General features: G+C 53.7%; 57 protein-coding genes (1 of these 57 running past the window's edge). 28 read left to right on the top strand and 29 right to left on the bottom strand.

Translation table 11 applies throughout. The annotated features are described in order from the left end of the window. Positions 1-66: 66 nt before the first annotated feature. Positions 67-1,518, bottom strand: coding sequence for a xylulokinase (gene xylB, locus J1782_RS18945; protein ID WP_217153734.1), 1,452 nt, complete (start codon positions 1,516-1,518; stop codon positions 67-69). A 139-nt stretch (positions 1,519-1,657) separates the two neighbouring features. Next, positions 1,658-2,977, bottom strand: coding sequence for a xylose isomerase (gene xylA / locus J1782_RS18950; protein WP_217153735.1), 1,320 nt, complete (start codon positions 2,975-2,977; stop codon positions 1,658-1,660). A 383-nt stretch (positions 2,978-3,360) separates the two neighbouring features. On the opposite strand from xylA, the gene xylF reads away from it, so the two are divergent. The 4 genes from xylF to xylR all read left to right on the top strand — a co-directional run bounded on the left by xylF (position 3,361) and on the right by xylR (position 8,530). After that, on the top strand, positions 3,361-4,353 hold the full coding sequence (gene xylF, locus J1782_RS18955) for a D-xylose ABC transporter substrate-binding protein (RefSeq protein WP_152327189.1): 993 nt from the start codon (positions 3,361-3,363) through the stop codon (positions 4,351-4,353). A gap of 67 nt (positions 4,354-4,420) precedes the next feature. Next, the gene (locus J1782_RS18960) at positions 4,421-5,962 is read left to right on the top strand and encodes a xylose ABC transporter ATP-binding protein (RefSeq protein WP_165057914.1); all 1,542 of its coding nucleotides are present in this window, start codon (positions 4,421-4,423) and stop codon (positions 5,960-5,962) included. Then, positions 5,955-7,154, top strand: a complete 1,200-nt coding sequence (gene xylH / locus J1782_RS18965) for a xylose ABC transporter permease XylH (RefSeq protein ID WP_152326935.1) — start codon at positions 5,955-5,957, stop codon at positions 7,152-7,154. The genes J1782_RS18960 and xylH overlap by 8 nt, the downstream gene beginning before the upstream one ends. Before the next feature lie 188 nt (positions 7,155-7,342). Beyond that, positions 7,343-8,530 carry a D-xylose utilization transcriptional activator XylR gene (xylR, locus tag J1782_RS18970; RefSeq protein ID WP_152326936.1) on the top strand — a complete coding sequence of 396 codons (1,188 nt, stop codon included), beginning with the start codon at positions 7,343-7,345 and terminating at the stop codon, positions 8,528-8,530. Between the two features lie 90 nt (positions 8,531-8,620). On the opposite strand, the gene yicI is transcribed toward xylR, so the two are convergent. The 3 genes from yicI to J1782_RS18985 all read right to left on the bottom strand — a co-directional run bounded on the left by yicI (position 8,621) and on the right by J1782_RS18985 (position 13,675). Beyond that, a complete protein-coding gene (yicI, locus tag J1782_RS18975) occupies positions 8,621-10,945 on the bottom strand; it encodes an alpha-xylosidase (protein WP_217153736.1) in 2,325 nt (774 codons plus the stop codon). A gap of 106 nt (positions 10,946-11,051) precedes the next feature. Beyond that, the gene (locus J1782_RS18980) at positions 11,052-12,419 is read right to left on the bottom strand and encodes a glycoside-pentoside-hexuronide family transporter (RefSeq protein ID WP_217153737.1); all 1,368 of its coding nucleotides are present in this window, start codon (positions 12,417-12,419) and stop codon (positions 11,052-11,054) included. A 182-nt stretch (positions 12,420-12,601) separates the two neighbouring features. Then, positions 12,602-13,675, bottom strand: a complete 1,074-nt coding sequence (locus tag J1782_RS18985; protein ID WP_165057910.1) for a sugar ABC transporter substrate-binding protein — start codon at positions 13,673-13,675, stop codon at positions 12,602-12,604. A 297-nt stretch (positions 13,676-13,972) separates the two neighbouring features. On the opposite strand from J1782_RS18985, the gene J1782_RS18990 reads away from it, so the two are divergent. After that, on the top strand, positions 13,973-15,124 hold the full coding sequence (locus J1782_RS18990; protein ID WP_217153738.1) for a PQQ-dependent sugar dehydrogenase: 1,152 nt from the start codon (positions 13,973-13,975) through the stop codon (positions 15,122-15,124). Positions 15,125-15,177: 53 nt separating this feature from the next. Here J1782_RS18990 and J1782_RS18995 read toward each other — a convergent pair whose 3' ends face one another. The 3 genes from J1782_RS18995 to J1782_RS19005 form a co-directional block, all read right to left on the bottom strand. Continuing rightward, a complete protein-coding gene (locus J1782_RS18995; protein WP_152326941.1) occupies positions 15,178-15,798 on the bottom strand; it encodes a glutathione S-transferase family protein in 621 nt (206 codons plus the stop codon). A 148-nt stretch (positions 15,799-15,946) separates the two neighbouring features. Next, positions 15,947-17,230 (bottom strand): MFS transporter, encoded by a 1,284-nt coding sequence (locus J1782_RS19000; protein WP_152326942.1) that lies wholly within the window; start codon positions 17,228-17,230, stop codon positions 15,947-15,949. Beyond that, positions 17,227-18,648: a M20 family metallopeptidase gene (locus J1782_RS19005; protein ID WP_217153739.1), complete on the bottom strand. Its 1,422-nt coding sequence runs from the start codon at positions 18,646-18,648 to the stop codon at positions 17,227-17,229. Before J1782_RS19005 ends, J1782_RS19000 begins: the two co-directional genes overlap by 4 nt. A gap of 153 nt (positions 18,649-18,801) precedes the next feature. Between J1782_RS19005 and J1782_RS19010 the strand changes: the two genes are divergently transcribed. After that, positions 18,802-19,740 carry a LysR family transcriptional regulator gene (locus J1782_RS19010; protein ID WP_152326944.1) on the top strand — a complete coding sequence of 313 codons (939 nt, stop codon included), beginning with the start codon at positions 18,802-18,804 and terminating at the stop codon, positions 19,738-19,740. Positions 19,741-19,744: 4 nt separating this feature from the next. On the opposite strand, the gene J1782_RS19015 is transcribed toward J1782_RS19010, so the two are convergent. Further along, positions 19,745-20,083: a GlpM family protein gene (locus J1782_RS19015; RefSeq protein WP_152326945.1), complete on the bottom strand. Its 339-nt coding sequence runs from the start codon at positions 20,081-20,083 to the stop codon at positions 19,745-19,747. A gap of 310 nt (positions 20,084-20,393) precedes the next feature. Here J1782_RS19015 and J1782_RS19020 point away from each other — a divergent pair, with 310 nt between their 5' ends. Then, complete coding sequence (locus J1782_RS19020; RefSeq protein WP_152326946.1) at positions 20,394-21,605, top strand: serine hydrolase; 1,212 nt, start codon at positions 20,394-20,396, stop codon at positions 21,603-21,605. 82 nt (positions 21,606-21,687) lie between these two features. On the opposite strand, the gene ybjG is transcribed toward J1782_RS19020, so the two are convergent. After that, complete coding sequence (gene ybjG, locus J1782_RS19025; RefSeq protein ID WP_152326947.1) at positions 21,688-22,293, bottom strand: undecaprenyl-diphosphate phosphatase; 606 nt, start codon at positions 22,291-22,293, stop codon at positions 21,688-21,690. A gap of 301 nt (positions 22,294-22,594) precedes the next feature. Next, positions 22,595-23,329: a bifunctional 2-polyprenyl-6-hydroxyphenol methylase/3-demethylubiquinol 3-O-methyltransferase UbiG gene (locus J1782_RS19030; RefSeq protein ID WP_165057901.1), complete on the bottom strand. Its 735-nt coding sequence runs from the start codon at positions 23,327-23,329 to the stop codon at positions 22,595-22,597. A gap of 86 nt (positions 23,330-23,415) precedes the next feature. Here J1782_RS19030 and J1782_RS19035 point away from each other — a divergent pair, with 86 nt between their 5' ends. From J1782_RS19035 to J1782_RS19050, 4 genes are all read left to right on the top strand, one after another. Beyond that, complete coding sequence (locus tag J1782_RS19035) at positions 23,416-23,931, top strand: GNAT family N-acetyltransferase (RefSeq protein WP_152326949.1); 516 nt, start codon at positions 23,416-23,418, stop codon at positions 23,929-23,931. After that, the gene (locus tag J1782_RS19040) at positions 23,924-24,211 is read left to right on the top strand and encodes a hypothetical protein (protein WP_152326950.1); all 288 of its coding nucleotides are present in this window, start codon (positions 23,924-23,926) and stop codon (positions 24,209-24,211) included. Before J1782_RS19035 ends, J1782_RS19040 begins: the two co-directional genes overlap by 8 nt. Before the next feature lie 455 nt (positions 24,212-24,666). After that, complete coding sequence (gene ompC / locus J1782_RS19045) at positions 24,667-25,776, top strand: porin OmpC (RefSeq protein ID WP_152327190.1); 1,110 nt, start codon at positions 24,667-24,669, stop codon at positions 25,774-25,776. A 176-nt stretch (positions 25,777-25,952) separates the two neighbouring features. Continuing rightward, positions 25,953-26,312, top strand: coding sequence for a bleomycin resistance protein (locus J1782_RS19050; RefSeq protein WP_152326951.1), 360 nt, complete (start codon positions 25,953-25,955; stop codon positions 26,310-26,312). A gap of 59 nt (positions 26,313-26,371) precedes the next feature. On the opposite strand, the gene J1782_RS19055 is transcribed toward J1782_RS19050, so the two are convergent. Together J1782_RS19055 and J1782_RS19060 are read right to left on the bottom strand one after the other, a co-directional pair. Then, on the bottom strand, positions 26,372-27,322 hold the full coding sequence (locus J1782_RS19055) for a helix-turn-helix domain-containing GNAT family N-acetyltransferase (RefSeq protein WP_165057897.1): 951 nt from the start codon (positions 27,320-27,322) through the stop codon (positions 26,372-26,374). Positions 27,323-27,609: 287 nt separating this feature from the next. Next, positions 27,610-29,292 (bottom strand): aspartate:alanine antiporter, encoded by a 1,683-nt coding sequence (locus tag J1782_RS19060; RefSeq protein WP_217153740.1) that lies wholly within the window; start codon positions 29,290-29,292, stop codon positions 27,610-27,612. 328 nt (positions 29,293-29,620) lie between these two features. Here J1782_RS19060 and ybjM point away from each other — a divergent pair, with 328 nt between their 5' ends. Continuing rightward, positions 29,621-29,995 (top strand): inner membrane protein YbjM, encoded by a 375-nt coding sequence (gene ybjM / locus J1782_RS19065; RefSeq protein WP_152326954.1) that lies wholly within the window; start codon positions 29,621-29,623, stop codon positions 29,993-29,995. A 63-nt stretch (positions 29,996-30,058) separates the two neighbouring features. On the opposite strand, the gene J1782_RS19070 is transcribed toward ybjM, so the two are convergent. Then, a complete protein-coding gene (locus J1782_RS19070; protein WP_013575818.1) occupies positions 30,059-30,325 on the bottom strand; it encodes a GrxA family glutaredoxin in 267 nt (88 codons plus the stop codon). 286 nt (positions 30,326-30,611) lie between these two features. On the opposite strand from J1782_RS19070, the gene nfsA reads away from it, so the two are divergent. The 11 genes from nfsA (at position 30,612) to J1782_RS19125 (ending at position 41,720) form a co-directional block, all read left to right on the top strand. Continuing rightward, positions 30,612-31,334 (top strand): oxygen-insensitive NADPH nitroreductase, encoded by a 723-nt coding sequence (gene nfsA, locus J1782_RS19075; protein WP_217153741.1) that lies wholly within the window; start codon positions 30,612-30,614, stop codon positions 31,332-31,334. 18 nt (positions 31,335-31,352) lie between these two features. Next, complete coding sequence (gene rimK, locus J1782_RS19080; protein ID WP_165057894.1) at positions 31,353-32,255, top strand: 30S ribosomal protein S6--L-glutamate ligase; 903 nt, start codon at positions 31,353-31,355, stop codon at positions 32,253-32,255. A gap of 148 nt (positions 32,256-32,403) precedes the next feature. Further along, the gene (locus J1782_RS19085; protein WP_152326957.1) at positions 32,404-32,886 is read left to right on the top strand and encodes a YbjN domain-containing protein; all 483 of its coding nucleotides are present in this window, start codon (positions 32,404-32,406) and stop codon (positions 32,884-32,886) included. 424 nt (positions 32,887-33,310) lie between these two features. Beyond that, positions 33,311-34,420, top strand: coding sequence for a spermidine/putrescine ABC transporter substrate-binding protein PotF (gene potF / locus J1782_RS19090; RefSeq protein WP_152326958.1), 1,110 nt, complete (start codon positions 33,311-33,313; stop codon positions 34,418-34,420). Between the two features lie 167 nt (positions 34,421-34,587). Continuing rightward, positions 34,588-35,721, top strand: a complete 1,134-nt coding sequence (gene potG / locus J1782_RS19095) for a putrescine ABC transporter ATP-binding subunit PotG (RefSeq protein WP_152326959.1) — start codon at positions 34,588-34,590, stop codon at positions 35,719-35,721. Between the two features lie 10 nt (positions 35,722-35,731). Next, positions 35,732-36,685, top strand: a complete 954-nt coding sequence (potH, locus tag J1782_RS19100; protein ID WP_152327191.1) for a putrescine ABC transporter permease PotH — start codon at positions 35,732-35,734, stop codon at positions 36,683-36,685. Continuing rightward, positions 36,682-37,527, top strand: coding sequence for a putrescine ABC transporter permease PotI (gene potI / locus J1782_RS19105; protein ID WP_152326960.1), 846 nt, complete (start codon positions 36,682-36,684; stop codon positions 37,525-37,527). The genes potH and potI overlap by 4 nt, the downstream gene beginning before the upstream one ends. Before the next feature lie 64 nt (positions 37,528-37,591). Next, a complete protein-coding gene (locus J1782_RS19110) occupies positions 37,592-38,038 on the top strand; it encodes a YbjO family protein (protein WP_152326961.1) in 447 nt (148 codons plus the stop codon). Between the two features lie 86 nt (positions 38,039-38,124). Continuing rightward, positions 38,125-39,258, top strand: a complete 1,134-nt coding sequence (gene rlmC, locus J1782_RS19115; RefSeq protein WP_217153742.1) for a 23S rRNA (uracil(747)-C(5))-methyltransferase RlmC — start codon at positions 38,125-38,127, stop codon at positions 39,256-39,258. 341 nt (positions 39,259-39,599) lie between these two features. Then, positions 39,600-40,895 carry an OprD family outer membrane porin gene (locus tag J1782_RS19120; protein WP_217153743.1) on the top strand — a complete coding sequence of 432 codons (1,296 nt, stop codon included), beginning with the start codon at positions 39,600-39,602 and terminating at the stop codon, positions 40,893-40,895. A gap of 21 nt (positions 40,896-40,916) precedes the next feature. Continuing rightward, the gene (locus tag J1782_RS19125; RefSeq protein WP_217153744.1) at positions 40,917-41,720 is read left to right on the top strand and encodes a histidine phosphatase family protein; all 804 of its coding nucleotides are present in this window, start codon (positions 40,917-40,919) and stop codon (positions 41,718-41,720) included. Here the strand turns inward: J1782_RS19125 and fliR are convergent. The 13 genes from fliR to fliF form a co-directional block, all read right to left on the bottom strand. After that, positions 41,717-42,502, bottom strand: a complete 786-nt coding sequence (gene fliR, locus J1782_RS19130; protein ID WP_152326965.1) for a flagellar biosynthetic protein FliR — start codon at positions 42,500-42,502, stop codon at positions 41,717-41,719. The two genes, J1782_RS19125 and fliR, sit on opposite strands and share 4 nt — an antisense overlap. A 3-nt stretch (positions 42,503-42,505) precedes the next feature. Further along, positions 42,506-42,775: a flagellar biosynthesis protein FliQ gene (gene fliQ / locus J1782_RS19135; protein ID WP_013575807.1), complete on the bottom strand. Its 270-nt coding sequence runs from the start codon at positions 42,773-42,775 to the stop codon at positions 42,506-42,508. A gap of 163 nt (positions 42,776-42,938) precedes the next feature. Then, on the bottom strand, positions 42,939-43,712 hold the full coding sequence (fliP, locus tag J1782_RS19140) for a flagellar type III secretion system pore protein FliP (RefSeq protein ID WP_244370666.1): 774 nt from the start codon (positions 43,710-43,712) through the stop codon (positions 42,939-42,941). A gap of 23 nt (positions 43,713-43,735) precedes the next feature. After that, positions 43,736-44,173, bottom strand: coding sequence for a flagellar biosynthetic protein FliO (gene fliO, locus J1782_RS19145; protein ID WP_217153745.1), 438 nt, complete (start codon positions 44,171-44,173; stop codon positions 43,736-43,738). Then, the gene (fliN, locus tag J1782_RS19150) at positions 44,173-44,589 is read right to left on the bottom strand and encodes a flagellar motor switch protein FliN (protein ID WP_104922229.1); all 417 of its coding nucleotides are present in this window, start codon (positions 44,587-44,589) and stop codon (positions 44,173-44,175) included. The genes fliO and fliN overlap by 1 nt, the downstream gene beginning before the upstream one ends. Next, positions 44,582-45,598, bottom strand: coding sequence for a flagellar motor switch protein FliM (fliM, locus tag J1782_RS19155; protein WP_152326967.1), 1,017 nt, complete (start codon positions 45,596-45,598; stop codon positions 44,582-44,584). The genes fliN and fliM overlap by 8 nt, the downstream gene beginning before the upstream one ends. A 7-nt stretch (positions 45,599-45,605) precedes the next feature. After that, positions 45,606-46,106: a flagellar basal body-associated protein FliL gene (fliL, locus tag J1782_RS19160; RefSeq protein ID WP_165057887.1), complete on the bottom strand. Its 501-nt coding sequence runs from the start codon at positions 46,104-46,106 to the stop codon at positions 45,606-45,608. 214 nt (positions 46,107-46,320) lie between these two features. Continuing rightward, the gene (locus tag J1782_RS19165) at positions 46,321-47,715 is read right to left on the bottom strand and encodes a flagellar hook-length control protein FliK (protein ID WP_217153746.1); all 1,395 of its coding nucleotides are present in this window, start codon (positions 47,713-47,715) and stop codon (positions 46,321-46,323) included. Continuing rightward, on the bottom strand, positions 47,712-48,158 hold the full coding sequence (gene fliJ / locus J1782_RS19170) for a flagellar export protein FliJ (protein WP_152326970.1): 447 nt from the start codon (positions 48,156-48,158) through the stop codon (positions 47,712-47,714). Before fliJ ends, J1782_RS19165 begins: the two co-directional genes overlap by 4 nt. Positions 48,159-48,176: 18 nt before the next feature. Continuing rightward, a complete protein-coding gene (fliI, locus tag J1782_RS19175) occupies positions 48,177-49,541 on the bottom strand; it encodes a flagellar protein export ATPase FliI (RefSeq protein WP_152326971.1) in 1,365 nt (454 codons plus the stop codon). Then, positions 49,541-50,296: a flagellar assembly protein FliH gene (fliH, locus tag J1782_RS19180; protein WP_193333184.1), complete on the bottom strand. Its 756-nt coding sequence runs from the start codon at positions 50,294-50,296 to the stop codon at positions 49,541-49,543. The genes fliI and fliH overlap by 1 nt, the downstream gene beginning before the upstream one ends. 7 nt (positions 50,297-50,303) lie before the next feature. Then, positions 50,304-51,299, bottom strand: coding sequence for a flagellar motor switch protein FliG (gene fliG, locus J1782_RS19185; RefSeq protein ID WP_193333183.1), 996 nt, complete (start codon positions 51,297-51,299; stop codon positions 50,304-50,306). Beyond that, positions 51,293-53,011 (bottom strand): flagellar basal-body MS-ring/collar protein FliF, encoded by a 1,719-nt coding sequence (gene fliF / locus J1782_RS19190; RefSeq protein WP_165057884.1) that lies wholly within the window; start codon positions 53,009-53,011, stop codon positions 51,293-51,295. Before fliF ends, fliG begins: the two co-directional genes overlap by 7 nt. Positions 53,012-53,293: 282 nt before the next feature. Here fliF and fliE point away from each other — a divergent pair, with 282 nt between their 5' ends. The 3 genes from fliE to J1782_RS19205 all read left to right on the top strand — a co-directional run bounded on the left by fliE (position 53,294) and on the right by J1782_RS19205 (position 55,485). Beyond that, positions 53,294-53,608 (top strand): flagellar hook-basal body complex protein FliE, encoded by a 315-nt coding sequence (gene fliE / locus J1782_RS19195; protein WP_152326975.1) that lies wholly within the window; start codon positions 53,294-53,296, stop codon positions 53,606-53,608. A 586-nt stretch (positions 53,609-54,194) separates the two neighbouring features. Beyond that, complete coding sequence (locus J1782_RS19200; protein ID WP_152326976.1) at positions 54,195-55,100, top strand: bestrophin family protein; 906 nt, start codon at positions 54,195-54,197, stop codon at positions 55,098-55,100. Between the two features lie 145 nt (positions 55,101-55,245). Continuing rightward, positions 55,246-55,485 carry a hypothetical protein gene (locus J1782_RS19205; RefSeq protein WP_152326977.1) on the top strand — a complete coding sequence of 80 codons (240 nt, stop codon included), beginning with the start codon at positions 55,246-55,248 and terminating at the stop codon, positions 55,483-55,485. Between the two features lie 86 nt (positions 55,486-55,571). Here the strand turns inward: J1782_RS19205 and J1782_RS19210 are convergent, their stop codons facing one another. Beyond that, complete coding sequence (locus tag J1782_RS19210) at positions 55,572-56,051, bottom strand: GNAT family N-acetyltransferase (protein WP_165057867.1); 480 nt, start codon at positions 56,049-56,051, stop codon at positions 55,572-55,574. Between the two features lie 331 nt (positions 56,052-56,382). Between J1782_RS19210 and J1782_RS19215 the strand changes: the two genes are divergently transcribed. After that, positions 56,383-56,556 (top strand): hypothetical protein, encoded by a 174-nt coding sequence (locus tag J1782_RS19215; RefSeq protein ID WP_165057865.1) that lies wholly within the window; start codon positions 56,383-56,385, stop codon positions 56,554-56,556. A 63-nt stretch (positions 56,557-56,619) separates the two neighbouring features. On the opposite strand, the gene J1782_RS19220 is transcribed toward J1782_RS19215, so the two are convergent. Beyond that, complete coding sequence (locus J1782_RS19220) at positions 56,620-56,820, bottom strand: hypothetical protein (RefSeq protein WP_152326979.1); 201 nt, start codon at positions 56,818-56,820, stop codon at positions 56,620-56,622. Between the two features lie 185 nt (positions 56,821-57,005). On the opposite strand from J1782_RS19220, the gene J1782_RS19225 reads away from it, so the two are divergent. After that, a protein-coding gene (locus tag J1782_RS19225) for a hypothetical protein (RefSeq protein ID WP_165057863.1) crosses the window boundary here: on the top strand, position 57,006 shows a 1-nt sliver of it. The gene runs 269 nt beyond the window's last position; just 1 of its 270 coding nucleotides falls inside the window; the start codon is cut by the window's right edge — 1 of its three bases falls inside, at position 57,006; its stop codon lies beyond the right edge, outside the window.

Raw genomic sequence — 57,006 nt, forward strand, 5'->3', positions numbered from 1 at the left:
ACACCGCAATTGAAAAACCGAAATATTCTCGGTCAGCTACGAATTGCCACGATGGTCAATCTACCATCACATCAGCCCCTCAAGCCTCACATACAACTCCCTGAAGACTTCGCGTCGCGCGAGATAATCTGTGTGCTTAGCCATGTCCGGCTCATGAACCTGCTCCAGCGGCAGCGGTGGTAAAAACTCTGCCAGCGGTTTACGGGCATTCACGGCGATCTGCGCCAGTCTCGCTGCCCCCAGTGCCGGGCCGACATCCCCGCCGGTGCGGTACTCCAGCGTTTCACCGCTGATGTCTGCCAGCATCTGCCGCCAGTAAGGGCTGCGCGCGCCGCCGCCAATCAGGATGATGCTGTGCGGTTTCAGGCCGGCGGCGTGAAGCACATCCATGCCGTCGGCCAGTGCAAAACCGACGCCTTCCAGTACGGCGCGGGCGATATCCGACTGGCCGTGCTCATGCGTCAGGCCAAACAGCGTGCCTTTGGCATTCGGGTTGTTGTGCGGTGTGCGCTCACCGGAAAGATACGGCAGGAACCAGACCGGGGAAGCGGCAGGGGGCGTTTTTTCGGCGAGGCTGATAAGTTCACCCACGGAGGCGGTGCCGGTGAGTTTTGCTGCCCAATCCAGACAGGACGCGGCGCTGAGCATCACGGACATCAGGTGCCAGGTATCGGGCAGGGCATGGCAGAAACTGTGGACGGCCTGCTGCGGATTACTGAGAAAACCGTCGCTGACCGCGAAGTAAACGCCGGATGTGCCCAGCGATAACATGGCTTGCCCGGTTTTATAGAGGCCGACGCCCACCGCGCCCGCCGCGTTATCGCCACCGCCCGCAATCACCGGTACGGAATCCATTTTCCAGCGTGACGCGAGTTCCGGTAACAAGTGGCCGGTGATCTGATTGCCTTCAAACAGCGCGGGCATATGATCACGCGTGAGGCCGGTGGCGGCCAGCAACGTTTCGCTCCAGTCGCGTTTTGCGACGTCCAGCCACATTGTGCCCGCCGCGTCTGACATATCGCTGGCGAAAACGCCGGTCATCAGCCAGCGCAGATAATCTTTGGGTAATAAAACCTTATCGATTTTCGCAAATAATTCAGGTTCATTCTCACGCAGCCAAAGCAGCTTCGGCGCGGTAAAACCCGGCATCATCAGGTTGCCGGTGATCTGGCGCGAATCGGGGACGTTTTTTTCCAGTGTTTCGCACTGGCTGGAGCTGCGGCCATCGTTCCATAAAATCGCCGGGCGTAAAACCTGCTGATGAGCATCAAGCACAGTGGCACCGTGCATCTGGCCGGTCAGCCCGAGGGCTTTGACGTCTTTGAGCGCGTGTGTTTTGGCAAGCGCAGTCACCGCTTTATCCGTTGCGGCCCACCAGTCGGCAGGATTTTGTTCAGACCATAACGGGTGCGGACGGGAAAGGGTTAACGCCTCACTGTGGCTGGCAACAACCTGACCTTCTTCGCTGAGTAAAATGGCTTTCACGCCAGAGGTGCCCAGATCCAGACCAAGATACATACATTTTCCTTTTTCCTGCTACACGCAGGGCGGTGATGACAACATGGGCGCGCGGGAGAAGGTTGATGGGTTAACCCGTTTCCTGAACGTTCCATGCCCTGCAAACCTCGGGCAGCAGGGCGTTTTCCATCCTGGTAAATTAACCAAACAGATAACGGTTAACCAGATTTTCGAGACGTTCCTGCTGGCCGCTCTGATGCTGAGGCGCTAACGCATGTTGCTGCGCGTAGTGGCTCAGGGACTCCAGCGACATTTTACCTTGCAGGATCTGCTGACCGAACTCGGTGTTCCAGCCCGCGTAACGCTGTGCGACGTGTTTATCCAGCTCGCGGCTTTCAATCATGCGCGCGGCGACTTTAAGCGCCAGCGCCATGGTGTCCATGCCGCCGATATGACCGTAGAACAGGTCATATTTGTCGGTGCTCTGACGACGTACTTTGGAATCGAAGTTCAGGCCGCCGGTGGTGAAGCCGCCCGCTTTAATGATTTCATACATCACCAGCGCGTTTTCTTCGACGCTGTTCGGGAACTGGTCGGTATCCCAGCCGCACTGCGGGTCGCCGCGGTTGGCATCCACGGAACCGAAGATCCCCAGCGCAATCGCATTGGCAATCTCATGATGGAAGGAATGACCCGCCAGCGTGGCGTGGTTAGCTTCGATGTTCACTTTGATCTCTTTTTCCAGCCCAAATTGTTTCAGGAAACCGTATACAGAAGCCACGTCATAATCGTACTGATGTTTGGTCGGTTCCTGCGGTTTTGGTTCGATAAGCAACGTGCCATGAAAACCGATTTTGTGCTTGTGTTCAACGACCATTTGCATGAAGCGGCCAAGCTGTTCGCGTTCCTGGCGCAGGTCAGTATTGAGCAGGGTTTCGTAACCTTCACGGCCACCCCACAACACGTAATTTTCGCCGCCCAGTTGTTGGGTGGCGTTCATCGCGTGAACCACCTGTGTGGCTGCCCAGCTGTAGATTTCCGGATTGGGATTGGTGGCCGCACCCGCACCGTAGCGGGGATTGGTGAAGCAGTTAGCCGTGCCCCACAAAAGTTTTACGCCGCTGGATTCCTGTTTTTGCGCCAGAACGTCGGTCATGATAGCGAAGTTATTAATGTATTCTTTGACCGTTGCGCCTTCCGGCGAGACATCGACATCGTGGAAGCAGTAGTAAGGGACGTTCAGTTTTTTGAAGAATTCGAAAGCCACGTCGGCTTTACGTTTTGCCAGTTCCAGCGCATCACCGGGTTGCTGCCACGGGCGGTCAAAAGCGCCCACGCCGAACATATCGTTACCATTCCAGCAGAATGTGTGCCAGTAACACGCCGCAAAACGCAGATGCTCAGCCATGGTTTTGCCGAGGATCACTTCTTCAGGGTTGTAATGACGGAATGCCAGCGGGTTAGTGCTGTTAGCACCTTCGTAGCGAACGGCGTCGAGCTTGTCGAAATATGCGTGCATTGAATAACTCCTTGAAAACGGGCCCAGCGGGACTGGGAGGCTGAGCTTCTATCTTCGGAGTTGACGGCGCTTCTCACAATTACGTTATTTCACACTCAAATTAATAGAATTATTAAGTGTGCGTCAGATCGCATAAATAAGCCGTTCTGTTTAGCGTTTTTATTCGTTCTCCATGATGCCTCGAGAATAATTGCACTTATGTTGTGTTTATTACAATCAAACCATGATCCCCATCATAATTCCGAGAATAAACAAAAAAACATAACGCAGTGATTAAAATCTGCAATTGCCGATTAATAACCCAGCGTCAACAATCTTTGGGTCATTTCTGTACGAGTTTCTCTGTATCTGCCGCTTCTTATTCTTATAAAAGGTCTGACATGATGAAAATGAATAAAATAATTCTTTCTGCCTGTGCCGCTTTAGTATTGTTCAGCCAGTCAGGGCTCGCGAAAGAAATTAAAATTGGTATGGCAATTGATGACTTACGTTTAGAGCGCTGGCAAAAAGACCGCGATATTTTCGTGGCTAAAGCCAAAACGCTGGGCGCGGATGTTTTTGTTCAGTCTGCTAATGGCAATGAAGAAACACAGATGGCGCAGATCGAGAATATGATTAACCGGGGCGTCGATGTGCTGGTCATCATTCCTTATAACGGTGAAGTGCTGAGCAACGTGATAGCCGAAGCCAGGCGTGAAGGCATCAAAGTGCTGGCCTATGACCGCATGATCAACAACGCCGATATCGATTTTTATATCTCGTTTGATAACGAAAAAGTGGGCGAGCTTCAGGCGCAAAGCCTGGTAGACCGCGTGCCGCAGGGTAATTACTTCCTGATGGGCGGCTCGCCAGTGGATAACAACGCCAAGCTGTTCCGCGCAGGGCAAATGAAAGTGCTGAATCCGTTAATCAAAGACGGAAAGATCAAAGTGGTCGGCGATCAGTGGGCCGACGGCTGGCTACCGGAGAATGCGCTGAAGATCATGGAAAACGCGCTGACAGCCAATAACAACAAGATTGATGCGGTTGTGGCGTCCAACGATGCCACGGCGGGCGGTGCGGTTCAGGCCTTATCCGCACAGGGTCTGGCGGGCAAAGTTGCCATTTCCGGGCAGGACGCGGATCTGGCCGCTATCAAACGTATCGAAGCTGGCACACAGACCATGACGGTGTATAAACCCATCACAAAACTGGCCAACGATGCGGCGGAAATTGCTGTTCAGTTAGGCAAGGGGGAAACACCAAAATCTAACGCCACGTTAAATAACGGGAAAAAAGAAGTTCCTTCTTATTTATTAACACCGATTCAGGTCGATAAAAATAATATCGAAAGTACCGTGGTGGCTGACGGATTCCATAAAAAATCCGACCTTTAATTTTTCAATATTTTCTATGAAAACAACACGTCTTTGCGGCGTGTTGTTTTTATCAGGATAAAATACTATGCCAGAGAAATATGAAAAATCAGCCCTGCTGGATATGCGCAATATCACCAAGAAATTTGGCGCGGTCAAAGCCGTAGATAATATCAGCCTGACGTTATCGGCCGGGGAAGTGTTATCACTGTGCGGAGAGAATGGATCCGGTAAATCCACATTAATGAAAGTGTTATGCGGTATTTATCCCGGCGGCACGTATGAAGGGGAAATTTATTTCGCAGGGGAGCGTCTGACCGCAAAAGGGATACGCGATACCGAACAAAAAGGGATTGCGATTATTCATCAGGAGCTGGCGCTGGTGAAACAACTCAGCGTGCTGGAAAACATGTTTCTGGGTAACGAGTGGGGCCGTTACGGAATGCTTGATACTGACAATATGTATTTGCGCTGCCAGCGCATGCTGGCGCAGGTGAAGCTGGATATCGACCCGCATACGCCGGTGGGTGAACTCGGCCTGGGTCAGCGTCAACTGGTGGAAATCGCCAAAGCGCTGAACAAACAGGTGCGTTTGCTGGTGCTGGATGAACCGACCGCGTCGCTTACCGAAAGCGAAACGGCCGTGCTTCTCGATATTATCCGCGACCTGAGGCATCACGATATCGCCTGTATTTATATTTCGCACAAGCTCAATGAGGTCAAAGCCATTTCGGACAAGCTGTGTGTGATCCGCGACGGTCGGCACATTGCGACCTGTGAGGCTGCCAGCACGTCGGAAAAAGACATTATTTCGATGATGGTAGGGCGTGAGCTGACCGAGCTGTTTCCTCCCCGTGAACGCCAGATTGGCGAGGAAGTGCTCCGCATCGAAAATCTCACGGCCTGGCATCCGGTAAACCGCCACATCAAACGCGTCGATAACGCCGGATTTACCCTGCATAAAGGCGAGGTGCTGGGCGTGGCCGGGCTGGTCGGGGCCGGGAGAACAGAAACGATGGAGTGTTTATTCGGAGTGTATCCGGGACGCTGGAACGGGGATATCTGGCTTGGCGGAGAGAAGGTGGAAATCAGCGGTTGCCGTGACGCCATGCGCCGTGGCCTGGCGATGGTGCCGGAAGATCGCAAACGCGACGGCATTGTGCCGGTAATGGCGGTGGGCAGCAATATCACGCTGGCGGCATTAGACCAGTTCAGCGGCGGTGGTGTGCTGCGCGAAGCGCAGGAACAGCACACCATCAGCGAATCGGTCAGACAGCTCAAGATTAAAACGTCCTCGCCTGAGCTGGCGATTGGTCGTCTCAGCGGCGGTAATCAGCAAAAAGCCATTCTTGCCCGTTGCCTGTTACTCAAACCCAAAATCTTAATTCTCGACGAGCCGACGCGCGGCATCGACGTCGGGGCGAAACATGAAATCTACAAACTGATTGCCCAACTGGCGGCACAGGGGATGGCGATTATTGTCATTTCCTCCGAATTACCCGAAGTGCTGGGGCTCAGCGACCGCATAGTGGTTATGCATCTCGGGCAGGTAAAGGCCTGTCTGGATAACAATAACTTAAGTCAGGAACAGGTTATGGAAGCTGCCCTGAGGAGTGAAGCTCATGTCTAAATTTCCCCAACCGGGAAACCCATCCGCTGCGGCGGGCGAGGGTGAAAACGGCCGTGCATTGTCTGTACCTAAGCTGAAGAGCATCAACCTTCAGGTTTTTGTCATGCTGGCGGCCATCGCAGTGATCATCGTTTTTTTCAGCCTGACAACTGATGGCGCGTATATCAGTGCGCGTAACATTTCCAACCTGCTGCGCCAGACCGCCATCACCGGCATTTTGGCTGTGGGCATGGTCTTTGTGATTATCTCTGCCGAAATCGATTTGTCCGTCGGTTCGATGATGGGCCTGCTCGGTGGCGCAGCGGCCATTTTTGACGTCTGGTTAGGCTGGCCGTTACCGGTGACCATTATCGTCACGCTGGCACTGGGACTGCTACTGGGTGCATGGAACGGCTGGTGGGTGGCTTACCGCAAAGTGCCTTCGTTTATCGTAACCCTCGCCGGAATGCTGGCGTTTCGTGGCATTCTGATTGGGATCACCAGCGGGACGACGGTTGCACCGACCACGCCGGCGATGTCCTTAATCGGCCAGAGTTATCTGCCCGATTCCTTCGGCTTTGGCATCGGCGCAGTTGCTTTAGCGTTGTTTATCGGCTGGCAATGGCGCCGCCGTAACCAGCGTGCTGCGCTCGGCCTGCCGGTCACGGCGGCGAAAAGCCACGTCACCCGTCAGGCGCTGACTGCAATTATTGCGCTGGGCGCGATTTATCTGCTCAACGATTATCGCGGCGTACCGACGCCGGTGCTGATTCTGGTGGCGCTGATGCTCGGCGGAATGTTCATGGCATCGCGCACGTCCTTTGGCCGCCGTATTTATGCTATTGGCGGCAACATCGAAGCCGCCAGACTGTCGGGTGTTAACGTCGAGCGCAGTAAGCTGGCGGTATTTGCCATCAACGGCCTGATGGTGGCGATTGCCGGGTTAATTCTGAGCTCACGTCTGGGCGCAGGTTCGCCATCTGCAGGTAACATTGCTGAGCTTGATGCGATTGCGGCCTGTGTCATTGGCGGCACCAGCCTGGCCGGGGGTGTCGGCAGCGTAGCCGGTGCGGTGATGGGCGCGTTTATCATGGCATCGCTCGATAACGGCATGAGCATGCTCGATGTCCCGACGTTCTGGCAGTACATCGTCAAAGGCGCGATTTTACTGCTGGCGGTGTGGATGGATTCTGCGACTAAGCGCCGCGCATAACACCGCCGGTAAATCGTACGTTTACGGACAGTCACTCACAAAACTCCGAGGAGCTTCACATATTATGATTGCCAACGCCACGCAGAACCGGCGTTGTGCTATTGACCACCAGACCCATGTAACCCGCCCTGTTCATGCGCGCATTTGAACAGGGCTTTAGCCTATTTGATCATCGGTGAGAAACAGGCATGTTTGAGAAACGCTATCGGATCACGCTGTTATTTAACGCGAACAAAGTTTACGACCGTCAGGTTGTGGAAGGCGTTGGCGAATATTTGCAGGCCTCGCAAAGCGACTGGGATATCTTCATTGAAGAGGATTTTCGCTGCCGTATCGACAACATTAAAGACTGGCTGGGCGACGGTGTCATCGCAGACTTTGATGACCGCGAAATTGAAACCCTGCTCGAAGATCTTAACGTGCCGATTGTCGGTGTCGGCGGGTCTTATCATCGGGAAGAAGATTACCCGCCGGTTCACTACATCGCGACCGATAACCACGCGCTGGTCGAAGCCGCGTTTATGCACCTGAAAGAGAAGGGCATCAACCGTTTTGCCTTTTACGGCTTGCCCGATGCGGGCGGAAAACGCTGGGCGCAGGAGCGCGAATTTGCTTTCAGGAAACTGGTATCAGCCGAGCAATATCAGGGCGTGGTGTATCAGGGAATGGAAACCGCACCGGAGAACTGGCAGCACGCGCAAAACCGGCTGGCGGACTGGATACAAACGCTGCCGCAGCAAACCGGCATTATCGCCGTCACCGACGCCCGCGCCCGGCATTTATTGCAGGTCTGTGAACATCTGAATATTCCCGTGCCTGAAAAGCTCAGCGTCATTGGAATCGATAACGAGGAATTAACCCGCTATCTTTCCCGCGTGGCGTTGTCTTCCGTGGTGCAGGGCACGCGGCAGATGGGCTATCGCGCGGCAAAACTTCTGCATCAGTTGCTGGATCAGCGCGACCTGCCGTTGCAGCGCATTCTGGTTCCTCCGGTCAAAGTCGTCGAACGTCGTTCAACGGATTTCCGCTCTTTGCGGGATCCGGCGGTGATTCAGGCGATGCATTACATCCGTTATCACGCTTGTAAAGGCATCAAAGTCGAGCAGGTTCTGGACGCTATCGGCATGTCACGATCTAACCTGGAGAAGCGTTTTAAAGATGAAACCGGGCAAACCATTCACGGCGTGATCCACGAAGAAAAGCTCGACCGCGCCCGTAACCTTCTGGCCGCCACGTCGATTTCCATCAATGAGATCTCGCAAATGTGCGGGTATCCGTCACTGCAATATTTCTATTCAGTATTCAGGAAAGGCTATGAAATGACACCGAAAGAGTACCGCAGTATTCACGGCGAAAGCGTCTATCAGGACGTATAAATCAGAGTGCTAAAGCCAGAAAAAAGCCCCGCGCTGAACTCGCGACGGGGCTGTGTATTAAGGCTGATACGACGGTTTTTATAACGTCATTTATAAAACAATAACAAACTGATGGCTGTCGTGTTCCGGCGTCACGCGTATTCCTTGCGCTGTCGCCGAAGTGGTCGCCAGACTGCATTTCGAGACGCTGTGAATATTGCGCAGGCACAACGTCCAGCCGGTTGCCTGGCCTTCCGTGGTCAGCGTCAGCGTATTACCGCTGCGGTGTGCGTTCAGCGTAAAGACCACATTCCCATGCAGGTCGGTCAGACGGCTCTCAGCAATTGCGCCATCTTCCAGCTCGAACAGATGGAATTCCGGACGCTCGCTGTAGTCGTAATCCGGTTTTTCACTGTTGCTGCCTGTCGCCAGTAACGTGTTCGGGCGGACGTACAGTGGCAGGCTGTCGAAGCCATGCTGCTGACGGTGCCAGCGTGAACCTTGTGCCACCTCGTTGCTGAGCAGGTGCGTCCAGCGGCCCTGAGGCAGATAAAAATCCACGTCGCCTTGTTCACTGAAGACTGGCGCGACCAGCAGGTTATCGCCGAGCATGTATTGCCGGTCGAGATAATCGCAGGCCGGATCTTCCGGGAATTCCAGCATCATGGCGCGCATGACTGGCGTTCCGCTTTTAGCGGCCTGCACTGAGGCCGGATACAGATAGGGCATCAGGCGGCACTTCAGTTGCGTGAACTGGCGCACCACATCGCAGGCTTCGTCGTCATAAACCCAGGGTACACGATAGGATTTACTGCCATGCAGGCGGCTGTGGCTCGACAGCAGGCCGAAGGCGCACCAGCGTTTGTAGATATGCGCCGGTGCGGTGTTTTCGAAACCGCCGATGTCGTGGCTCCAGAACCCGAACCCGGACAACCCGATGGACAGGCCACCGCGCAGGCTTTCCGCCATGGATTCGTAAGTGGCGTAACAGTCGCCGCCCCAGTGAACCGGGAATTGCTGCGCGCCCACGGAGGCCGAACGGGCAAACAACACAGCTTCGGATGCGCCGAGTTTATCCTGCAACGTTTCGTACACCAGCTTGTTGTACACAAACGCGTAATGGTTGTGCATTTTCTGCGGGTCGCAGCCGTCGTGCCAGACCACATCTGTAGGAATGCGCTCGCCGAAGTCTGTCTTGAAGCAATCCACGCCCATATCCACCAGCCGTTTCAGGTGTCCGGCGTACCATTCGCAGGCCTGCGGATTGGTGAAATCGACAATGCCCATCCCGGCCTGCCATTTATCCCACTGCCATACGCGGCCGTCCGGACGTTTGAGCAGATACCCTTTCTCTTTGCCTTCGTGGAACAGCGGAGATTTCTGCCCGATGTACGGGTTTATCCACACGCAGATTTTCAGACCGCGTGCTTTCAGGCGCTGCAACATGCCCTGAGGATCCGGGAAAGTTTGCGGATCCCATTCAAAATCGCACCACTGGAAAGCTTTCATCCAGAAGCAGTCGAAATGGAAAACGTGCAGCGGCAGATTGCGTTCGGCCATGCCGTCGATAAAGCTGTTGACCGTTGCTTCGTCGTAATTGGTGGTGAAGGATGTGGTCAGCCACAGGCCAAATGACCAGGCGGGCGGCAGCGCAGGGCGGCCGGTCAGGCGCGTATAACGGTCGAGTACTTTTTTCGGCGTCGGACCGTCGATGACGAAATATTCGAGGTATTCGCCTTCCACGCTGAACTGCACTTTCGACACTTTCTCGGAACCGACTTCAAACGACACGCTTTCCGGATGGTTCACCAGCACACCGTAGCCGCGGTTTGTCAAATAGAACGGAATGTTTTTGTAGGATTGCTCGGTGCTGGTGCCGCCGTCGCGGTTCCAGGTTTCGACGGTTTGCCCGTTTTTAACCAGCGCGGTGAAGCGTTCTCCCAGCCCGTAAACCGTTTCGCCGACACCCAGATCCAACCGCTCCATCATGTAGGTTTTGTGCGATTTGTTGTCCTGCACGTAACCGTTGGATTTCGCTACGCTGCCGGTAATTCGGCGGCCATCGCGCAGGAAATCGAGCGTCCAGTTATCGCCTTTGGTCACGCGGACGCTCAGCGAACCGCTGTGCAATGCAGCGAATTCCGCATTGTCTTCAAAGCGCAGCTCCGGTGTGTCGGATTGGATTAGCGGATAATGCGGGCCCTTGTCCGTTTCGCCGTCAAAATGGGTAATGCGTACGCCAATCACACCGGTTTGCGGCGAGAAAAAACGCAGCGTAAACAGCGGGGAATCGAGCTGGCTGGCGCGCTCAGAGGCGTCTTTCGGCGCCGCGTAAATCACCATTTCGTTTCCGGCGCGCTGAACTTCGAATACCTGTAAAGGGTGCGTTAAAACTAAACCCTCTTGTATCAACCAGTTGCCGTCACTTATCTTCATTGTGTCCTCCTTTTGCCCTTCATCCTTCGCACTGACTGTGCGTTGGCAGCTGTCGCCTTGATTCAGCACGAATGATTTGGGGCATATTCCGTTAAGTCAAAAAATGTCATTTCATAAATTCTTGCTGATTGCGGCGGATGCCTTGCGCAACTTCGTCAAGGATGCGGCGCAGCAGCGGCGTGCGCAGGATGTAATAACGCTTGCAGATGATCGCGCTCAGCAGGTAACAGGCGGCGGGCACCAGCGTGAACAGCGCGACGATGCAGGCCAGCGTGGTCGCGTTCTGCGTGGCAGCACCGGACTGATAACCGGCACCGGCCAGCATCCAGCCGATCATCGCGCCCGCCAATGCCAGACCGAGTTTGAGTACAAATAAGGTCCCCGCAAAGCTGATGCCGGTCAGGCGTTTGCCGTCGTTCCATTCACCGTAATCCACGGTGTCGGACATCATGACCCACTGAATTGGCGTCACCAGCTGATGCAGTACACCGATAACAAAGATGAACGCAAACATCGCGATGCTGCCATGAACCGGCAGGAAGAACATAGCGACGCTGAGTACGGCAAGAATAGCGTTGGTCCACCAAAACACGCTCACTTTGCATTTCCAGTCGGTGAGCGGTTTGGCGAGTGCGCTGCCGAACAGATTGCCGACGGAATAGACGCCGAGGAACCAGACGAACAGCAGCGGATTGCCGAGAATATAGGTGACGTAATACATCATGGCGCCGCCGCGTACCGCCACGGCGATGATGTTAAGGATGGTCAGCAGTCCCACAATACGCCATTGATCGTTATGCCAGATGTCGCGCAAATCCTCGCGCATGGTGCCGGTCGGTTTGCCCGGATCGATACGCTCTTTGGTCGTGGCAAAACAGATTGCCAGCATGATGGCCGCGACAATCGCCAGTACGGCAATGCCGCCCTGATAACCCAGCGCCTGATTTTCGCCGCCAATGAGTTTTACCAGCGGCATCATCAGCACGGTGCTCAGCATGCCGCCCGCCGTCGCCAGCACGAAGCGGTAGGATTGCAGCGAAATACGCTGTGTCGGGTTCGAGGTAATCACACCGCCGAGTGCGCAATACGGAATGTTGACCACGGTATACATCAGCGTGAGCAGCGTGTAAGTGATGGCGGCGTAGATCATTTTGCCGGTCATGCTCAGTTCCGGCGTGGTGTAGGTGAAGACGCAGACGATGCCGAAAGGGATCGCGCCGAACAGGACGTAAGGGCGGAACTTGCCCCAACGTGTGCGGGTGCGGTCAGCCAGCAATCCCATGCAGGGGTCAGAGATAGCATCGAGTGCGCGGGCCAGCAGGAACATGGTGCCGACGTATCCGGCGGGAATACCGAAAATGTCGGTGTAGAAAAACATCATGTACAGCATGACATTATCAAAAATGATATGACTGGCGGCGTCGCCTAATCCATATCCAATCTTTTCCTTGACCGAAAGGATTTCTGTACTCATTGCTTCAATGTCCATATGAAAAGGGAGAGTACAGGTTTTAACGGTTGTAAGCGGTTGCGGCTATTGAGATTTTTAATTCTGAAATTATGTTTCTTTATTTCTGTGATCGCAGGGGGGAAACGGAGATGCACTGAGGGGATAAGTGATGAAATAACCTCCCGTTTCCGGGAGGTCTGAGGCAATTACTTTTTGTATTTTGCTTCCAGCGTGGCAAACCATGGCGCGGTGAAATCTTCTGATTTCCCCCAGCCCGGAATGATTTTGCTCAGGCCGCTGACGTTCAGGCCATCCGGCTGGCTGACCAGCAGGGATTGCGGAATCGTCTGCGCCGGGAATTCATAAGTCTGCGGCGTTTTTTCACCAGCAATTTTCAGCGCCACAATACGCAGGTTTACTGCGCCGATCAGCTGCGTATCCACCGCCGCCGTGAACAACCAAGGGCTGCCTTTCTCGCGCATCAGTTGCAGATCCTGATTCGAGGCATCAATGCTGTAGAGTTTGATTTCAGTCCGGCCATTTTCTTTCAGCGCTTTGTAAGCCCCCTGGCTGAAGGCATCCCAGGAACCCCAGATGGCATCAATCTGGCCTTTCGGATACTTCGCCAGAATCGCCCCGACTTTGTTGGCGGTGTCGCCCTGAACGTCTGAAGAAACCGCGCCGATAGACTCAAGCTGGTGAATGCCCGGGTTCTCTTTCAGGATGGCTTCGTAAGTTTTCTGGCGGCGTTCCATTGGCGGGAACCCGGCCACCCACAGTTTGATGATGTTGGCTTTGCCGTTGAAATCTTTAACCAGCTGGCCGACGGAGGCTTTCGCCAGAGACGCGTCGTCCTGACGGGTGACGGTGACGCCCGCAATGGTATCCGGGACTTCGGTATCAAACGCTGAAACCGCAATGCCCGCGGCGGCAATGCGTTTTGCCAGCGCTTCGGAATACGGTCCACGGCCCTGCGACAGGATTATTCCGTCGTATTTCTGGCTGATGGCCTGATTCACGAAATCCTGAAACTTGGCGTCGTCGCCGTTACTCAGGAATGTATCGACTTTAAAGCCCAGCGCATGGCCTTGCTTGATGGCTCCCGCGAGAAATTGCGTGGTGTTGTCATCGGAGCCGAGGTTACGGATAACGGCAATGCGCACCGGGCCGTTGTGTTGTGCAATCGCAGCCGGAACCGGTGCCAGCTGGGCATCTGCGGCAAACGCGGGCAGGGCGGAGAACAGGCTAAGCGCCAGCAGGGATGCGGATATTTTTTTCATTATTTAACAACTCCGTCGTCGGGTGCGATGTGTGTTTCACAGGTGTTTTTTGGCATAAAAATTCGGAACAAAAAGAACGGACCAAATTGAGGATGTTTGGAAGTCCGTCTGTCTGGACGTCCATTGTGACAACGCAGTCTACCGGTATGTTAAGAAGTAGGGAATGCTTTGTTGATAGTATATTTCCGGCTGGCGTTATTCCTGTTGGTTATAGAACGCTGAGTGGCGCTGAGCAAAATCAGGTACATGGCCTAAACTGAACATTCAACGCTGATCAACGTCTCCGGGAGAAGCCTGATGTCATATTCTTTCCGCGCTGCCGCTTTATTCATTTTCTCAACCTCACTTCTGGCGGAGAACGCATTTGCCGCACCGAAATCGCCAGTTCCCTTTGCGATTGCCCGCGCGGAGGTCACCGAACTGGCGAAAGGTCTGGATCACCCGTGGTCGCTGGCATTTCTGCCGCAGTCGCAAGGGGCGCTGATTACTGAGCGCAGCGGCCAGCTGCGTCTGTGGCAGCCAGACCAGGCACTTTCCGCGCCGCTCAAAGGCGTGCCGCGCGTGTGGGTCAGCGGGCAGGCGGGGCTGTGGGATGTGCGCCTGTCGCCGGATTTTGCGAACAACCGCCGGGTTTATCTCTCTTTCGCGCAGCCGGGTGAAAAGGGCGAGCCTCACGCGGCGCTCGGCTATGGCACGTTGTCGGCAGACAAGCAAAGTCTGACGGATTTTAAAGTGATTTTTGTGCAGCAACCGGCGCTGGAAAGCGGCATTAATCTGGGCGGGCGCATGGCTTTCGATGCGCAGGGCAATATTTTCCTGTCAGTCGGGGATAATAATCAGCGCCTCAACGCTCAGCACCTGAATCAGCTGCAAGGCAAGATTTTGCGTCTGACGCCGGAAGGTGGCATTCCGCAGGATAATCCGTTTGCAGGTGACAAAAACGCGAAGCCGGAGATCTGGACTTACGGCAACCGCAATCCGCAGGGGCTGGCGGTGAATCCGTGGAGCGGTGCGTTATGGGAAACGGAGCACGGGCCGCGCGGCGGGGACGAGGTGAACCTGCTGAAAGCGGGAAAAAATTACGGCTGGCCGCTGGCGACGTTTGGGATTAACTATTCCGGGCAGCCTATCCCGGAAGCGAAAGGCACCACGCTGGCGGGCGCTGAAGATCCGATTTATTACTGGGCAATTTCTCCGGCGCTGAGCGGCATGGCATTTTATAACGCGCAGAAATTCCCGCAGTGGAAAAACTCGCTGTTTGCGGGCGCGCTGGCCGGGAAATCGCTGATCCGTCTGACCGTAGACGGCGAAAAAATTACCCATGAAGAACGTCTGCTAAGCGACCGCAATGAGCGTATTCGCGAAGTACAGGTCGGGCCGGACGGTTTTGTTTATGTGCTGACGGATGAAAGTGACGGGAAACTGCTGAAGGTGTCGCCGGGCCAGTAACTGCCGGATGCTAAAAAAGGCGTGTCGTTGCGGCACGCCTTTTATGTTTAAGTCTATGTTAGCGGGATCATCACGCGTTTCTGGAAATCCGGGCGCTGGGTGATTTGCTTATACCAGCGCTCTACATTCGGATGGGCCTGACGTTCAATATTCAGCCCGTACCAGGCGTAGGCGTAGATCGCCAGCGGGATGTCCCCGAGCCCGAAATGTTCGCCAGATAACCATGCCTGCTGCGCCAGCACCTTGTCGACAATCGCCCAGTGTTTTTCAAATGCCTCCATGCCTGTCGCCACCAGATTCATATCACGCTCCGGTTCGGGAACGCGAACCAGCGTCAGAAAGACCTGACGGAAAGGAATAGTCAGGGTGTTTGCGGTCCAGTCCAGCCATTTATCCGCGCTTGCGCGAGCCCGCAGATCAGAAGGCCAGAATGCTTCATTGCCTGCGCGTTCGGCGAGATAACGCAAAATGGCATTCGATTCCCATAAGACAAAATCATCATCCTGCAGGCAAGGCACCAGTCCGTTCGGATTGAGTGACAGATAAAGTGGCTCATGATTTTTACCATAAGCGCCCCCGGCGTTAATTTGCTGAAAAGGCAGTTTCAGTTCATCCAGTAACCACAGGACTTTTTTCACATTCGTTGAGTTATCGCGGCCCCACAGGGTGATCATTCAGAACTCCTCATTTGAAAAGGGTAAATAAACAGAACGTTAGCCAGCACAATGGCAATGACTATAGGGCAGGTGAAGGGGTTTTGCGAAGGGTTAAGCGTAACACTCAGCGACAGGTTTCCCCGCCGCTAAATGGGATTACGGAAAATCAGCGCTGTGTTTTCTGCGCTTTAAACAGTGCCCAGACGCTGAGCAGGGCGACCATCATCAGGTAGTAACCTGGCGCCAGGCTGCTGCCGGTGGCGGAAATCAGCAGCGTACAGATGAACGGCGCAAAGCCGCCGAACACGGTGACCGCCACGTTGTAGCTGATCGCCATGCCGCTGGCGCGGGTGGTGATCGGGAACAAATCCGCCATCATCGACGGCACTGTGGAGAAATACACCGATTTCAGCAACGCCAGCCAGCTTATCAGCAGCAGTAAGGACAGCGCCGATGTGTATTGCAGCATCAGCCAGAAGGCCGGATAAATAGTCAGTAACAGCAGGATAAGCGAGCCCCACATCAGCGGCAGACGACCGATTTTCTCCGCCCACAGCCCCATCACCGGCGTAACGACGGTCAGGATAATCCCCGCCGATAACGTGGCGCTAAAGCCCGCGGAAGCAGGCAAATGCAACGTTTTTGTGGCGTACGTCGGTACATAGTTCAGCATGTAGTTGATGGCGGTGGAAACCACCATCAGGCCGATAGCCGTAAAGAACAGGCCTTTTTGCGAGCGCACGATTTCTTTCAGCGGCGACGCGGTTTTCTCGGCTTTACTGAAGCTTTCCGATTCTTTGATATGGCGGCGGATATACAAACCGACCGGGCCAATCAGCAGACCGAAAATAAACGGAATGCGCCATCCCCAGTCCTGCAACTGCGTTTCACTCAGAATGGCAGACAACCCCAGGCCAAATGCCGAGGCCAGCAAGGTACTTGCACCTTGCGTGGCGAACTGCCAGCTGGCGATAAACGCTTTGCGTTCGGGGAAATGTTCAACCAGAAACGCCGTTGAGCTGCCGAACTCACCACCCGCCGAGAAGCCCTGAATCAGGCGTGCCGCGAGGATCAGCAGCGGAGCGGCCATGCCGATAGTGGCGTAGGACGGTGTGAGCACAATGATTAAGCCGCCAATCATCATCAGGCTGATGGACATCAGCAGCGACGCTTTACGTCCGTGTTTGTCGGCATACGCACCGAGAACGATTGCGCCGAGTGGCCGGATCAGGAATGAAACCCCGAAGCTGCCGAACGCCAGCAACAGTGAAACGGTCGGGTCGGACGTCGGGAAATAGGCATGCGCAATGTAGCTGGCGAAAAAGCCGTAAATGGCGATATCAAACCACTCCAGCGCGTTCCCGATACAGGTCGCAAAAAGGGTTTTCAACAGGCTCGGTTTCTCAGCCGTGGTGCTGACGGAAGCGGAACTGGCGCTTAACTGGCTCATTGCACACCTCCTGTATGGGCGTGGTGACGGGCCAGAACGGACGCACCGTTTTCACCGAGATCCCAAAGCAGATGGGTCATGATCGCCAGCCCTTCGCGCGCAACGGGGATCAGCATGTGTTCATTCACGCCGTGCTGACCGCAGGCCGGATAAGAGTGCGGCACCCATAACGTCGGTAAACAGAGAATATCGGCGAAGACATCGTTAGGCAGCGAACCGCCGAGATTCGGCAGCAATGCCGGCTTTTTACCGGTTGTTATTTGCATGATATTCAGCGCCCAGTCCACCAGAGGATCGGTCGGGTCGAAGCGGGTGGCCGGTGAGCCACGCATAAATTCCACCTCAACCTGCGGGAAACCGTGTGCATCCAGGTGCGCACGGACGTGCTCTGCAAGATTCTGCCAGTCGGTGCCGACGACAAAACGCAGCTGACACACCGCCGTCGCGGAGCCGGGAATGGCGTTCATCGGGCGCTGCGGATTGCCGGTCAGGAAGGACAGCACTTCCAGCGTATTCCACGCATAGAGACGCTCGGCAGGCGTGAGACCTTCCTCGCCCCAGTTCAGGTCAATCTTCGGATCGTTTTTGCCATCGCCGACGTCCACATCGCTGAGAATTTCGCGGATAGCGTCACTGACCGCAGGCGGTTTCAGCGCAGAAACCTGCAACTGGCCGTGCTGATTCACCAGACAGGCCAGCGCGTTTGCCAGCTGCGTCCCCGGATTGGTCAGCAGGCCGCCCCAGTTTCCGGAGTGATAGGCGTTGTCGCGGGCATTGATGGTGAGACGGAAATTCACCGCACCGCGTGAACCGAGGAACAGCGTCGGGCGCACGGCGCTCAGGCGCGGGCCGTCGGAGGCGAGGAAAATATCGGCGCTAAGCTGTTCCTGATATTCACGGCAAAGTTCGGCCAGCCCCGGTGAGCTGATTTCTTCACCCATTTCGAACAGCAGTTTGCAGTTAAAACCGAGGCTCCCGCTGCGGGCCTGGTAGATTTGTTCCAGCGCGGCAATGTTAATGCTGTGCTGGCCTTTGTTGTCGGCGCTGCCACGTCCGTACCAGCGGTCGCCGTCTTCTTTCAGTTCCCACGGCGATAAGTCGCTGCGCCAGTTTTCATCGTCGCCGAACACTACGTCGCCATGGCCGTAACTCAGGATTGTGGGCAACGCATCGTCTTCAATGCGGGTAGCGATCAAAAACGGTCGGTTAGCGGCATACGCATTTTCGACGCTCAGCAGGCTGAAACCCATCGCCGCGAGTGCCGGTTTAATCTCTTCATCGAGATAACGCGCCAGTTCGGCGTCCCGCTGATTACTCTGGCTTTCGGAGGCAATCGCCACCCTGCGCGCCAGCGTGCGCTGGTATTCACCCTGATCGAACCAGGCTAACGCCTGTTCAACGATATTTTCCGCTGTCATGAGGATCCTGCTTTTGTTGTGTTTGTGATTTTATTGTTGGTTTTTTTAGCAGTTTCACTCTAAGCGCTACGTCAGCGTTGCCACAATAATAATTGCAAGTTAGCGTTGCTTTTATTGTAATGCTCATCTGCACAGTTATGAGGCAATACGGTCATGCAAAGTACGGAGATTCGCTATTTTCTGGCGGTGGCCAATACCGGCTCCCTGAGCGCGGCGAGTAAGCAATTATTTGTGGCGGTATCGGCCATCAGCCGTCAGATCCAGCGTCTGGAAGAACGCATCGGCGCGCCGCTGTTTGAACGTCATGCGCGCGGGATGGTGCTCAACGATGCCGGGCAGATTCTGGAAAACCATGTGCGTAAAAGCATGATGGAAATGGAGCACGCGATTGCGGAAATTCAGGGGCTGAACGCCGTGAGGCGAACCGTGATCCGCATGGCCTGCACTGACGGGCTGGCGTTTGATTTACTGCCGCAGCTGTTCTCGCGGTTTCGCAAGATAAACCCGGGCGTGATGTTTTATCTCAACGTCGGCACGGCGGTGGAAGTGTCGGAAATGATCCACAACGGAGAAGTGGAACTCGCGTTACAGTTCAGTCTGGTGGCGGAGCGCGGCGTGGACATCATGGCGTCTTTCCCTGCGCCGGTACGCATGGTGATGCGCCCGGATCATCCGCTGGCCGATAAGGACGTGCTGCTGACAGATTTGCATCCGTACCCGCTGGCGATGAACGAGCAGGGCAGCACCATCCGCCAGCTGTTTGATTTGTCGTGCCGGATGAGCGGAATTTTTCTGGAACCCGCAGTCAGCTGTAACCGTTTTTCGACGCTTTACGATTTTATGGTGCAGACGCCGGGGGCGATTGTCGCGTGCAGCCACTTTTCCATTATGTATAAAGCCCGGCGCGATAATTTGCGGGTCAAACCGGTGAACATTGAACAGCTGAGCCAGCGGACGTTGCAGTTGCAATCACCTGCCGGTAAAAGGCGTTCGGCGGCGCTCGGTCAGTTTGTCGATTTTATCCGTGACGAACTGGTGCGGGAAAACGAGGCCTTTATCCGTGATTTCGATTTGAATACTGCCCAGTTATAAAAAGTCAGGCGTGAAAACGCGTCCACAGGCTAATCAGCAGCCACGCCGCCAGCGACCAGCAAACGACGGCGCAGAGCAGGGCGTAAGGCAGTTTCATCGAGCCGATGAAAAAATAGAGCGAAATCAGGTACACCATATAAGGAATGACGGCCCACAAGCCGAAGACAATCGTGGTTCGCAGTGCCTCAATGCTGCGTTCCGTGCCCACGATGTAGTGAGCAATTAAGGCGAACGTAGGAAAGAGCGGGACCAGCCCGGCGATATAATAGTTTCGGGTTTTGGACAGCACCCCGATTAAAATCACGACCAGCGCTCCGATCAGCGCCTTAATTACCAGTCCCATTTCTGCCCCTGCGGCTCGTTCATCGTCGTTGTAGCGCCGTTGCGATTAAGCCGTTTATTGTTATAGATATTTTATATGAATCTGCACCCCAAACTGACGCACATGAATGAATTGGTCAAGTGCTGACTGCTGTTTTTATCGCCGGTTGAATCAGCGCAAGCAGCGGAAAATTCTACTATTCTTAAGATCTTTACACTATTTAGGTTTATTCCAGACCCAGAACGCAGTAGGTTTTACGTCAGACAGAGTTGTACAATCTGTTTGAAAGATAAGATAAATTTCAGTTACCCGGACAAAAGCGCTGATACCTATGACAATTTCTTCCCAATTCAAACGGACTTTCATTTACGCGCTGGGCGGTGGAGTAATGCTGCTGGCGCTTCCTGCCGCTCAGGCGGACAACGGCCCCGTCGCACCACAGATTAATGCCAAATCCTGGGTGCTAATGGATTACAACAGCGGGAAGATCCTGACTGAATCGAATCCTGACGCGCGCCTCGACCCGGCCAGCCTGAGTAAAATCATGGTCAGCTACGTGGTCGGGCAGGCCATTAAATCCGGCAAAATCAAATCCGACGATCTGGTTTCTGTCGGTAACGATGCCTGGGCAACCGGCAATCCGGTGCTGCGCGGATCGTCCCTGATGTTCCTCAAACCCGGTGACCGCGTGCCGGTTTCCGAGCTGAATAAAGGGATCGTCATCCAGTCGGGTAACGACGCGAGTATCGCGCTGGCCGATTTTGTGGCGGGTAGCCAGGATTCCTTCGTGAATCTGATGAACCGCTACGGCGAACAGCTGAAACTGCAAAATACGCATTTTAAAACCGTTCACGGGCTGGATGCGGACGGGCAATACACGTCGGCAACGGATATGGCGCTGCTGTCGCAGGCGCTGATCCGCGATACGCCGGACGAATATGCGCTGCATAAAGAGAAAGAATTCACCTTCAACCACATTAAACAGATTAACCGTAACCGCCTGTTGTGGAGTTCGAATCTGAATGTGGACGGCATCAAAACCGGCTTCACGTCCGGCGCGGGGTATAACCTGGTCTCTTCCGCCAGCGACTCTACCGGTATGCGTTTGATTGCGGTAGTCATGGGCGCGCCGAGCGACCGTATCCGTTTCAGCGAGAGCGAAAGTCTGCTGACCTGGGGTTTCCGTTTCTTTGAAACGCTGACGCCAATTAAAGCCGGCGATGCATTCACCAGCCAGCGCGTCTGGTTTGGTGATGAAAAAATGGTTCCGCTGGGTGTGGCTGAAAATGCCTCACTGACGATGCCGAAAGGCCAGCTGAAAAACCTGAAAGCCAGCTTCACGCTGACCAATAAGCAGCTTGAAGCGCCGCTGGCGAAGAATCAGGTTGTGGGAACCGTGGATTTCAGCCTGGACGGCAAAGTTATTGAACAGCGTCCGCTGGTGGCGTTGCAGGAAGTGAAGGAAGCGGGCTTCTTTGGCCGTATCTGGGACTTCGTGATGATGAAAATCAGCGGCCTGTTTGGCAGCATTTTCGGCAAGTAACTGCGGCTTATCCCCTGAAATCTGACGCAAAAAAAGCGAGGCCAACAAAGCCTCGCTTTTTTATGCCTGAACGGCCGGAAAATCAGTTCTGCACCCAGCCTTTCCTGATCGGGAAGGCGAATCCAAAACGGTACACTTTGCACATCATCGCGTTAATCTGCTCACCAAACAGGTTCCACACCAGCTGGGCGAACAGGCAACCGAGCATGCCAACCAGTAATCCGCCCAGCATATCCAGCGGCCAGTGAATGCCTAAATAAATACGTGACCAGGCGATGGCGATGGCTGTCACCATCAGCAGCGCGCCGGACCAGATGCGGTGCCAGAACAGGAATGACAGCGCGAAAGTGAAAATCGCCGTGCCGTGGTCGCTCGGGAAAGAATCATCCGGCGCGTGATGCAGGAAGTTATAACCAAAACCTTCAACGAAAGGGCGCGCGTGAGGGAAAAGCATCGAGAGCGTTTTGGCCGTCGTCATCGCAAAGAGCAGCGCAATAGTGGTTTTACTGACCAGTTCACGTTGCTGGCCGATCTGGTCGCGCTGACCCCAAAGCCAGAGCCCGACAATCAGAAGCGGGACGATGAGAATCAGGTCATTGGCCAGAAAAGCCGCCAGACTGATCAGCGCGTGCGGCGAAGCGGGCGTCGCGTTGATCCACAAAAACACCAGATGATTCAGCTGCTCCATAAAACTACCCTCGTATGTACAGGCCAGACAGGCCAAATAAACAGGCCAAAATAGTGATCACAAATTTCCGGTAACCCACTGACAACAGGCAAAAAACGTGGATGCCACGTTAGTTTGTGCTGCCTGTGAGGTAAAGGGGGTATCGTCTGAATATCCGCACTCGTTGAACGGCGGTATAGTTTCGCGATGAAATAGAGTGTAAAGAGAAGAACTTAAGGAAGCCTTAAGCAGGCGGGAGGACGAGCCTCCCGGCGCAATTGCCTGACTGAAAAAATGAAAGAAAAAGTGTCTGAGAAGACGATTAGCGAGGTTTTTGGACGGACATCAGGAACAGCATCGGACGTTCAGCCTCTTCGGCCAGCGCGGGTTGTGCGGCAATTTGTTCCGCTGACGGACCCCACTCATTAAGCCCGCGGATAACGAAACCCGCATCAGTGAGCAGGCGGATGTAGGTCCCCAGCGTTCGGTGCTGCTTGACCACGCCTTCGGCAAACCAGTTTGTGACACGCTTGCCTTCATGCTGATAACCATCGACCGGCCAGGTTTTTTGCCCGCTTTCATTGATCATCCACGCGGGGCTTGAAGGCGCGGTATAGATCGGGTGCTCAGCTGAGAAGACAAAACTGCCGCCCGGTTTGAGCGCGTGAAACACCGTTTGCACAAGCGCGGGCAGGGCGTCGATGTAATGAAGCGTGAGCGAGCTGTATGCCAGTTCAAAAGCGGCTTCCGGCAGTGTCAGGCTTTCAAGATCCTGACGGGCATAATGAATCGCATCGTCGCAAGTCATCGACCGGGCTTTTTCCAGCATTTTCTCTGAAACGTCGAGCCCTGAAACTTCTGCGGCACCGGCATCACGCGCAGCACGGCAGAACCAGCCGTAGCCACACCCCAGATCGATGATGCGTGCGCCCTGCATATCAGGCAGCATGGCTTTGAGTGAAGGCCATTCCGGCGCTCCTTCCAGCCCGAACTGCGATCGCCCGAGTTGCGCGTAGCCTTCAAAAAAGGCCGGATCATCGTAAATATTTTGCGTCATTTGAATGACTCCTATAAAAATAATCTTAATTGCCAATCCACTTTGGCCTGAACATTGTAGTCAAAATCAGACAGGAGAGCAGCAAAATGGACATTCGTCAGGCCACGCTGGCCGACCAGCGCGAACTGCAAACGCTGGGACGTGAGACCTATCGCCACTATTTTGGCGACCTGTGGCAAAATAGTGACGAGCTGGAACAGTTTCTGGCCGATGACTTCAGTAACGAAGAAATGGAAAACACGCTTGAGAGCCCGGATCACCGCTGGCTGGTGTTACAGGAACAGGGCGACGCGGTCGGTTTTGCAAAAGTGCATTTCAATCAGCCTCTTGAGGGCGCGGAAGGGCACGGGGCGAAGTTGTGTAAGCTGTATTTCAAACCCCAAAGCCGGGCACGCGGGCTGGGCGCGATGTTATTTGACGCCGTAGAAACCGCCGCCCGTGAAAACGGACAATCGTGCTTGTGGCTGACGGTTTTGCAAAGTAATCTCCCGGCTATCGGATTTTATCAGCGTCAGCGCATGCATCAGGTCGCTGAGACGGCCTATGTGACGGCAACGCAAACCACTCCATTGTGGATCATGAAAAAGGATATCAATGATTAAATTACGTCTTGGCGGTCTGTTTATCACGCTCGAAGCCGGGGAAGATATTCCCTATGCGCCGGAGTTTTGTGAGCATTACACCTACCTTATTCATCCGGCGGAAGACGGTTTTGAAATATTGCGTTATGACGCGTATTCCGGCTGGCACAAACGTCCTGATCAGATATTTGAAGACGGGCATCAGGCATTTGTATTTGCCTATCAGGCGTATGAAAAAGAGTGGAATCAGACTGACGGACGTTTAGGCGGTAAGGATCAGCGCCTCGAACGAATTATGTAAATTCCCGCACGGAATGGATGTTCAAAAAGCCACCGCCCTGGTGGTTTTTTATTAACCTGAAAGTGAACCGTTTCGCTGGAATATACAAAACCTTACACAGAATATCTTTAATCTGCCGGCGAAATTTTCGCACTCACGTCGCCGGATGAGAATATTTTTACTACGATTCTGAATAGTTTCTGTAATTTACTATAATTTCACTTCGCTATTATCTTCACGTAATGGATTGTTTTTAAATGAATATATATCTGATTGATGCGTGGCATTTATATAAACGATTTCCAAACGAAACTTATTTCAAATATTTACAGGTTGCAACCAAAGTTCTCATCGTTTAATTTTACGCACGTCAATTCCGGGCCATAAGAAGGGAAAATATAACTTCACGGTAACCGGATAATAACACTTGCCGGATGGCATTTTAGACGGCTTATAAATAATCAAGGATATTGATGATGAAATTACGCGTACTTTCTCTGGTCATTCCCGCTCTGATGATGGCTGGCACTGCCGGCGCTGCTGAAATCTATAATAAAGACGGCAACAAACTCGACCTGTTCGGTAAAGTGGACGGTCTGCATTATTTCTCCAAAGATAACAGTACCGATGGCGACCAGTCTTATATGCGTCTGGGTTTCCGTGGCGAAACACAGATTAATAACGAACTGACCGGTTACGGCGAGTGGGAATATCAGGCAGCCCTGAACTCTGCTGAAAGCGCTGATAATAACAACTTCACCCGTGTAGGTTTTGCAGGTCTGAAATTTGGCCAGTGGGGTTCACTGGACTACGGCCGCAACTACGGCGTGATGTATGACGTGGCAGCCTGGACCGACGTTCTGCCAGAATTCGGCGGCGATACTTACGGCGCAGACAACTTCATGTTCCAGCGTGCAAACGGCGTGCTGACTTACCGTAACAAAGACTTCTTCGGCGCAGTCGAAGGTCTGGATGTCGCGGTTCAGTATCAGGGCAAAAACGGCAGCGCTACCGAATCTAACAACGGTCGTGACGTATTAGCTCAAAACGGCGACGGTTATGGCATGTCCCTGTCTTATGACCTGGGCGAAGGTTTCAGCGCAGCAGCCGCAATGATGGCTTCTGACCGTACCAACGAGCAGAACGGCCGCAACAACCCGGCAATCATTGGTAACGGCGACAAGGCGACCGCGTACAGCGGCGGCCTGAAATACGATGCCAACAATATCTACCTGGCGGCGATGTACACCCAAAGCTACAACGCAAACCGCTTCGGTAAAGCAGGCAGCACCGCTTACGGTTATGCCGACAAAGCGCAAAACTTCGAAGCTGTGGCACAGTACCAGTTCGACTTCGGTCTGCGTCCGTCTGTTGCCTACGTGCAGTCTCACGCACGTAATATCCCGGGTTACAGCAACCAGAACCTGACCAAATATGTTGATGTTGGCGCGTCTTACTTCTTCAACAAAAACATGCTGACCTACGTGGATTACAAAATTAATCTGATGGATGACACCCGCCTGACCCGCGATGCTGGCATCAATACCGACGACGTTGTGGCCGTAGGCCTGGTTTATCAGTTCTGATAAGCCGACGCTGCCCTGAAAGTTAAGGGCATTTGCGTCTCTCGTGTCTGAATCTCCCGCTGCAAGGCGGGAGATGACTTTCCTCACAAAATCTTATTCCCCGTACTTTCCCCTGTGTTTTCGTTCAGGCATTATTCCGGCACGTGAAGTTCGTATCCGACGACTGAGAGCCGCCAATGACTGATCACGCCACACCCAATCTTCCTTCCCGGGATTTCACAGAGACTCAACGCTTTTACAGCAGCATAGGCTTTACTACCGGCTATATCGACGACAGCTGGCTCATCATGAGCCGCGGCGGTATTACGCTGGAATTCTTCCTGCACGTCGATCTCGACCCGCTCACCAGCTGGTTCAGCTGCTGCCTGCGCGTGGATGATGCCGATGCCATTTTTGATGAATTTATTGCAGCCGGAATAGGGCAGGACAGGAACATGCGGCCATGCATTCATCTGCCTGAAATGCAGCCGTGGGGATTAAAAATGGGTGCGCTGATTGATATCGACGGAACGTTGTTGCGGGTGATTGAAAATTAGCGAAACGGGTAACGCCAATGTCACGCCACCGGAAATCACTGCGGCGGCGTGACACTTTGTCAGCCCGCGGTGCGGGTGAATTGTTGCTCCATGACGCGGCTTCCCCACTGGTCGCCATCCCATTCTTTTGTCAGAGTAAAACCAAACGATTCATACAAACGGCGCGCGGCATCCAGCCCGCTGAAAGTCCAGAGCTGAGTGGCTGAGAATTTTTGCTGATCGCAGAAATTTACCGCTTCGCTGAGCAGTTTTCTGCCAATACCGCCTCCCCGGCAGCCATCATCAAGAATAAACCAGCGCAAATGTGCTTCGTTATTGCCTAAATCCTGCCCGTCGATGGCGACAGAACCGACTATTTTTCCGTTCTGAACCGCGAGCCAGATTCGGTTGTTTTCATGACCGAGGCGACCGGTGAATTCCGCTAACCCCGCCGCCACTTTGCTTTCAAAAAAACTGCCAAAGTTGGCATGACGCGAATAGAAACGGGCGTGCATCTCTGAAATACGCCCGATCATACCCGGCTGATAACCGGAGCTGATGATCACAGGATTTTGCGGATTTGCCTGTGAACCGTCACGGCATGATTTCAGTGCGCGGGCGTAGGCAGAAATCCCTTCAGCGACGGCTTTCTGCTTTGCAGTATCAAGATGAGCCAGCGCATCTGCGACGCGCATTTTGCCATACGCATTAATCTTCACGACGCTGGCTTTGCCCTGTTCGGTAAGCTGAAGGTGCTTCACCCGCGCGTCATCCACAGAAACTACCTCGGTGAGTTCACCGGCCTTGATAAGTTTGCCGAGCATCCGGCTTACGCTCGACTTCTCCAGCCCGAGTTCATTCACCAGCTGCGCCGCCGTCACCGCGCCCAGCCTTTCAGCTTCAAGCAACGTATGCACCGCCGACGCGGAATATTCCGTAGCGGCAAGCGTCGGGTTCATAAACCCCAGTTCACGAACCATCAGCCGTGAAGCGGTACGGATGTTTTCTATAAGAAGTGTGTTATCGGTCATGATAAAAGGCTTTTGATGATTTGGTTGTGTTATACAACCATTTTGGCGGGGAAGGTGTCAATGGGTTTACAAGGGGGGAACGGGGGGTTTTAAAAGCAGAAAAGAAAAAACCCGGCAATCTTGAACCTAAAAAGGCGGGATTGACGGGCTCTCCAAATTTGGGGACTTCAAAGAAAAGCAGTGGCACTAATTAAGACTTCGCTCCCCTTTAAAAGTTCGCGCCATGTGGCAAAAATATAAAAAAATTATTGATTTTTTTTTGCCACATTCGTGATCAACAACTTACGTCACGCTCCCGGCCAGATGATGACGATCAGTGTCCCCGCGAGTGTCAGTAATACGTTAGCAATGGCATAGGTTCCTGCATAACCCAGTGCCGGAATGTTGCTGCGGGCGGTGTCGCTGATGATTTCCATCGCCGGTGCGCAGGTTCGTGCGCCCATGATGGCGCCGAACAGTAATGCCCGGTTCATCCTCAGTACGTAGGCACCGAAGATGAAGCAAATCACCACCGGCACAAGGCTGACAATCAGGCCGGACAGCAACATTTGTCCGCCGACTGCGCCAAGCCCGTTGTTGATCCCCGCACCAGCGCTGAGGCCGACACCCGCCATAAATACCATCAGACCGAACTCTTTGACCATATTCAGCGCACCCTGCGGAATGTAGCCGAAAGTAGGGTGGTTTGCGCGCAGAAAGCCGAGCATGATACCGGCGAACAGCAGGCCCGCGGCGTTACCAATCCCGAAGCTGAAGCTTTTGAACTGGAAGGTGATCAGCCCGATCATCAGGCCGACAATGAAGAAGGCGCAGAAGGCGAGTAAATCGGTGAGCTGGCTGTGAACGGAGATAAAGCCGATGCGCTCTGCCACGCTTTTCACACGACGCGCGTCGCCGCTGACCTGCAACACATCGCCTTTGTTGAGCACGATGCTGTCGTCGATCGGCATTTCAATCTGGCTGCGGATCACGCGGTTAAGGAAACAACCCTGATCGGTCAGATTGAGCTGGCTCAGACGTTTGCCGACGGCGTGATTGTTTTTCACCACCACTTCTTCCGTCACGATGCGCATATCGAGCAGGTCACGGTCGAAAACTTCTTTCCCGTTACGGAAACTCGGATCAAGGCGTGAGTGCGCGTCCGGATAGCCGACCAGCGAAATTTCATCGCCGACCTGCAACACGGCGTCACCGTCCGGCGTCGCGAGAATTCCATTACGGCGAATACGTTCGATATAACAACCCGTCTGGCGATAAATCCCCAGTTCACGCAGGTTTTTGCCATCAGCCCAGGCGACCAGTTCCTGCCCGACACGGTAGGCGCGGATCACCGGAAGATAAACTTTTCGCTTACTGTCTGTGTCCAGACCGCGTTCGCGGGCGATTTGTTGCGCACTGGTTGGCAGATCCTGATGTTGCAGTTTTGGTAAATAGCGTGCGCCGAAAATCAGGCTGACCAGCCCGATAAGATACGTCAGTGCGTAGCCGAGGCTCAGATTATCCAGCGCGGGACTGAGCGTATTACTGCCCACGAGGGTATTGCGCAGTGTGTCTCCCGCGCCCACCAGAACCGGCGTGGAGGTCATGGAACCGGCGAGCATACCGGCGGTGAGACCGATGTCCCACCCGAATGCCTTGCCAAGACCGAGCGCGAGAAGCATCGCGCTGCCGACCATGACCAGCGCCAGCATCAGATAATTTTTGCCATCCCGGAAGAAAATTGAAAAAAAGTTGGGTCCGGCTTCGACGCCCACGCAAAAAATAAACAGCATAAAACCGAGGTTGAGCGCTTCCGTATTAATGCTGAAATGTTGCTGGCCTAAAAGCAGGGAAACCACTAATACGCCAATAGAATTTCCGAGCTGAACGGAGCCCAGGCGAATTTTCCCCAGGCACAAGCCCAGTGCCAAAACCACAAATAATAACAGGATGTAATTCCCGTTTAACAAACTAGCGACGTTTATATTCACAAGGATAACTTATTGTTTACCAACAAATTCTTGATATAGGAGAATGTAAAGGATAAATTCAGATCCAGAAAATTCCTACTTTTTTAAACACCTTTGGTTTCTCAAATCGTGAATTAGAAAAGCAGGTTTCGGGCGTCATTTTAGTCATAGAACGTCTCTTCAGCCAGAGAAAAGCCCGTATAAATCAACTGAACGCTTTTTTTGTGTTTCGCGGGATTGCGGAACGCGTCAGGGAAGTGAGCCGGCAAGGCTCTGTCAGGTAAAAATGAACGCATTGCATGCAGTGCAGACGGCCTGTGAATCTCGCCAACTTTAAGGAGGAAGTCAGATGGCATTTTGGCGAAAGTTAATAGCCCCGCTATTTTGTTGCATTATTTTTATAGTTATTTTTATTTCGTTAAAAAATAGCTGGATAGTTGTTAGAGATATAACACCTGGTCCGGAATATGGTCTGTTATTATTTTTATTGCCGGGTTTGCTGACCGGGCTGATATATCGCGATTCGCCGATATTTTCATCTTTGATAGGTGCGCTGATTTCTGTGCCGGTTTGTACCGCGCTGCGTATGGTATTTTATCCGCGCGTGCGTCCGCTGGTGCAGGAAGTGGCTTACGCAACCAGCGCGATTTTCTGGTGTGTGCTGGGCGCGATGCTGATTCAGCTGCTCTTTACTGCGTATAAACAGTTCAGACAGCACCGGTAAACATTTTCCGATGCCATAAAAAAAGGCGCTCAATGAGCGCCTTTTTGCTGAGTTCAGAACCACTCAGTTGCTGAACAGAGCCAGATGTTCTTTGGCATAGGCTTCAAAATCAGTGCAGCCGCCGATGTGTTTCTGATCGAGGAAAATCTGTGGAACAGTTTCAACAGGTTTACCCACTGTTTTTTCCAGGTCAGCTTTGGTGATGCCTTCCGCATGGATATCGATGTAGCGGAAATTGAAATCATCACGTTCTTCAGTCAGTTTTTCAGCCAACTCTTTAGCACGTACACAATAAGGACAGCCAGGACGCCCGAAAATTACTGCAAACATGGAGACTCCTTTGTTAATACCAGCGAGATAAATGAAAAGGGAGTGACTATTTTTGTTATGCACGTCACCTTTTTGATGCCGCTACTATGCCTGTTGCAAGCCACAAAAAAAAGCAGGAATTACCTGTCGGTCTGATACCTTCTGCCTATCCAAATGATGAATCAGGGATTTTTCGGGTGCGCATATTGTTACAGCATTTGATGTCACAAGCCTTGCAAACAGGGCGCGCAGCATGAATGATTGCAACATCTGTTTTCGCTTTTTCATCCGTTCAGGAATTTTTTTAATGACGCCGACTATCGATCTTCTGCGCTCACACCGTTCCATCCGTTCTTTTACCGGCCAGCCGGTATCCGATGAACAGCGTGAGGCGATCATTGCTGCCGCGCAATCTGCCTCAACTTCCAGCTTTTTGCAGTGTTCATCGATTATCCGCGTTACCGATCCGGCGCTGCGCGAAACGTTGGTGCAGTACACCGGCGGGCAGCAATACGTGGCCAGCGCCGCTGAATTTTGGGTTTTCTGTGCCGATTTCAACCGCAACTTGCAGATTAACCCTGAGGCCGAACTGGGGCTGGCGGAACAATTGCTGCTCGGTTGCGTGGATACCGCGCTGATGGCGCAAAATGCCATGACCGCCGCCGAATCACTCGGGTTGGGCGGCGTATTTATCGGTGGGATCCGTAATCAGGTGGAAGACGTTGTCGCGCTGCTGAAATTACCGAAATTCGTGATGCCGTTGTTCGGTTTTTGTATCGGCACGCCTGCGCAGGATCATCAGGTCAAGCCGCGGATGCCGCAGTCCATGCTGGTTCACGAAAACAGCTATCAGCCGCTGGATAAAGAACTTCTGGCGCAATATGACGAAGAGCTCAGCGCGTATTATCTGCAACGCGACAGTAATGCCCGCCGCGATACCTGGAGCGCACTGATTATCCGTACCCTGAAAAAGGAACAGCGTCCGGTTATGCTGGACGCATTACATAAGCAAGGCTGGGCAACACGCTAATCGGCGATGGAGTGTCGGATGAAGATTGCAATTCTTTCCCGTGACGGATCTTTATATTCGTGTAAACGGCTGCGGGAAGCCGCAGAGGCCCGGGGGCATGAGATCGACATCATTGATCCGCTCTCCTGCTATATGAACATCAATCCGGCCGCGCCGAGTGTGCATTATCGCGGGCGTCAGCTGGATAAATACCAGGCGGTGATCCCGCGTATTGGATCAGCCATTACGTTCTACGGCACCGCAGTATTGCGCCAGTTTGAAATGCTCGGGAGTTTTCCTCTCAATGAATCTGTGGCGATTACCCGGGCGCGCGATAAGTTGCGTTCGATGCAGATTCTGGCGCGCGAAGGAATAGATTTGCCGATCACCGGTTTTGCTAATGCGCCGGACGATACGTCAGATCTCATCGCGCTGGTCGGCGGTGCGCCGCTGGTGGTCAAGCTGGTCGAAGGCACGCAGGGCATCGGCGTGGTGCTGGCTGAAACCCGTCAGGCGGCGGAAAGCGTGATTGACGCCTTCCGCGGGCTGAATGCGCACATTCTGGTTCAGGAATATATCCGCGAAGCTGAAGGGCGTGACATCCGCTGTCTGGTGGTGGGAAAACGCGTGGTGGCGGCGATTGAACGTCAGGCCAAACCGGGCGATTTCCGTTCCAATCTTCATCGCGGCGGAACCGCGACCAACGTCAAAATCACGCCGGAAGAGAAAGAAATTGCGGTGAAAGCGGCGCTGACGCTGGGGCTCGACGTTGCCGGTGTCGATATTTTGCGTGCGCACCGGGGGCCGCTGGTGATGGAAGTTAACGCATCGCCGGGGCTGGAAGGCATCGAAACCACAACCGGCCTGGATATTGCGGGCATGATGATTGATTACATTGAACAGCGGGCGAAGCCGGGATTCAGGCTTAAATCTGGCGGTTAAATCTTAATTACCGGCGCTAATGTGCATCAAAAGGCCTTTGGTCGTAGCGCTGACCGGTAATATTCCGTAAGCTATGACCCCCTTCGTAACGCTGCGGGTGTTGCGAAGGCGTGGTTATTCTCGTTGTTTTGAACTTGTGAGGCATTCTATGGATTCGCTCATCGTCCCTGATTTGGCGCTGCTGCGGCGCTGGCTGGATCAGCTGGGCATTTCTTTTTTCGAGTGTGATTCCTGTCAGGCTCTCCATTTGCCGCATATGCAGAATTTTGATGGCATTTTTGATGCCAAACTCGATATCGTGGACAACGTAATTTTGTTCTCCGCGCTGGCCGAAGTGAAACCCACGGCGCTGATCCCGCTGGTTGCTGATTTAAGCTCGATTAACGCCAGCTCGCTGACCATCAAGGCCTTTGTCGATATTCAGGATGACAATTTGCCGAAACTGATTGTTTGCCAGTCGCTGACGATCGCCGTGGGCGTGACCGAAGAGCAATTCGCTTTCTTCCTGCAACAGGCGGAAGAGCAGATGTCGATGATTATTCTTGAAGCCCACGCCAACGATTTACTGTTCCTTGGCGACGATGAAGAAGGCACACCGGCCGTTTCCGTGAATCTGCCTTTGTTGCATTAAACCCCGTTAGTTATTTTTCTCCCTCTGAAGATCCTTTCCTGCGAGCCGTGTTTATTGCGGCTCCGCTGCCTTTATTCGCTTTCGCCATAAGTTATGCTGCGTTTGTGCCGGTGTTGCCAGATATTTCACTTTGTTAAAAGCCAAAATGCCAGACGGTATAGACCAAATCTGCATAAATAATCGATAAACGCCGGTTTTGTCTCAGGAGGCTGGTACACGGGGGTTGCAGGCGCTATGCTTCTGACTCTGCACCACGCGTGATTACGTCGTAAAACCAAACGGTTAATTCGCAGGCAGCGTATGCGTCAGCGTTGAATGCCTATGCAAGTTTAATGGGTGAGCGTTGGCATTGTGTGAAAGGTTTTGTATCAGTCTGAGTGATACAAATTCAATTTATATTCCCCTGTCTTGGAGGTAGTAACGGATGTTCACCCTGCGTAAAAAGTGGTTATCGGGTGTTGTCGCCGGTCTGGTTATGGCCGCGTCCGTCACAGCGTCTGCGGAAGAGAAAACGCTGCATATCTACAACTGGTCCGATTATATCGCGCCAAACACCGTGCCTGATTTCCAGAAAGAAACCGGCATCAAAGTGGTTTACGACGTGTTTGATTCCAACGAAGTGCTGGAAGGCAAACTGATGGCAGGGAGCACCGGTTTCGATCTGGTCGTGCCGTCGGCCAGTTTCCTTGAACGCCAGCTGGCGGCGGGCGTTTTCCAGCCGCTGGATAAGAGCAAACTGCCAAACTATAAAAACCTCGACCCTGATTTGCTCAAAATGGTCGCGCAGCATGATCCGGGCAACAAATACGCGATTCCTTATCTGTGGGCGACTACCGGTATCGGCTATAACGTCGATAAAGTGAAAGCCGTGCTGGGTAAAGATGCGCCGGTAAACAGCTGGGATCTGGTGCTCAAACCTGAAAACTTAGAGAAACTGAAAAGCTGCGGCGTTTCGTTCCTCGACGCACCGGCTGAAATTTACGCCACTGTGCTGAACTATCTGCATCTGGATCCGAACAGTACTAAAGCGTCGGATTACACCGGTGCGGCGAATGATCTGCTGCTGAAACTGCGTCCGAACATTCGTTATTTCCACTCTTCCCAGTACATCAACGATCTGGCTAACGGCGACATTTGTGTGGCGATCGGCTGGGCGGGCGATGTGATGCAGGCGTCTAACCGCGCGAAAGAAGCGAAAAACGGCGTGAACGTGGCGTACAGCATTCCGAAAGAGGGCGCGCTGGCATTCTTCGACGTCTTCGCCATTCCGGCCGATGCTAAAAACCTCGACGAAGCCTATCAGTTCCTCAACTACCTGATGGAACCGAAAGTGATCGCGCAAATCAGTAACACCGTTTACTACGCGAGCGGCAACAAAGCGGCTACGCCACTGGTGAATGAAGATGTGCGCAACAACCCGGGCATTTATCCACCGGCAGATGTGCAGGCCAAACTCTTCAGCCTGAAAGTACAGGATCCGAAAATTGACCGCGTTATCACCCGTTCGTGGACTAAAGTAAAAACCGGAAAATAGTACCCGTTTTAGAAAAGGTCAGGAAGACTACAGCGGCTCCGCACAACCCTGCGGGGCCGCTGGCATTTTGTTCCAGGCCACTTTTGGGCATAGAAATCAGGCACTTTTCCCCCTGACTGTTATGCTTATTTGATACAGCTTTATTTTGATACCGGAGATTCCTCTGAGTGAACGACGCCATTCCACGCCCTCAGCCTAAGTCCCAGAAAGGTTTCACGCCTTTGCTGGAGATCCGCAATTTAACCAAGTCTTTTGACGGTCAGGCCGCCGTGGATGATGTCAGCCTGACCATCTATAAAGGGGAGATTTTCGCACTGCTCGGCGCGTCCGGTTGTGGTAAATCGACACTGTTGCGCATGCTGGCCGGTTTTGAACAGCCCACGCAGGGACAGATTGTGCTTGATGGCGTGGACCTCTCGCAGGTGCCGCCGTATCAGCGGCCGATCAACATGATGTTCCAGTCCTACGCGCTGTTCCCGCACATGACGGTTGAACAAAACATCGCCTTCGGACTTAAGCAGGACAAATTACCGTCGGCAGAGATCAAAAGCCGCGTGGCAGAAATGCTGACGCTGGTTCACATGCAGGAATTCGCCAAACGTAAGCCACATCAGCTTTCCGGCGGTCAGCGTCAGCGCGTTGCCTTAGCCCGCAGTCTGGCGAAACGGCCAAAATTATTGCTGCTCGACGAACCGATGGGCGCGCTGGATAAAAAACTGCGTGACCGTATGCAACTCGAGGTGGTCGATATTCTCGAGCGCGTTGGCGCGACCTGCGTGATGGTGACGCACGATCAGGAAGAAGCCATGACTATGGCGGGGCGTATCGCCATCATGAACCGCGGCAAGTTTGTGCAAATCGGTGAACCGGAAGAAATCTACGAGCATCCGACCAGCCGTTTCAGTGCCGAATTTATCGGCTCGGTGAACGTGTTTGAAGGCGTGCTGAAAGAACGTCTGGATGAGGCTTTAGTGCTCACGTCGCCGGGGCTTTTGCATCCGCTGAAAGTGGATCCGGATGTCTCGGTGGTGGACGGCGTACCGGTGTTTGTCGCGCTGCGTCCGGAAAAAATCATGCTCTGCGAAGACGTGCCGGAAGACGGCTGCAACTTTGCGGTGGGCGAAGTCGTGAACATCGCGTATCTGGGCGACCTGTCGATTTACCACGTTAAACTGCACAGCGGTCAGATGATTACGGCGCAATTGCAAAACGGACACCGTTTCCGCAAGGGCATGCCGACCTGGGGCGACGAAGTGCGTCTGTGCTGGCAAGCCGACAGCTGCGTCGTGCTGACAGTTTAAGGGGACGATGATGTCTTTGATTTCTGAAGTGACCACCGCGAAACCTCCGGGCGGATTCAAAGCCCTGACCGGACGTCTGCAACAACGTCATGGCCGTAAGCTGGTGATTTTATTGCCGCTGGTGTGGTTCCTGCTGCTCTTTTTACTGCCGTTCCTGATTGTTTTTAAAATCAGTTTCGCCGAGATGGCGCGCGCCATTCCGCCGTATACCGATCTGGTCACCTGGTCAGACGGCATGCTGGATATTGCGCTCAATATCGGTAACTACATCGGGCTCACGCAAGATCCGCTTTATATTGATGCCTATCTGCAATCGCTGGAAGTGGCCGCCATTTCCACGATTCTGTGCCTGCTCATTGGTTATCCGCTGGCGTGGGCCGTGGCGCACAGCAGCAAATCCATGCGTAACATTTTGCTGTTACTGGTGATCCTGCCGTCGTGGACGTCATTCCTGATCCGCGTTTACGCCTGGATTGGCATTCTCAAAGACAACGGTGTACTGAACAACGTGCTGCTGTGGCTGCACGTCATAGACCAGCCGCTGGTGATTTTGCACACCAATCTGGCGGTGTATATCGGGATTGTTTATTCGTATCTGCCGTTTATGATCCTGCCGATTTACACCGCGCTGACCCGCATGGATTATTCGCTGGTGGAAGCGGCGTCCGATCTTGGTGCCCGGCCGATGAAAACTTTCTTCAAAGTGATTATGCCGCTGACCAAAGGCGGGATTATTGCCGGCTCCATGCTGGTCTTTATTCCGGCGGTCGGCGAGTACGTGATCCCTGAACTGCTCGGTGGCCCGGACAGCAACATGATCGGGCGCGTGTTGTGGCAGGAATTCTTCAATAACCGCGACTGGCCGGTGGCCTCTGCGGTGGCGGTGGTCATGCTGTTACTGCTGATCATGCCGATCCTGTGGTTCCAGAAATACCAAAATAAAGAGCTGGGAGAAAAAGAATGAATCAGTTACCGGTTGTCCGTTCGCCGTGGCGAATTCTTATTCTCGTGCTCGGCTTTACGTTTTTGTATGCGCCGATGCTGATGCTGGTTATTTATTCGTTTAACAGCTCTAAGCTTGTTACGGTCTGGGCGGGCTGGTCTACCCGCTGGTATACTCAGCTTTTCCACGATTCTGCGATGATTAGCGCGGTGGGAATGAGCCTGACGATTGCCACGGCGGCGGCCACAATGGCTGTGATTGTCGGTACGCTGGCTGCGGTCGTGATGGTGCGATTCCAGCGTTTTCGTGGCTCGACGGGTTTTGCGTTTATGCTGACGGCACCACTGGTTATGCCCGATGTGATCACGGGTCTGGCGCTGCTGTTGCTGTTTGTGGCGATGGGGCACGCTTTTGGCTGGCCGGCTGAGCGTGGCATGTTTACCATCTGGCTGGCGCATGTGACGTTTTGTAGTGCGTATGTGGCGGTGGTGGTGTCGGCGAGATTGCGGGAACTGGATCGTTCCATCGAAGAAGCCGCGATGGATTTAGGCGCGGCGCCCGTGAAAGTCTTCTTCATTATTACACTGCCGATGATCCTGCCAGCGCTAATTTCCGGCTGGCTGCTGGCGTTTACGCTGTCGCTCGACGATCTGGTTATCGCCAGCTTTGTCGCCGGGCCGGGCGCAACGACTTTGCCAATGCTGGTCTTCGCCAGTGTGAGAATGGGCGTTAACCCGGAAATCAACGCACTGGCAACGCTCATCCTGCTGGTGGTGGGCATCATTGGCATGATTGCCTGGTGGTTTATGTCCAGAGCTGAGAAACAGCGGATCAAGGATATCCAGCGCGCACAGCGTAGCTGAATATAAGATAATTTCAGGGCGGATATTTCCGCCCTGAACGTAAATGGAGATCCCAAACGGATTTATGAAACTGGCATTTATCCCTGTTCCCGTCATGATTGCAGCCTCGGCGATTGTTGCCACGCGCTGCCTTGAGTTTATTTTGCTGTTTGACGCCATGGGTTTTTCAGGGCTGATGAGCTTTATCGAAGTCAGCGCAGAGTCGTGGCTGAACTGTTTTATCCTGCTGGCGAGCCTGCTGATTGTGCTGATTGAATGCCGTGCAGCGTACGCGATGATGCGTGCGCGGATTTGGGGGCGCCGGGCGTTTATTGGCTGCCAGGTGATTGTCGTCGGTTACATGCTGCTGGCGTCTTTCGAATGGTTCGGACCGCGTATTTTTCGTTTTGATGTCGACACCCAGGGTGAGTTTCTCACCGCGCTGCTGGTGCAAAAAATCCCCGATATTGTGGTTCTGCTCCTGCTTTTCGTGCCAGCCAGCAGCCGTCGCTACTTTGCGAAACGTAAATAGCACCTGCAGCAGGTGAGCCTTTCAGGCCGTGTGGTGATACACTGCGCGCCAGATTTTTCTCCGTATTCGATGACCGGAATTCTTTCATGCACTGCGCACTTTATACCGCCGGAACCTGCCGCTCATGTCAGTGGCTCGACACGCCTTATTCGCAACAGTTAGCCGACAAACAGCGGGATTTACACTCTCTGCTGGAAGGTTTGCCGGTCGGAGAATGGCGCGAACCGGTGACCGGGCCGGAAAGTGCTTTTCGAAATAAAGCGAAAATGGTGGTCAGCGGCAGCGTGGAGCGCCCGTTGCTTGGCATGGTGCACCGCGACGGCACGCCGGTAGATTTATGCGAATGCCCGCTGTACCCCGCCAGTTTCCCTGCTGTATTTTCAGTGCTTAAAACCTTTATTGCCCGCGCAGGCCTGACGCCGTACAACGTAGCGCGTAAGCGTGGCGAGCTCAAATTCCTGTTGCTGACCGAAAGCCAGAAAGGCGGCGGTATGATGCTGCGTTTTGTTCTGCGTTCAGAGGCCAAACTGGCCCAGCTGCGCGCCGCGCTGCCGTGGTTGCAACAGCAGTTGCCACAGCTGACCGTGATTTCGGCCAACATCCAGCCGGTGCATATGGCGATCCTCGAAGGTGACACCGAAATCCCGCTGACGGACGTGCAACGTCTTGAAGAAGAATTTAACCATGTGCCGCTGTTTATCCGTCCGCAGAGCTTCTTCCAGACCAATCCGCAGGTTGCTGAACGGCTTTACGCCACCGCGCGTGACTGGGTACATGAGCGCGGCAATATTGCCAGCATGTGGGATCTGTTCTGTGGTGTCGGCGGTTTTGGCCTGCATTGCGCCACGCCAGACATGCAACTGACCGGCATTGAAATCAGCGCGGAAGCCATCGCCTGCGCCAGAGAATCAGCCCGCCGTCTGGGGCTGAAAAACGTCGAATTCCAGGCGCTGGATTCCACCGGTTTTGCGACCGGAAAAGGCGACATCCCGGATCTGGTTCTGGTGAATCCGCCACGGCGTGGCATCGGCAAAACGCTGTGTGATTACCTGAGCCAGATGGCGCCGGACACCATTTTGTATTCCAGCTGTAATGCGCAGACGATGGCAAAGGATCTGGCTTTATTGCCGGGCTACGCCATTGCGCGCGTCCAGATTTTCGATATGTTCCCGCATACCGCGCATTATGAAGTGATGGCGATGCTGACGCGGGAAATATAAGAGTATTAATAAGCTGATGTTATTACGTTTCCCTATTATAGATTTCTCCTAAAAGAAACGGCAAAGAGATCAACTGTTAATTTCCCCGCCTGTTAAGAAAAAGCTTATATTGCGCGAAATAAATTTGATTCGCTTCACAGAATTTCCTTTTAATCCTTAAATCCATCCTGCGGCACTGTTTTTTATTCTCAAACCGGTTATGTTTATTCCCGGATTGTTACTGCATAGGCAGGCAAAACCTGAACTGAAATTTCCCGCTCCCCGGGAGATATCGGCTCAGGTTTTTTTTTTGCCTTTTATAAATGCACCCTGAAAAACATTGGCCTGATGGAACATTCGCTATGGAAAAGCACGCTCTGGCACTGATAACCGGTATTCTTTGTTCACCTTCGCTGGCCTTTGCCGGTATAGATGACCTTGCGGAAACTGGTTTTATAAAAAACAGTTCCCTCGATTTAGGAACACACAATATATGGAAATATCTTGATGAAGGTGAAACAGATAAACGTAATGTCCACTCCGCATGGGGGCAGGGGCTGGCACTGGATTATAAGTCAGGCTATTTAGCTGACGCTATTGGTGTCGATGCCTCTTATTATGGCGTGATTAAACTGGCGGCTGCCGATAATTTCGCGTCAAGAGGGATTTTGTATGATGACGATGGTCAGGCCAAAGGCTTTAATAAACTGGGACAGTTTTTCGGTAAAGCGAAATTCTCGCAGTCAGGCGTCGAAGGCAATCTGTATGGCGGCTGGAAACTCATCAAACTGGGTGTGCTGACCACCTCGATGCGCGCCGCGTCCAATACGTATAATGGCTGGAGTGGCGACCTGACTTATGACGCCTACCGCCTGCGGCTGGCGTATCTGACCAAATCGCTGAACCGTGATTCGCCGGATAAAGTGAATTTCATGACCAGCGACGGCCATGCGATTGACACGATTTACACCGGCGATGTTCAGTTCAAAACAGATAACCTGACGGCGCTTTATTTCTACGGTGAGAGTGAAGACTATTTGCGCAGAAACGGGCTGGAGCTGAATCTGAAACAAAACAAATCGTTGTCCTACGGCGTGCAGATTTATATGACGCAGGCGCTGGATAAATGGGACAGCATGGCGAATAACAAAAAGGACTTCGATCATCGCGCCAATCATTATGCCGCGGACATGACCTGGAAATATAACGACTGGACAACCAAAGGCGGGCTGGCTTATACCGACGCGAATAAAGAGGGGGGGATCGGCATGTATCCCCGACATATGAGTAAAAACTCGCGCGGTACGTTTAATTCGATGACCACGGCCGGGCTGGATTATATGCGCGACGAGGAAAAAGTATTGTCGCTGGATGTGGGTTACCACATCACGCCGGAATTAGTCCTGGGTATCAACACGCATTATGGCTTCTTTGATTTCCAGGGACAGCCGGTGAAAGAGGGAGAATTAAACGTCTACACCTTGTGGAAACCGGCGTCAAAAAAACTCAAGGATTTATCTGTTTTCGCTATGATCGGACCCGGCAGAACCTATGAACATAAAGGGACTTCACCGATTGTCGATCATCATGGAAATATCAAAAGCGCCGACAGTTTTGCGGCGGAGTTTCGTCTGGATTACAAATTCAACATATTTTAATTAACACATTAAAAGGACATTATGATGAAAAAAACGCTCTGGAAAACACTGATCTCATTTTTAGTCTTCGGTTTCATCAATGCGCAGGCCGCGCCGGTACCTGCGTCTTCGGCACAGGCGACAGCGGAGAAAGACGTCGTCACGTTTTACATCACGCGTCACGGCAAAACCTTATTTAACACCGCGCACCGTGCGCAGGGCTGGTCTGATACGCCGCTCACGGCAGCCGGTGTTTCCGTGGCAGAAGATCTCGGGCGTGGCCTGAAAGGTATTCCGTTTACCGCCGCCTATTCCAGTGACTCCGGCCGCGCACGTCAGACGGCAAAAATCGCGCTGACCTTCGCCGGGCAGACGTTACCGGTGACGGAAGATGAGCGTCTGCGCGAAACGTTTTTCGGCCCTTATGAAGGTGAGCTTGACGCTGTCATGTGGGCACCCGTGGCAAAAAAACTGGGTTTTGCAGACCTCAGTTCTGTAACGCAGGCGCTCTCAAAAGGGCAGATTACCCTCGAAACCATGATGAATACGCTGGCCGCCGTTGACCCTACGCACACCACAGAAAACGCCACGCAGGTAAAAACCCGTATGCAGGCCGCGCTGCATGATATCGCGCAGAAAACCCTTGCCGAAGGCGGCGGTAACGTCCTGATTGTGTCGCACGGCATGGCCATCATGGCAATGCTGCAAGGTATGACGCCCGAAGAAAACCTGCGCGCACCTTTGCAAAACGCCAGCGTTACGGTGGTCACGTACAAAGACAGCAAATTCACCGTCGGCAAAGTCGGGGATATGCAGTTTGTGGAGAAAGGGACGCGACAAAATTAATCCGCTGCAAACTGATTCATGATCAACACCAGTTTATCCAGGATTTCACTGAACAGATGCTCGCTGAAAGGAGCGAGCATAGGCATCATCAGGCCGATGGCCAGAATGCCAATACTGAGGGTTAACGGGAAACCAATAACAAATACGGAAAGCTGCGGTGTGACGCGGTTTAACAGGCCGAGCGCCATGTTGAGCGTGAGCAGCAGGGTTACAATCGGCAATGCCAGCATCAGGCCACCGCTGAAAATAATGCTGCCTGCTTTCGCCACGGCCATAAAACCTTCGGCGTTGACCGGATTCGGGCTGATGGGAAGTGTGTGAAAACTGTCGGCGAGCAGGGAAATCAGCCAGAGATGAGCGTTGAAACTCAGGAAAAGCAGGACGGCCAGCAGGTTCAGAAATTGCGCCAGAAGCGGGGTGTTCAGGCGGTTGCTGGGATCGTAAAACGTCGCAAAAGAAATCCCCATCTGCAGCCCCATGATTTCACCGGCCATCCTGATAGCGGCAAACGCCAGCTGCATCGTGATGCCCAGCGCGGTGCCGATCATGATTTGCTGCATCGCCAGCCACAGCGCAGGCGTGGAAAATATCGGCGTATCGACAGGCGGCAGTGAAGGCGCAATCAGAAATGTGATCATCATGCCCAGACCGAGCTTTACGCGGTTCGGGACGGATTTCTCGCTGGTAATCGGCGCGGTGCTGATCAGAGCCAGAATCCTCAGCAGCGGCCAGAAATACATGCTGAGCCATCCGGCAAGTTGTGTGCTGTCGAAGGAAACCATGGGTTAACCGATGATGTAAGGCAGGTTGGTAAACAGCGTACGCATGTAATCGAGCAGCAGATTCAGCATCCACGGACCGGCGATTACGATAGTCGCGACAACGGCCAGAATTTTAGGAATGAAGGACAGCGTTTGTTCGTTGATCTGCGTCGCCGCCTGCAACAGGCTGACGATAAGCCCGGTGACCAGCGCCGCGAGCAACAGCGGTGCGGCAACGGCCAAAGCCACTTTCATCGCCTCATTGCCTAATGCCATTACCGATTCAGGAGTCATAAGATTCTCGTAAAATGCGAACATGCTTAGGCTAGCTCACTTGCCATTTTGTCCTCCGGCAGTGCTCGCACTCCTCACGTACTTATGTACGCTGCGGGTGCTCCGCGCTGGCGGCGAACAAACTGGCTGCGACGCTGACGCCCATTAAGTTTGGCGTTTTGAATTAACTGTAAAAACTCTGCGCCAGTGAGCCGAGCAGCAACTGCCAGCCATCGACCAGCACGAACAGCATCAGCTTGAACGGCAGTGAGATGGTGGCCGGTGGCACCATCATCATCCCCAGCGCCATCAGCACGCTGGCGACGACCAGGTCGATAATCATGAACGGAATAAACACGGTGAAGCCAATCTGGAATGCCGTTTTCAGTTCGCTGGTGACATAAGCGGGCAGCAGAATACGCATCGGCACTGCTTCGGGGCCAGCCAGAGGCGGGATGTTTGCCAGACGGGCATACAACGCGAGGTCGCTTTCACGGGTCTGACGCAGCATGAACTGGCGCAGCGGCTGAGCGCCTTTGTCCATGGCATCCTGCATGGTGATTTTGTTTTCGGTAAACGGCTGATAGGCATCGCTGTAGATTTTGTCGAAAACCGGTGCCATCACGAAAAAGGTCAGGAACAGCCCGAGACCCAGCAGAACCTGGTTTGGCGGCGCGGACGGCGTACCCAGCGCATTTCGCAGCAGGCCGAGCACGATAATGATGCGGGTAAAACTGGTACACATCAGCAACATGGCGGGCAGCAGCGTCAGCGTGGTGATGAACACCAGCGTCTGAATTGGCAGCGACCAGTTCTGGGCACCATTGGACATCTGCTGGCTGATAATACCGGGCAACTGTGCGAACGCGGCCGGGCTAATAAAGAGCAGCAGCGGCAGGCACAGGCGGACGACCAGGCGAACAGGGCGCTGACGGGCAGCGGTAAAGGCGGATTTCATCAATTGGTTCACGGCGGACTGGGTCATGCCTGCTTTCCCGGACGTTTCAACATTTTCTGCATCAGCTGACGGAAATCCGCAGGCTGACTGTCTGTAGTGCCTGAATCCGGCGTTTGTACTTCCGGCGGCGCGCTCAGCGTGTGCAGCTGGGTGATGTTTTGCGCGGTCACGCCCAGCACCAGCCAGGTATTATCCACTTCCACGATCACCACTTTTTCGCTGCGGCCAACCTGAACACTGGCCGTCACTTTCAGCAGTTTGTTATTTTTTGACTGCGGCGCGAATCCGGTACGTTTGGCCACCCAGCCGATGCACAGGATCAGCAGCAGAATGCCGCCGAGCACCGTACTGACCTGTGTCAGCACAGAACTGGCGGGCAATGCCTGGGCTGAAGTCTGCGTCGTTGCGTGAGTCTGAGCCCCCTGAACGTACGGAGAATCCGTGGCCGCAGTCTGGCTCATCAGCGGCTCAACCGGCGCATACGCTCGGACGGCGTGATGATGTCGGTGATGCGCACGCCGTATTTGTCGGCGACAACCACCACTTCACCCTGAGCAATCAGATAACCGTTGATGAGAATATCCAGCGGCTCACCGGCCAGGCCATCGAGTGCGACAACCGAACCCTGCGACAGGCGCAGCAGTTCTTTGATGGTCATTTTGGTACGGCCTAATTCAACGGTCAGTTTCACCGGAATATCGAGGATCATGTCGATATCCTGCAAACTGCCCGCTCCGTCCTGGGCACCCAGCGCGGCGAAAACACCCTCGGTTGACGCTTTGGCGCTGCCCGCAGATTGTTGTTCGTTAAACGCATCAGCCCATAAATCGTCAACGTTATCCGATCCGGCGTCAGACGGTTTATTGGTGTCACTCATGGGGCTGTTCCTCATCTAGAGAATTTAAAATTGGGTTGATCAAATGTTCAACGCGCAGGGCGTATTGTTCGTTTATGGTGCCGTACTGGCTGGTCAGCACCGGAACGCCGTCGACGTGTGCAATCAGACGATCCGGTTTTTCAATCGGCAGAACATCACCCGGTTGCAGTTTCAGGATCTGAGACAGGCGCAGCGGGATTTCAACGAAATTCGCCACCAGCTCCAGTTCAGATTGCTGAACCTGATGCACCAGGTTTTCACGCCACTGACTTTCTTCATGACGCGAGTTTTCGACCGGCGGATTGGTCAGCAGCTCACGTAACGGTTCAATCATGCTGAACGGAATACAGATGTTGAAATCACCGCTCAGCGCACCGATTTCCACGTGGAACGGCGTGGTGACCACGATATCGTTCGGGGAAGAGGTGATGTTGGTGAACTTGATCTGCAATTCAGCACGGACATATTCCACGCTCAGCTTGTAAACGCCACTCCACGCATCTTCGTAGGCGTCGAGCGCCAGCGTCAGCATGCGTTTGATGACGCGCTGTTCGGTATGAGTAAATTCGCGGCCTTCCACTTTCGTCGGGAAACGGCCATCACCGCCAAACAGGTTATCCACCGCAATGAAGACCAGACTTGGCGCGAACACAAACAGCGCCGTGCCGCGTAAGGGCTTCAGGTGGATCAGGTTCAGGTTGGTCGGCACCGGCAGGTTGCGGGCGAAGTCATGGTAAGGCTGGATTTTGATCGGCCCGACCGTGATATCCGGGCTGCGACGCAAGAGGTTAAACAGCCCCATACGGAAGTGACGGGCAAAACGCTCGTTAATGATTTCCAGCGCCTGCAACCGCTCACGCACAACGCGACGTTGCGTCGTGGGGTCAAAAGGTTTTACACCGTCGTCCGACGCTTTGGCTTGTGCCGCGCTTGCCGACTCGGCTGCGCTGTCACTGTCGCCATTAAGCAGTGCGTCGATCTCGGCCTGTGAAAGAATGCTGTCGCCCATAATTTGTTTATCGCAGTATGAAAGCAGTGAAAAGCACGTCGTTGATCACCTGAGGTGGCTGACCTTTGACCAGTGGCGCGTCCAGAACCTGTTTGATGTCCTGCACCAGTTGTTGTTTACCGGTTTCGCTGACGAGATCCGCCGTCTTCTGGCGGGACAGGAGCAGCAGCAGACGGCTGCGAACTTCAGGCAGGTATTCATTCAGAATAGCCCGATTCTGTTCATCGGGCAGACGCAGGGTCAGGCCGATGTACAGCACGCGGTCAGGATCGTTATCCGGCGTTTGCAGGTTAACGGTAAAGGTATCCAGTGCCAGGAAGATCGGCGCCGCAGGTGGCTCGCTCTTCTTCACTTCAGCCGCGCTACCGTTCGCAGGCTGCTGTTTGTGCATCATCCACCAGGCGTAACCGGCCGCACCACAGGCTCCAAGGGTAATGAGTAACAGCAGAATCATCATTAACGGCCGCTTTTTTTTCTTACGCGACGCCGTGAGAGCAGAGTCAGACATGGATGGGGCGATTTCCTGTAAGTATGAGCAGACTGGCGTGAGGAGCACCGGACTGCTGAGTCAATTCTGAGAATGATTATCCCGCTTATCCTGTTGTTCAATAGTCAGAATAGGCGGGATAAATAAGGTCAGCTCTGCCGTTTGAATTAAGGGAGAACTGACCGGCTGCAATTATCTGAAACAATTTTGCGAGGTTTTACGCATCTGCAAAACGCTACGCAAAGATATCCACGCTGTTATTTCCCCCAATCCGCTGCGCAATAGAAGCCGGAACGGGCAGGGCGTCACCGGCTGACGTGCTGCTGCCGGAATTAAAGGCCGCCCAGCTTGACGCGTCACCCTGAGGCGTGCCGGACTGCGAACTTTGCTGCTGAGCCTGCTGCCATTGCGAACTGTCACTGCCGACGCTGCTTTGCCCCAGGCTGATGCCGCTGTCGGCCAGCGCGGTTTTCAGCTCTGGCATGGCGGCTTCAAGGGCAGAACGAACGCCACTGTGGCCGGACACAAAGTGCAGCTGCGCCTGATTGTTCTCAATCTTCATGCTGATCTGAATGGAACCCAGATCTTCAGGATGCAGACGCAGTTGCGCCGTCTGTTGTCCCTGACGGTTAAACATCATCACCTGCTGACCGAGCTGTTGCTGCCATTCCGGTGTGCCCAGCTGGGCGTTCAGCACCGGCGTGGACGGCGCGGTGACGACGCTGGTGGTGGTTGGCGTCGTTGGAACTGAAGCAGAAGACACGGCAACGGCGGCGGTATTGAGCTGATTCAATGCCGTTGAATTGCTGTCGAGCGTACGGCTGTCGTTTTGCTGAACGGCTGCGGTGCTGTTTGCCGCCGCGCTCATTGAAGCCAGTGCGCTGCTGAAATCAGCGGCATTGGTGGACGCCGTGCTTTTGCTGCTGGCGGCATGCTGTGAAGACGTTGTGGCGACAGAGGCCGCATTACCCGAGGCGGTTGCCGCGGTTTTCGGATCGGTGTCGGTCACCGCGGCAGTTTTACCGTCGCCGGTCAGCAACGATGACGCCGTGACGTTCAGGCCGGAAAGCAGGGTGCTGGCGTTCTGCGCACGCGTGGTGTCGTCGCTGGCCGTCTGTGTTGCAGCCGCGGTCACGGTCTGAATCTGCTGCGCAGGCTGTTGCTGTACCGCCAGCTGAGCGAACAACGCCTGAATGCTGGCATCCGCAGAATCGGCATCTTTGTCTTTGTCACTCAGCGCGATGTCTTTCACCGACGTTCCCTTCAGGCTGCCGGTCGGCAAAACCTGAATGGCGGCGATCATTTTGCTCAGATCGCTGTCATCGAGCATCAGACTGCCGTCTTTCTCGCCGGTGGTGACCGCCTGCGTCAGCGTATCTTTATCCACCGTTTCGCCTTTAGCGCTGATTTGCTGCCCGAGTTTAGCCAGCGCGCTGGTGAGTTTCGGATCCAGTTTTGAGCCCAACTGGGCTTCGAGCTGGCTGGCAAAATCTGCCGGAGACGACGCGGTGCTTTCGCCAACCGCGGTGACATCCGTCGCCGCGGCGCTGGTGGCGGACGAACTGCCGGTCGCTGCGCTCGTGGTCGTCTTTGCCGTGGTAACGGCAGCAGGCAAAATATTCAGATTCATGGATTTTTCTTCCTGTGTGCGCTGCGCTGGGCGAACTCATCGTTCTGTTTTTGATCAATCTTGTTTTCCAGAGAACGTTGCTGCTCGCTGGCACGGGATTGCAATGTCTGGTACGCATTCAGCCGCTGTTGCTTTTCCTGCCACTGGTGAACGGCGGCATTGAGCCGCTGATCCCACTGTTGTAATTGTTTGCGGTGCTGGTCAATCGCCACTTCCAGCGTGCCGATGAACTGCTGGTAGTTCTGCCAGGTGTTCGCCGCTATGCCGCCGGTCATGGTGGAATTGAGTTTTTCGCGATATTCACGCTGGTAGTTGAGCAACATCGTGAGTTGCTGTTCAGCCTGATTATGCGACTGCCTGATCTGGCCTAAATTGTTGGTCGCCTGATCCAGCGCTTTTTGCGCAAGAGAACAAAGAGTAATTAATGGCGATGAACTTTCCATTCGACCCCCTTAAGTTAATTAACCCGGGAACAACATATTGAGTTCCAGACAGGCGTCTTCGTAAGTGCTGCGTTCCATGATGTCCTGCTGGAGAAAATTCTCCATTTGCGGATACAGCTTGATGGCCCGATCCAACATCGGATCGCTGCCTGCGGCGTAGGCGCCGACGCTGACCAAATCACGGTTGCGCTGGTAGCTGGACAACAGTTGTTTGAAATTACGTACGCGCCCGTACTGGGCGTCATCGATCAGCGATGTCATGGCACGGCTGATAGAAGCTTCGATATCGATGGCCGGATAATGGCCGGATTCGGCTAAGCGGCGTGACAGCACCACGTGGCCGTCGAGGATGGCGCGCGCGGAGTCGGCGATAGGATCCTGCTGGTCATCGCCTTCGGTCAGCACGGTATAAAATGCGGTGATCGAGCCACCACCGGTGATACCGTTACCGGCGCGTTCAACCAGCGCGGGCAATTTGGCAAACACTGAAGGCGGATAGCCTTTGGTCGCGGGCGGTTCGCCGATGGCCAGCGCGATTTCACGCTGCGCCATGGCATAACGGGTCAGGGAATCCATGATCAGCAAAACGTGCTGGCCGCGGTCGCGGAAATCTTCAGCGATGCGTGTGGCATATGCGGCACCCTGCATGCGCAGAAGTGGCGAAACATCGGCGGGCGCGGCGATAACCACCGAACGGGCACGACCCTCGTCACCTAAAATATTCTCGATAAAATCTTTAACTTCGCGGCCACGTTCACCAATCAGCCCGACCACGATGACGTCGGCTTTGGTGTAGCGCGCCATCATGCCGAGCAGCACGGATTTACCGACGCCGGAACCGGCGAACAGGCCCATACGCTGCCCGCGCCCGACGGTCAGCAATGCGTTAATCGCGCGTACGCCGACGTCAAGCACGTCGGTGATCGGCGTACGTTGCAGCGGGTTAAACGGCGGAGTGATCAGCGCGGCGCGATAACCTGTATCCGGCGGCGGTAAGCCGTCGAGCGGTTTGGCGCTGCCGTCGAGTACGCGACCGAGTAACTGCGGGCCGAGCGGAAGTTGTTTACCGGCTGTCTGGCCGTCGGCGGCAATCCGGGCATAAACCCGTGCACCCGGCAAAATCCCTTCGACTTCTTCGAGCGGCATCAGAAACAGGCTCTGGCCGTTAAAACCGACCACTTCACTTTCAACTTCCTGCACAACCGGGCCGTCGTGACGTTCAATAAGACAGGTCGCGCCCAGCGGTAACTGCAATCCGGTGGCTTCAAGCACCAGGCCGGTCGCCCGCGTCAGACGGCCGTAGCGGCGAACGGAAGGCGTGCGGGCCATGCGCTTTTCCGCATCATCCAGCGTTTTCAGCAGGCGGCTCAGGCGGGCAGTCATCAGAGATCCCCCGGTGCCGCGAGGCGGCACAGCTCATGCCAGCGGGTAGCCAGCGACGCATCCATATCGCCATCCTCCGCGCTGACTTTGCAGCCACCGGTGTGGATCTGGCTGTCGGCCAGCAAGCGCCAGCCGTTCATGCTCAGGGTGGAACCCAGCTGTTGTTCAACACGTTCGAAATCTGCCGGGTTAACGCGCAGCTGCGGTTTGCCCTTGAACATCGGTTCCTGCTGGATCAGCTGCTGGATCTGGTTGAGCAGGGCAGAACCGTCGCAAATCGGTGCCTGTCCGATGATTTGTTTCGCGGCAGTCAGCGCCATCTGCATCAGGCGCGAGGCGATCACGCTGTCCAGCGCGTCCAGCGTTTGCTGGAAATCGGACACCATGTGCTGCCAGTGTTCGGTCAGAACGGCCTGCTGTTGCTGGCCTTCCTGCATTCCCTGCTGTTGTCCGGCTTCCTGACCCTGCTGAAAACCGGCGGCGTAACCCTGTTTTTGCCCGGCTTCCAGACCTTGCTGGAAACCCTGCTGTTCAGCGCGACGTTGCAGGTTCAGCAACTCATTCTGATCCACCTGAAGTTTTGGCAGACCGTCGTCCTGTTCTTCTTCGCCTTCGGCCAGCAAAGGTTCGTCCGGCGTGGTGAACACCGGCACGGCAAGGTCACCCGGTTTCCAGGGCTGCCACGGCAGGGCGTTGATGCGCTCGGCATTACGCTCTTCGGCGGTTTTCTTTTCCGGCGCGGGCTGGCCGGACATCGGATTATCAGACATAAGAATCCTCGCCGCCGCCAACCATCATTTCGCCGGACTCTGCTAAGCGGCGAACCGTTTGCAGAATCGCTTTCTGTTCGTTCTCGACCAGAGACATACGCATCGGCCCGCGGTTTGCCAGGTCGTCGCGCAGGATATCCGCCGCACGCTGGGACATGTTGCGCAGGAACTTGTCGCGCAGTGGCTGTTCCGCACCTTTCAATGCCACCAGCAACGATTCGCCTTCGACTTCCTGCAACAGGCGCTGGATGCTGCGGTCGTCCACGTCCACCAGGTTTTCGAACAGGAACATCTCGTCGATAATTTTCTGTGCCAGTTCGCCGTCGTAACCACGAACCGCTTCGATAACGGCTTCTTCCTGCTGCGTTTTCATCAGGTTGATGATTTCTGCCGCAGTACGAACACCACCCATCTTCGCGCGCTTGAGGTTCTGGCCGTCGAGCAGGTTGTTCAGTACTTCTGTCAGTTCCGCCAGCGCCGCAGGCTGGACACCGCCGAAGGTGGCGATACGCAGCATCACGTCGTTACGCAGACGCTCGTCGAACAGGGCCAGAATATCGGCAGCCTGACCGCGTTTGAGGTGGACCAGAATGGTGGCGATAATCTGCGGATGTTCGTCGCGGATAAGATCGGCCGCCATCTGCGGTTCCATAAAGTTGAGCGTTTCCATACCGCTGGTGGTTTCGCGCGATTCCAGAATATCTTCCAGCAGGCTGGAGGCACGTTCCTCGCCCAGTGCTTTCGTCAGAACCGAACGCAGATATTCGCTGGTGTTGACGCTCAGCGCGGCGTACTGCTCTGACTCGTCCTCGAACTCATTCAGAACCTCAGCCAGCTGCTTGTTAGAAATCTGATGGATATTCGCCATCGCGCCACTGATTTGCTGAACTTCGCGAGGGGAGAGGTGCTTGAACACCTCTACCGCACGGTCTTCACCCAGGGTTATCATCAAAATGGCGCTTTTTTCGGTGCCGGTCATAGTCATGATTGTTCGGTACTCATCCATTGGCGGATAACCAGGGCGACGATACGAGGATCCTTATCGGCCAGCTCCTGAACACGTTGGGTCTGAACTTCGACGCTGACTCGCTGCTGAGAACGTTTACGTTTCTCCAGCTCGTCGTTGCTGAGTTTGACCGGCTTGCTGCCTTCAGGCTGTGGCATCGCTGCTGCGATGGCCGCTGCGGCTGCCGCATCTTTCTCTGCCTGCTGTTTGCGCAACATCGGACGAACCATCTTGCGCCACAGCAGCCAGGCAACAATCAGCACCAGCAACCAGCGACCTGCGTTGAGCAGTTGATCGAAGAACGCCTGTTGTTTCCAGAACGGCAGCTCACCGGAATCATCAGCCGCTTCGTTGAACGGTGTATTCACCACGTTCAGCGTATCGCCACGTTCCTGCGAGAAGCCCATGGCTTCACGAACCAGATCATCAATTTTCTTCAGCTGTTCGTCGGTCAGCGGCTTCGCTTTGCCATCTGTCCCGACCTGATAGTTGACGACCACCGCCGCGGACAGGCGTTGTACGGCACCCGCGCTGTGTTGCGTGTGGGTGATGGTGCGGTCAACTTCGTAGTTGGTGGTTTCATCACGACGGCTGTTCGACGGAACGGTTGAACGGTTTGCCGTATTGTTTTGCGCGTTGTTCTGTGCGTTGTTACCGGCCTGATTCTGTGCCCCGTTGGCATTGTTCGCCGCAGGAGGATTGGTGACCGGCGCGGTCGCAGCCGGTGCGGGCTGGTTGCTTAATGCACCCGGTACGCCGCCTACGGCAGTGCCACCAATCTGGTCACTGGTGCTCAGCTGGCGTGAACGGACAGCGGCTTTTTCCGGCGTGCCGTTTGGCTGATAATTCTCGTCAGTTTGTTCGCGGCTGGCGTAGTCGATTTGCGCGGTGATTTGCGCGTGAACGTTACCATTGCCGACCACCGGCTGGAGGATAGATTCGATACGACGTTGCAGACGGCCTTCCACTTCGTTGGCGTATTTCAGCTGGGAAGCATTCAGGTCACGTCCATTGTTGTCCGACTGCGTCAGCAGATGTCCGCTCTGGTCGACCACGGTGACGTTGGCTGGTGGTAAACCCGACACGCTGCTCGACACCATATAAACGATGGCGTTGATCTGACCGTCATCCAGCGCACGACCCGGTTGTAAATTCAGGGTCACGGAAGCGGAAGGATTTTTCTGTTCGCGGACAAACAAGGAAGGTTTTGGAATGGCTAAATGGACGCGGGCGCTGCCGACCGGGCCCAAAGTTTCGATAGTGCGGGAGAGTTCACCTTCCAGCGCACGCTGATAGTTGATCTGTTCGCTGAACTGGCTGATGCCGAATTTTTCCTGATCCATCAGCTCAAAGCCGACTGCGCCACCTTTCGGTAAACCGGCGGAAGCCAGTTTCAGACGCGTTTCATACACTTTATCTGCCGGGATTAACAGGGCTGCGCCGTTTTCTGAAAACTGATAAGGGATGTTCATCTGCGTCAGCTGGGTGACGATGGCACCGCCGTCCTGATCGCCCAGATTGCTAAACAGCACCTTATAGGTGGGCTGTTTTGCCCACAGCATCATGACAACAACAATGGCCAGGGCAGCCGCAGCGGCGATGGCGATAGGAATTTTTGGGTTGGCGCGCAGGCGATTAAGCAACGCAGTTAAACCGTTTGGAGAGGTTTCTGCGCCGGCTATTGCGGAACTCATACAAGATCCCTATTTAGCTGTTGAATGGTGATGTTCATGTTGTCTCTTAACAAAACAGACTCCCAAGTGCGCAATCGTTGAAGCGTGACATTTTTCAGTCCTCCGTACAGGCAGGCCTATTTTCTAGGTGAGCCATTATTTGCCGCTAAAGGCAAAGTTAATGGCCCGATAAGCCATGGTTTTTAGGTTCAATTACCGCGTTTAGGAAAAAACTGATGTGATAGGGTGTCATTCCATGAAAGAAGCCCTTTGTTCACCGACACAGCAATAAGCGGAGAAAACATGTCAATTCAAGGCATTGAGAGCGTTTTACAGCAGATGCAGGCCACCGCCATCAAGGCAGGCGCTACCCCTCAGACGGATACGACGTCAGAAGCGGGTTTTGCCAGCGAACTGAAAGCGGCATTAGGCAAAATCAGCGAGACGCAAAACAACGCAAAACTGGAATCTGAAAAGCTGGAGATGGGCGTTCCCGGCGTAAGCCTGAACGACGTGATGGTGGATTTGCAGAAATCATCAATTTCACTGCAACTGGGTATTCAGGTGAGAAATAAACTGGTAACGGCGTACCAGGACGTGATGAACATGTCGGTGTAATACGTTAACCTGCTGAAAATTATATAGATGAGTGGTTACCTGTGGCCTGAAAGGGCATGGCGGGGGCAGCGTCATGGGTTTTTGGTAGGAAAAACAAAAAGGAAGGTCACTGCGAAGAATTACGCAAAAAAATTAATAATCATCTTCCGAGTCTCTTGCTGCCGACCTGAAGATGAACCAGGCTGCCAACCCGATAATCGCTAATGCGATGAGTACAACAAGAATAATTTTCACTGATATGCCCGCTCCCAATTTTCCGCGATCGTCTCGCGAATAGGCCTGTAATTCCAATGGGTATAACCGATCATTATCACTATTTTGATCGTCAGGACCGATCAATCCTGAGAGCATTCACGCCATGCGCGCCATATATTCTTCTCAGTCTGGTTTGTTATCGGACATTACCATGCCAAACATTATGTTTCCGTTACCGTTTGTACAAAGTGATCACCTGCGCTTGTAAACGAAAACCGTGATTTTCAAAATAAATGTTACCGGTGTCACAAAATTGTCCTTTGCATGTACAGGTTTATTTGCAAGAATCGCAAAAAAAATCGCTTCACCTGCAAAAGCACCTCCATAAAAAATGATAATCCGTCCTCCGCGTCACTGGTTCTTGCGTTTGTTCGCCTGGCATGGCTCTGTGCTGCCCAGCATTATGTTCCGCCTCAGTCTGAATTTATTGATGTCGCTCGCCGCCATTCTCAGCCTTCCCTGGTATGAGACGCTTGGCGTTAAGCTCACGCTGGCGCCGTTCAGCTTGCTGGGGGTGTCGATTGCGATCTTCCTCGGTTTTCGGAATAGCGTGGCGTATTCGCGCTACACCGAAGCGCGTCAGCTGTGGGGCGGGTTACTGATTGCCTGTCGTACGTTACAAAGTCAGGTAATGGCGGTGTGTCCGGGCGAAGCGCAGCGCGTGACGACGCTGTTGCTGGCGTTCTGTTACAGCCTCAAACATCAGCTGCGCCACAGCGATCCGCGGCCTGATCTCGAACGTCTGTTAGGGGAAGATGCGGAAGATATTCTGTCACGCCGCGCGCCGACCAATATGGTGCAGCTGCGGATGTCACAGTGGCTTGCTGAACGGCGCCGCAGCGGGGATTTGTCGGATATCGTCTACACCCACATGGACACCACGCTGTTGCAACTTTCGCAGGTCGTCGGCGGGTGTGAGCGTATTGTCAGCATGCCGATCCCGTTTGCTTACGGGCTTTTACTGCACCGAACGGTCTATCTGTTCTGTAGCTTATTGCCGTTCGCGCTGGTGGTGGATTTGCATTACATGACGCTGCTGGTTTCAGGTTTTATTTCGTACAGTTTCCTGTCGCTCGATACGCTGGCGGAAGAGCTGGAAATGCCTTTCGGCTATGCCAATAACCATCTGCCGATGGACGCGATGTGTACCAATATCGAAATTAACCTGCGCGAGATGAACAACCAGACGCAGTTGCCGGATACCCCGGTGCCTGATCGCCATTACCGTCTTTCCTGAGTTTTGAACAGGCGCACGAAATGGACATTTTGTGCGCTAAAACGTAGCACTATTCTGAAGGTTCACGATACTGTCATAATGATGAAACAAAAGTGAAATAGGATATTGGGGCAAATACAACTCCCTCCATTCTCACGAGGTATTTATGTCAGTCGTTCAGGCCAAATCATTAATCGAAGCCGAAGAGCTGCTTAATTCCGGTATGGTGAAAAAAGTCGAACTGGCTTTTAGTATTAACAGTGATGAGTTTTTCAAACTTGCGCTGGAATGTGGCGACCGCGGTGCTAAGATCACAAAAGGCAAAAAATTCTTCGTTATCACCCTGAAAAAATGGGTTATTCCTTCCAATGAAATTCCTGCATCGAAAAGCAATGTCCTGATGTAATCTGCTTCTCGCGTCTCCATAACCCTGTCACGAGGCAGCGTTATGGAGATATTTTTCTGCATTTCTCCCGGCATTTTCGCACCGTATCAGGCCACCGATTTCATCATATACACGCTAAGCGGATCCGGTGAGATACGATAATCGCCAAACGCTTCTGTGCGCGCGTATCCCAGCTTTTCATACAGGGTGATGGCTTTTTCCTGAAACACGCCGGTTTCTAAAAACAAATCCCGATAGCCCAATGTTTTCAGTTTGCTTTCCATTGCATCAACCAGCAGTGAAGCAATACCCTGACCGCGGTACAGCGGATTCACGTAGACCCGTTTCATCTCAGCAATCGGTTTTTCATGCCCTTCAGGCCGCGAAATATACAGACATGCGCATCCTGCCCAGTCATCGTCTACCCGCGCCATAAAACAGAAAATTTCACCGTCTTCGAGCGTGGAGACGTTAATTCCCTGAAAGGATTCCGGCGGGTAGAGCGGGTATTGATAAGCATCCAGCTCTGCAATCAGTCGTGTCAGATGCGGATGATTCGCATCGGTTTCAAAAATCTGGGCACTCACAGCGCGGGCTCTCAATGCAACAAAATGGATTCATATTCTTAACCGAAATTACATCGAAAACAAGCGGCTGGGGGAGTGCAGCGAAGCCTGTATCCGGCATTTGCCACGGAAGAGTGTAAAAATTGATGACGTCTTGTGCATGTCTGTCAGAGTTGTCTGATTTGATCAAATATTGATCTTTTTATCGCGTATCTGTACTTCTTTTATGCAACATTTATCGGGAGTGATTAATGTATGTAATGAAATCACTCGGTGTGATTAATAGTTGATGTATGATTACTTCTGTAGGTAAAGCAGTACATTATAAGAGCATGATTGAAAGGATAAAATTATGGCTGTCTATCCTGTTGGCGTTTTTGTCACGCTTACTTTTACACCAGGTTTGTTTGAAGTTATCGCTGTTCTGGATGAGGTAACGCCGGTGCAGTATCAGGTTATTAATGTGGAAACGGGAAATGTGATCCGGGTGAATGAGAATTTCATCCGCGGAATTGTCAAACCGTAGTCACGCGGGTTAAGTCAGGTATCAGGCCGGCAGAGGATACTCCTTTGGCCGGCCTTCTTGTTATCAGTCTGGCATTAAATTGTTAAAATCGTCCTCATAGAGCGCCCGACATTCCTCAATAAATTCCGGGTATCCCAATTCTGACGTCTGAACTTCCCGCCCCAGTCGTTTTTGCAAGTCTTCGTGAAATCCTTCGAATTCGCCATGCAGGATCCCGGTAAATCCGGTCAGGATAATGCATTGCTCTGGCGTTAATTTTTTCACGGTGGATCCTTATCAATGGTGTAGAACTACGTTTTTATGCGGCAACGCGGGGACAACAGCGGTGTACGAAACGTCGTTCATAAAAAAAATGCGTAAAGAGAGAAGTGCTTCACGCCGGTATCCGGCAGGACGCGGCAACATATTCTATCCTGTAATTAATCCCACTGGAAAACAAGGAGTCACCTA

It is taken from the genome of Rahnella sp. BCC 1045, from assembly GCF_019049615.1.
In the GTDB taxonomy this organism is placed as follows: domain Bacteria; phylum Pseudomonadota; class Gammaproteobacteria; order Enterobacterales; family Enterobacteriaceae; genus Rahnella; species Rahnella contaminans.

Coding starts and splice junctions, on each gene's coding strand:
- potH (WP_152327191.1), top strand. CDS start 35,732: ATGTCTTTGATTTCTGAAGTGACCACCGCGAAACCTCCGGGCGGATTC.
- J1782_RS19125 (WP_217153744.1), top strand. CDS start 40,917: ATGATGAAAAAAACGCTCTGGAAAACACTGATCTCATTTTTAGTCTTC.
- fliH (WP_193333184.1), bottom strand. CDS start 50,296: ATGTCCGGCCAGCCCGCGCCGGAAAAGAAAACCGCCGAAGAGCGTAAT.
- J1782_RS19015 (WP_152326945.1), bottom strand. CDS start 20,083: ATGGGACTGGTAATTAAGGCGCTGATCGGAGCGCTGGTCGTGATTTTA.
- xylA (WP_217153735.1), bottom strand. CDS start 2,977: ATGCACGCATATTTCGACAAGCTCGACGCCGTTCGCTACGAAGGTGCT.
- J1782_RS19200 (WP_152326976.1), top strand. CDS start 54,195: ATGATAATCCGTCCTCCGCGTCACTGGTTCTTGCGTTTGTTCGCCTGG.
- xylF (WP_152327189.1), top strand. CDS start 3,361: ATGAAAATGAATAAAATAATTCTTTCTGCCTGTGCCGCTTTAGTATTG.
- J1782_RS19035 (WP_152326949.1), top strand. CDS start 23,416: ATGGACATTCGTCAGGCCACGCTGGCCGACCAGCGCGAACTGCAAACG.
- fliP (WP_244370666.1), bottom strand. CDS start 43,712: ATGAAATCCGCCTTTACCGCTGCCCGTCAGCGCCCTGTTCGCCTGGTC.
- J1782_RS19120 (WP_217153743.1), top strand. CDS start 39,600: ATGGAAAAGCACGCTCTGGCACTGATAACCGGTATTCTTTGTTCACCT.
- fliL (WP_165057887.1), bottom strand. CDS start 46,106: ATGTCTGACTCTGCTCTCACGGCGTCGCGTAAGAAAAAAAAGCGGCCG.
- J1782_RS19005 (WP_217153739.1), bottom strand. CDS start 18,648: ATGACAGCGGAAAATATCGTTGAACAGGCGTTAGCCTGGTTCGATCAG.
- J1782_RS19070 (WP_013575818.1), bottom strand. CDS start 30,325: ATGTTTGCAGTAATTTTCGGGCGTCCTGGCTGTCCTTATTGTGTACGT.
- J1782_RS19020 (WP_152326946.1), top strand. CDS start 20,394: ATGACAATTTCTTCCCAATTCAAACGGACTTTCATTTACGCGCTGGGC.
- J1782_RS19050 (WP_152326951.1), top strand. CDS start 25,953: ATGACTGATCACGCCACACCCAATCTTCCTTCCCGGGATTTCACAGAG.
- fliI (WP_152326971.1), bottom strand. CDS start 49,541: ATGACTGCCCGCCTGAGCCGCCTGCTGAAAACGCTGGATGATGCGGAA.
- potI (WP_152326960.1), top strand. CDS start 36,682: ATGAATCAGTTACCGGTTGTCCGTTCGCCGTGGCGAATTCTTATTCTC.
- rlmC (WP_217153742.1), top strand. CDS start 38,125: ATGCACTGCGCACTTTATACCGCCGGAACCTGCCGCTCATGTCAGTGG.
- fliM (WP_152326967.1), bottom strand. CDS start 45,598: ATGGGCGACAGCATTCTTTCACAGGCCGAGATCGACGCACTGCTTAAT.
- fliN (WP_104922229.1), bottom strand. CDS start 44,589: ATGAGTGACACCAATAAACCGTCTGACGCCGGATCGGATAACGTTGAC.
- ybjM (WP_152326954.1), top strand. CDS start 29,621: ATGGCATTTTGGCGAAAGTTAATAGCCCCGCTATTTTGTTGCATTATT.
- fliE (WP_152326975.1), top strand. CDS start 53,294: ATGTCAATTCAAGGCATTGAGAGCGTTTTACAGCAGATGCAGGCCACC.
- fliO (WP_217153745.1), bottom strand. CDS start 44,173: ATGAGCCAGACTGCGGCCACGGATTCTCCGTACGTTCAGGGGGCTCAG.
- J1782_RS19010 (WP_152326944.1), top strand. CDS start 18,802: ATGCAAAGTACGGAGATTCGCTATTTTCTGGCGGTGGCCAATACCGGC.
- ompC (WP_152327190.1), top strand. CDS start 24,667: ATGAAATTACGCGTACTTTCTCTGGTCATTCCCGCTCTGATGATGGCT.
- fliJ (WP_152326970.1), bottom strand. CDS start 48,158: ATGGAAAGTTCATCGCCATTAATTACTCTTTGTTCTCTTGCGCAAAAA.
- J1782_RS18990 (WP_217153738.1), top strand. CDS start 13,973: ATGTCATATTCTTTCCGCGCTGCCGCTTTATTCATTTTCTCAACCTCA.
- J1782_RS19040 (WP_152326950.1), top strand. CDS start 23,924: ATGATTAAATTACGTCTTGGCGGTCTGTTTATCACGCTCGAAGCCGGG.
- J1782_RS18995 (WP_152326941.1), bottom strand. CDS start 15,798: ATGATCACCCTGTGGGGCCGCGATAACTCAACGAATGTGAAAAAAGTC.
- J1782_RS19215 (WP_165057865.1), top strand. CDS start 56,383: ATGGCTGTCTATCCTGTTGGCGTTTTTGTCACGCTTACTTTTACACCA.
- J1782_RS18960 (WP_165057914.1), top strand. CDS start 4,421: ATGCCAGAGAAATATGAAAAATCAGCCCTGCTGGATATGCGCAATATC.
- nfsA (WP_217153741.1), top strand. CDS start 30,612: ATGACGCCGACTATCGATCTTCTGCGCTCACACCGTTCCATCCGTTCT.
- J1782_RS19110 (WP_152326961.1), top strand. CDS start 37,592: ATGAAACTGGCATTTATCCCTGTTCCCGTCATGATTGCAGCCTCGGCG.
- ybjG (WP_152326947.1), bottom strand. CDS start 22,293: ATGGAGCAGCTGAATCATCTGGTGTTTTTGTGGATCAACGCGACGCCC.
- fliF (WP_165057884.1), bottom strand. CDS start 53,011: ATGAGTTCCGCAATAGCCGGCGCAGAAACCTCTCCAAACGGTTTAACT.
- J1782_RS19030 (WP_165057901.1), bottom strand. CDS start 23,329: ATGACGCAAAATATTTACGATGATCCGGCCTTTTTTGAAGGCTACGCG.
- J1782_RS18980 (WP_217153737.1), bottom strand. CDS start 12,419: ATGAGTACAGAAATCCTTTCGGTCAAGGAAAAGATTGGATATGGATTA.
- J1782_RS19085 (WP_152326957.1), top strand. CDS start 32,404: ATGGATTCGCTCATCGTCCCTGATTTGGCGCTGCTGCGGCGCTGGCTG.
- fliR (WP_152326965.1), bottom strand. CDS start 42,502: ATGGTTTCCTTCGACAGCACACAACTTGCCGGATGGCTCAGCATGTAT.
- fliQ (WP_013575807.1), bottom strand. CDS start 42,775: ATGACTCCTGAATCGGTAATGGCATTAGGCAATGAGGCGATGAAAGTG.
- J1782_RS18985 (WP_165057910.1), bottom strand. CDS start 13,675: ATGAAAAAAATATCCGCATCCCTGCTGGCGCTTAGCCTGTTCTCCGCC.
- potF (WP_152326958.1), top strand. CDS start 33,311: ATGTTCACCCTGCGTAAAAAGTGGTTATCGGGTGTTGTCGCCGGTCTG.
- xylB (WP_217153734.1), bottom strand. CDS start 1,518: ATGTATCTTGGTCTGGATCTGGGCACCTCTGGCGTGAAAGCCATTTTA.
- xylH (WP_152326935.1), top strand. CDS start 5,955: ATGTCTAAATTTCCCCAACCGGGAAACCCATCCGCTGCGGCGGGCGAG.
- J1782_RS19000 (WP_152326942.1), bottom strand. CDS start 17,230: ATGAGCCAGTTAAGCGCCAGTTCCGCTTCCGTCAGCACCACGGCTGAG.
- J1782_RS19205 (WP_152326977.1), top strand. CDS start 55,246: ATGTCAGTCGTTCAGGCCAAATCATTAATCGAAGCCGAAGAGCTGCTT.
- xylR (WP_152326936.1), top strand. CDS start 7,343: ATGTTTGAGAAACGCTATCGGATCACGCTGTTATTTAACGCGAACAAA.
- rimK (WP_165057894.1), top strand. CDS start 31,353: ATGAAGATTGCAATTCTTTCCCGTGACGGATCTTTATATTCGTGTAAA.
- yicI (WP_217153736.1), bottom strand. CDS start 10,945: ATGAAGATAAGTGACGGCAACTGGTTGATACAAGAGGGTTTAGTTTTA.
- J1782_RS19055 (WP_165057897.1), bottom strand. CDS start 27,322: ATGACCGATAACACACTTCTTATAGAAAACATCCGTACCGCTTCACGG.
- J1782_RS19165 (WP_217153746.1), bottom strand. CDS start 47,715: ATGAATCTGAATATTTTGCCTGCTGCCGTTACCACGGCAAAGACGACC.